This is a genomic window from Pseudomonas sp. GCM10022186 (assembly GCF_042656385.1).
Lineage (GTDB): Bacteria > Pseudomonadota > Gammaproteobacteria > Pseudomonadales > Pseudomonadaceae > Metapseudomonas.
Window position 1 is genome coordinate 169,377 of record NZ_JBHSOU010000002.1, and the last position, 45,150, is coordinate 214,526.

A 45,150-nucleotide genomic window follows, 5' to 3' on the forward strand; every position below is an offset into this window, starting at 1 on the left:
TACGGCGGATAAAGCGGCCGACCCGAGTGATCCGCGGGTCGCCGCGCCGCGCCTGGGTGACCTGGGGGTCGTCGTGCAGGCGCATGGAGCGGAACTTCCAGACCTTGATGATGGTGCCGTTCCAGCCATGGCGATCCTGCTTGAACAGGACCGGGCCGGGCGATGAACACTTCACGGCAATGGCCGTGGCCAGCAGCACGGGGCTGAGGGCGATGAGTGCCAGCAGCGCCGCCGCGCGGTCCACCAATGCCTTGCTCAGGGCCGCGCTGGGATAGGCCGAGAGCGGGCACTTGTTCAGGTGAATGGCCGGCATGCCTTCGATGTCGCCGACCGAGTGGTTGAGCGGCATGATGCTGTGCAGGTCAGGCAGCCAGACCACGTCGATATTGGCGTCGAGCAACTCGAAGTACAGCTCTTCGATCTTCTTGGCCGCGGTCAGCGGCAGCGCGATGTACAGGCGACTGATGTGATGGATGACGATCAGATCACGCAGGTTCGCGAGGTTACCGATTACCGGGTAGCGGCTGCTGTTCGGCAATGGCTCCTCACCCGCCGCGACCAGGCCGATCACGGGGCCGTACTTGTTTTCCACCAGCTTGTCCGCCAGGTTCCAGGCCAGCTCGCCGGTCCCGATGATCAGCGAGGCGCGCGCGGCTCGATGCTTCCGCTCGTAGCGCCTGGCGAAGGTATGCAGCGGCACATAGGCGCCTGCCTGCAGGGCAAAGCCCAGCATCCCCCAGGCGATGGCCACTTCACGGGAGAACTGTTCACCGGTCTTGGTAACGATCACGGCCACCGTGAGGCCACCCAGCAGAATCAGCCAGCCGCCGAGCAAACGGCAAAGGCCGACCAGGTAGCCATGCTTCTTGTGGTAGACCCGCATCAAGGAATAGATGGGCACCGAACCGAACAGGGCGAACAGCGCCAGCATGCGATAGTGCAGTCCGACCTCGCCGGTCTCCATCAGCGCCAGCGCGCAGAGCAGCGTGATCATCGAACTGACGGCCACCAGCCATTGACCCCAGAAGGTCAGACCGCGGCCGAAGAAATTCAGGCGACCGGCCATGAAGGTCAAGCGACGGCCCGTTCGAACGTCGGGACCGCGACTGGTGGATGCTCCATTGCTGGCTGGAGCGGTTGCTTCGGGCTGTGACACGACGAATACCTGCAAATGGCAAAGCGTGGATCATGGCCTCCTTGCGCCTGTCTCCTGTGCTACCCACCTCTACTGAGCTCCTACGCACTGCGCGAGCTTTCGCGTGCTCCTGAGCTCATGACTCAGGCCGTCGCACAGCACCTGGATCCTCCCGGCTCGCTGGGCGACTTCCAGCAGATGCAGCGCCTCGGCATTGCCGAAGGCCAGACTGCGCCTGGCGGATTCGAGGGTTGCCCGACGCTGGGCCGGGCTCAGATGCGGCCATGCGTTCAGCCCGATTTCAGCCAGCTCGCGGTTCACACCGATGCGCCAGGGGCCAAGCTGAAATGCCTGGACCATGGCCCGATCGAACTCGTCATCGAACTCCTGGAGGTACAGCTTGCTGTGCGCCAGGCGTGCCCAAGTGTAAGGCCAGGTCGGCCGTGCACCTGTGGCGGCCCGGTAGGCGTCGAGCGCTGCGCGCCGGGAGTGCTGCGCAACGGAGTCGGCATAGGGCTGGCGGAACTGCTTCCAGCTGTAGATACGCCCGAGCCTGTCCAGCCGATCGCCATCTGCGACCGGGTACAGCTCGATGGCGCGCTGTGCCGCGTTGTGGGCAACGTCCCACGCCGCTGCGCCGGGCTCGTTGCCTCGCTTGTCCCACGAACCGATGAAGGCTTCGGCCTGATAGCTGGCAATACCCGCCAGCAGCATCCGGGCGCCTGCGACCAGCAGCCCGAAGGACAGCACCAGCAACAGCGCCGGCACCTGCTGCATGATCGAGCTCGCCCTTCGTGACTCGACATCCGAGCGCTTGCGGCTCCCTGGCCGGTCGAGCAACTGACCGGTGCTCATGCGAAATGGCTCTGCGCGATTTCCCAGGGCGTATGCAGGACCAGGGACTCGGCCTTCTCCTCGCCCACGATGCGCGCGGCACGCTCCATGCCCTCGCGGAGCAGGGGCGGGCGATGCTGGAGGTTGTGGGCATCGCTGGCGAGAATGGTCACCACGCCTTGCTCCAGCAGGGCGTGAGCGATCGCCTCGGCTGCCGGGCCAAAGCGACCGACCACGGAACCCGCCGTGACCTGCAGCAGGCAGCCCAGCTCGAGCAAGGGCTTGAGCCTGGACGGCGTGCGCATGATGTCCTTGTTGCGCTCCGGGTGGGCGATCATCGGCAGGATCCTGCGCTGCAGCAGCCAGGTGACCAGGCGTTCGGCGCCGAAGGGTATCCCCTCATGGGGGAACTCGAGCAGCAGGACCTTATGGCCCAGCCATTGGCCCAGGAACGGAATGCTTCTCTCGCCCACCCCCATCATCAGTTCCACGCCGAAGCGCACTTCCGCGGCTGCAGCCACCCGCAACGGGATGCCCTGCTCCTTGAGCGCCACCGCGAAGCGATCGCGCGCGCCCCGGATACTGGCCGGCGTGTTGTCGTAACGGCCGGGGTGGATATGCGGCGTGCAGACCAGGTGAGTGATGCCGTCCTGGACGGCCACGCGCGCCAAGGCAAGCGCAGCCTCAAGGTCAGGAGCCCCGTCGTCGATACCAGGTAGCAAATGGTTGTGCAGGTCGATCATGGCGTCTGGAGAAACTTTCTTTCGAACTTGCAAAGGGCCGTCCCGATTGGCCGGAAGTGAACATCCACACTCGTAGAACGTGGGCTTGCGCTAGCCCCCTGGAAGGGGGCGAATCCTCCACGTGCACAGGACCGTTCGCCTGGCCTGGACCGTAGGGTGCGCTGCGCGCACCGATTCCGGGATCGGCTTCGGCACCACGTCAAACCGCCGGTGCGCACGGCGCACCCTACCGGATCGGCTTCATCCTGCTGGCCTGGGTATTCGAATCGTCACAGGTGCAGAGCTCAGCGAGGCAGAGCCCTGATGGGCTTTTCGCGGGCAAAGCGATACCTGGGAGCACGAGCTCCAGCGTGAAATTTCCGGGTTATGCCGCGTTGGTCGGCAATGCGCCCAACGCGAATCAGGGCCTTGCTGGCCAGGTATCGATCAGGTCATGCAATGGACTGCCGCTCTGTCTGGCGCAGGAGGACGCGGGGGCCACCCGCTCGCTGTGTTCATACCTGCTTGATATTGCTGTAACCGTAATAGTCGTAGTAACCGCCGTAGCTGTAGCCGTAGCGCTTGGCCTTCTTGATATCCACCTGGTTGAGAACGATGCCGTTCACCTGGACATTGTTCTGCAACAGCTGGCCTATCCCCTTCTCCACCGACGGAATGGCGGTGGAGGCGGACTTGACCACGTAGATCACCGAGTTGGCGAAAGTCGCCAGCAGCACGGCATCGCTGACCGCCTGGGTCGGCGGCGAGTCGATGATGATGCGTTCGTACTTGCCCTTGAGCACTTCGACGGCCTTGGCGAAGCGCGGCGACGAGAGCAGCTCCAGCGGATTGGGCGGCACGGCGCCGGCGCCGATCATGTCGATGCCGTCCACCTGCCGGATGCAATCGTCCAGCGAGGCCGTGCCGGCAATCAGGTTGGCCAGGCCCGGCGTCCCCACCGGGAATTCGAAACTCCTGGCCAGGCTCGGGCGACGCAAATCGGCATCGATCAGCAGCACCCTTTCCATCTGCCCCAGGGCGAAGGCGAGGTTGGCCGAGACGGTGCTCTTGCCCTCGCCGGGAATGGACGAGGTGATGACCATGATCTTCTGCGGATAGTCGACTCCGGAGAGCACCACCCCCGTGCGAATGGTCCGGATCGCCTCGGAAAAGCTTTTTTCCTTGTCCGTGGCGAACATGCGGGCGAGCAGGCTGCGCTCCTTGTTCTTCAGCAGCGGCAGGATGCCGAGCACTGGAATGTTCAGGTGGAACTCCAGCTGCTCCGTGCTCTTGACGGTGTTGTTCAGGGTGTCCAGCAACAGGGTCAGGGCAACGCCCACGAACAGCGCGAACGCGGCGGCGATGCCGACGATCAGCCCTTTCTCCGGCTTGACCGGGGAGGTGGGCACTGCAGCCTGATCGACGACCCGGGCATTGGCGGTTTGCAGGTCGGACGTGGCGGTGGTTTCCTTCAGGCGGGTCATGAAGGTTTCGTAGAGCGTGCGGTTGGCATCCACCTCGCGCTGCAGCTCGCGCAGCTTGAACTCCTTGCGGGAAATGTTCTGGATCTGCAACTTGTTGGAGTTGAACGAAGCCTGCAGGGAGCTCTCGTTGGCGACGGCCAGCTGGTAATTGCGCTCGATACCGGCCACCACCTGCTCGACCTGGCCGCGCAGGCTGGCGGAGGCGGCACTCAGTTCGGAACGGGCGGCCTCCATGGACGGGTGAAGGGCACCATAGCGGCGCGACAATTCTTCCACCTTGGCCCTGGCCTTGGCCTCGTCGGCCTTGAACTGCTGGATCAGCGGGTGACCCAGGACAGCCGGGACACTCGCCAGGCGCTCCCAACCACTGCTGCGCATGGCCTGCACCTGGCGGTACTGGCTCTCGGCTTCCGCACGCTGGCGGCGCGCATCGATCATGCGGTCACCGGTGAGCGACAGTTCGGCAGCGCTGATGGTGGATACGCCCTTCACGTCGACCAGATTCTCCGCCTCGCGGAAGGCCTGCAGACGGTCTTCCGCCTCCTTCAGCTTGGTGCGCAATTCACCCAGGCGACTGTTCATCCAGGTGGTGGCGGTCATGGACATTTCCATGGTCGCCTCCAGCTGGCTTTCGATAAAACCTTTGGCCATGGCATTGGCGGCCTGGGCCGCCATCTGCGGATCCGCCATGTCCACCTGTACCTTGACCAACTGGCTCTTGCCCTGCGGTTCGACGCTCACACGCGCCATGAAGGCCTTGGTCACCATATCGAGGATCTGTGCCTCGCTGAGACCGCCCCCTTCCTCCAGGTCCCCGGGCAGGGTCACGGGCAGCACCTTGTCGAAGTCCAGTTGGGCCAGCAGGCCGCGGACGTCGATCAAGGGCTTGGGCTGTTGCCGCGGATCGAACTCGGGGTGGACGGTCAGGTTCAGATGGCGCACCACGCGCTCGGCCAGGGCTCGCGACTTCATCAACTCGAACTGGGTCTGCAGGTATTCGCTGCCGGCCCCCTCGAGGCCGTAGATCTTCTCGATGGAAACGACCTTGGCAGCCTTTTCTTCGATTATCAGGGTGGCGGCGGCGCGATAGATGGGCGTGATGGAAAACGCCGCAAGGACAGCGACCATGGTGACCACCACAACCAGGGTGAGAATGCTCCACTTCCGGTGCCAGAGGGTGCGCCAGATCTTCACCAGGTCGATCTCGTTGCCGAGCTCTTCCTGTCGCTGGGCGAGCAGACTGCGCTCGATGATATGCGTATGACTTTCCATGAGTGGGACACTCCTGAAAAAGTTAACGGCGCTCGGATACCACTGGGGCAAGCCGAGCAAGGCGCCCCATTCCCTGTTTTGCCGGAACGATGGCTGGGCCTTTAGAAGAAGCCCTGGTCGATGGTGATGGTGTCGCCAGGCATGACCAGCGTGTCGAGGGTAGCCGGCTCGGGAGTGCGGCTGGCATCGTGGTCACGGATGATGGTGATGCGCCTCTCCGAGGCACGCTCGGTAAGGCCGCCGGCGAGAGCGACGGCACGACGCAGGGTCAGCCCTGGCTGGAAGGGGTAGCCGCCAGGAATCTTCACCTCGCCACTGATGTAGAACTCGCGATACTGCAGGACGCTGACCGATACACGCGGGTCGACCAGGTAGTCGCCCTTGAGCTTGTCGATGATGATCTGCTCGATCTCGGCAGCGGTTTTGCCTTTGGCCTTCACCTCGCCAACGAAGGGGTAGGAGAAGGTGCCGGCATCGGTCAGGCGGAGCTTTTCGAAGCTCAGGTCCTTTTCGCCGAACACATTGATGCGGATGACATCGCCGGAAGCGAGTTTGTACTGGGAGTTGCCCTCCGCCAGTGCAACGCCGCTATTGATCAGCAGCAGGCCGAGGATCAGTCTGGAAAAGATTCGAATGATCATGTGGCTCCTATGCTCCTGAGATGTCGAAGAAACGAAAGGGGGCCGGCGCCCCCTGTGTTTTTTCTACGGAGGCACAGTCAGAGGCTGGCGGTGAAACTGATCGAGTAGATGTTGCGTTCGTAGCTTTCGCCAATGGCGCTGGAGTCGTCTTCGGCGTATGTGTAACCGACGCCGACATCCAACCAGCGTCGCATTTCGTAAGTCACGCCCAGGCTGAACGTCTTGATCTTGTCGTCGCGGTCGATGTCCTGGTACTCCTCGTCGGCGTACGTGAAGCTGGCATCGGAGCGCAGGCGCTCGAGCCACTCGTGCCCCCAACTCAAGCTCGTGCTCTGGACGTCGATGGAGGAAGCGCCATCGTCGCCCTCGTCGATCGCGCGACGGGTCGTCAGGTTGAACTTGGAGTAGGTGCGCGGCTTCCAGTCGATTCCCACCTCCCACATCGAACCGCTGTTGTCGTCGACGTTGGAGTCGTCGAAACGCTTCTTCTCGCCACCGATCTTCACGGTACCGCTGGTCTTGGCGGTAGCGTCCCAGGTCAGACCGCCGAGCAGGGCGATGTTGTCGCTGTTGAGACGGTCATTGCTGACGTAGTCGAAGTTGGTATGGCGGGCCTCGACCAGGGCACGGGTCTTGGGCGCCACGCGGTAGTAGAAAGTAGTCCGCAGTGCAGTGGTGTCGCGCTCGTTCTCGGCGTTCAGATGGTCGCTGTTCTGGTAGCGCAACTCCTCGTAGTCGGCACCGAAATCGATCTGGGCACGAGCGGTCTGGGCGCCGTAGGTATACACCCCACCGATATTGGCGAGGGTGTACTTGTCGTTCTCCAGGTTCTGGCCGCTCGTGAGGTTCTGGTCATTGGCAGCGGTGTCCTCGACCTGATGGTAGCCGGCGTTCAACTTCAGCAGGTTGCGTGCATCGAACTTGAGCGCGGCATCGCCTGTCAGGTGGTGGTCCGTGTTGTCGTCCTTGTGGCTCGAATGAAAAATGTCGGTGTTGGCCGAGTAGGTCAGCGCGTAAGCGCTCTTGCGGCCTTCGGCGCCCAGTATGAACGTCGGCGTGATTTCGGTGATCCAGGAGGACTCCTCACCCTCCTCGACAGCCCGGAAGTTATCGTCGTACCGCTCACCCACCTTCAGCTCTGGAGTGAAGGTCAGACTGTCGGTCAGCTTGATGTATTGCGGGTCGACCGCCCAGGCATTGGCACATAGGGCAGCTGCTACGGCGGCCGCCAGGGAGCTTGCTTTCGACTTCATGCGCATAAAGACCCCAGTAATCCTTTCCTGTGGTTTTGCTGGCGGAAATAGCAAAACGTTGCCGAAGCATAAATTAGCAGCTCGCGTTGATTCAGCCGAAGCGTTCTCGTTCTAGTTCGGGCTGGCAGAGCCGCCACCACCGCTGCCGCTCGGAGCGCTGCTACTGGCGGCGGCGTTGCCCGAGCCGCCCGAGCTGCGAGGACTGGGCCCGGCCACGGTAGTGGAGGTGGACACGAGCGCGTTGTCGGCGGCGGCATCCTCGGCGGCCTCGGTGATCGCGTCGACCTGGTCCGGGGCCGCACTCGTCGCAGCGGCGGTGATCGCGACGGCCTGGTCCGGAGCTGCGGCCACGGCTGCCGCAACGATGGCGGCGGCCCGCTCCGGGGCGGCAGTCACGGCGGCGCCAACGATGGCGGCGGCCTGGTCCGGCAAAATGGACACGGCGGCAGCGACTATGGCAGCGGCCTGGTCCGGGGCGGCGGTCACCGCGGCGCCAACCATGGCGGCAGCCTGGGCCGGCAAAGCGGACACAGCTGCGGCAACGATGGCAGCGGCCTGGTCGGGAGCAGCGCTCACCGCGGCACCAACAATGGCAGCGGCCTGGGCCGGAACGGCGCTCACGGCAGCGGCGACGATGGCCGCGGCCTGGTCGGGAGCCGCGCTCACCGCGGCGCCGACTATGGTTGCAGCAGCATCGGGATTGGCGGCAACGATACCGGCGATGACGTTGACCAGGGTATTACCTTCTGCAATAGCCACGCTCTTGGCCTGGGCTTCGGTCAAGGCGACACCCGCGGACTGCAATGCGGCCAGGGTGGCCGGGTCAGCGAAGCTCTGGCCAGAAGCCAGCGCTGCCGCCAGGGCAAGGCCGGAAAGGGCTTTACGCATAGCGAACATCCTCGTTGGATACTGCATGGAATCCTGCCCTTTCCTGCTTCGAGTCCCGGGCGGTTTTCGGCTGCGACCACTCCGCTTTTTCTCGCGGCCCCTTGCGACCTGCCGCGAGCCATGCTCGTCAACCTGAGTCTCCGGACACGCTACCGCCCCAGATTTTCGGCCTTCATCTGAGTGCGGTGGTGTGCTGGATCAAAGATTTTCAAAAGCAGTGCATTACGCCCCGCGCGCCGAACAAAGCTCAGCGCACCGTGACGATTGGAAGGATAGTTGGAGGGGCGATCATGCAGACTGACGCCTGTATCGCCCCCAGAGCCGCTAGTCGGATTCCCTTCTGCCTTTACGCTGTCGCTGCCCCATGGGCATGTCGGTGCAAGGCGATGCCGTGTCAGCCCTGTAGGGTGGATAGCGCTTTTCTATCCACCAGCGAGGCCGTGCAAGACACCGATGGTGGAAATCCCCAAAGGGATTTCCACCCTACGCGGCAGAGCTCGCTCCCACAGCCCTGTAGGGGGATAGCGCTTTTCTATCCACCAGCGAGGCCGTGCAAGACACCGATGGTGGAAATCCCCAAAGGGATTTCCACTCTACGCGGCAGAGCTCGCTCCCACAGCCCTGTAGGGGGATAGCGCTTTTCTATCCACCAGCGAGGCCGTGCAAGGCACCGAAGGTGGAAACCCGGTAACAGCTAACGCTGACACAGAAAAATTCAGATCTCTTGATTGGCTCGAGAGACACCACGCGGTGAGGGGCCGGAACGTCTTCCTCGAGCAGAAACCGTATGACCGGTCGCTGGAATATCTTGCCTGAGCTGGGGATTGGCAAGGCGATAAGATATGTACAAAACAATGAACATGGTATTCGAATATATTATTACGTTATCCGTGGCGAACAATACGCTTATATAAACCGCCATGATTCTCGTCTTGCTTTCTTTCGAACCGCCCATGGAGTAAAAGAAGTAGGCGAAAAACAAGATTCCGTACTCGTAGAAGATCTTCAGCGTATCGCAGTGCAAGTTTGGCTTCAGCAGTTCGCCATGATACATCACGAGCGCCCTTTCGTAGGCGGTACCGGCGCCATTACCGAAGAGCAAACCGTATGGATGCAGGATCATGTCCTGGACGACCCCGGCATATAACTCATTTCTTCCCAGGGTGAGGCCGGATGGAGTTTTGCCCGTGAACTCAAGAATCACGTCATCCAGGGCCCCGCTGGTGAATATTACTATTGTAGCCACCACCAGCGCATTCACGGAAAGAACCGCAGCCCTGCTTACCAGGATGTTCTTGAGGTTGCCGGGCATCATCCACAACAACATGCACACCAGGAAACCAAGCAGGGCGATTCGCTTGAGGGTTATTATCAGGAGCAGCAAGGAGATTATGGTCAGCGCACGCTTCTTGTTCATGGCAAATGCCAAGGCAAATGCACCGAACACGAAGGACTCGGAGCCCTCGAGCGGTGACGTTGATTCTGAAATGGATAATTGGCCGAAATCCCTTGTTATCGCAGAAACAAAAAATACCGCCGTGTAGATATAAAACACACTCTCTATGGACACCCCTCTTTTCTGGAACAAAGCCAGAGGGACTATGTAGGAAGCGATGAAAAATACATCTTTCGCCCCCAACTCGAGATTTCCCCACATTATTGATATGGCTGGCCAGACCAGCAGTGCAAGGAAAGGCAGTTCCGCCTCTGAAATCTCTTTTGGGATCTTGAATTTCCTGACGGACAGAATCAATAGCGTGATTGGCAGGGCCGCATATTTTATATACCTCGCCCCATCGACCAGATAATCCAATCCTGACAGGCACGACACCACCAGGATCAGAATGAATATTCTTGAGTCATTGAGCGTTAACTTACTCTGCATCTGACTGATCTCGTGCCTGTCCGAACCCCATACGAGAGCGACTTTCGTAGGCGAGGCGGTTCCCTGCGCAACCTGAGTATCCGGACACGCTACCGCCCCCGGATTTTCAGGCCGGTATCTGACAGCGAAAAAGCGGATCCAGAATGTTCAGAAGCAATACTTACTGCCCCGCACGACGAACAGCGCACGGCGCACCACGACGAGTGGAAGGATAGTTAGGGGACGCTCGCGCGGACTGACGCCCATATCGCCCGCAGGGCCGCCAGTCGGATTCCTCCCGGTCCCCCGTGCCCGCCATGAGGGCTCGGCGTGTCATCGATGGCGAACCGGCGAAGCGTGACCCAGCCTGTGGGAGCCATGTTCCCGGCAGGCACGGGCCAATCCCGTGGGGGCGATTTCAAGCGCAGGCTCGCCCCGTGGGTAGAGATCAGGGAAAGGATGCCCATTTCAGATCTTTCTGATACCGGCCAAGGGCATGAGAACCTTCTGCTCGCGCTGCAAGAACTTGAGTAGAAGAACCACGCGCTCCTCCCCATCCATTGCCATGAAAATGGCTTCGAGGTCGGTAAAGGGTCCCTCGTTGATACGAACCCTTTCACCCACCGAGAGCAGCTCCTCCACACAAGGCACATGTTCGCGCTGCTGAAGTTGTTCGATCAGGCTGTCACTGAGAACCGCCGGCTGATTGCCAAAGCTCACGATCCGGCTGACACCCCGCGTCGAGCGCAAGGGCCCCCAGTTATCCTGCAGACTGAGATGGAGAAACAGGTACCCGGGGAATAGCGACTCTTCCGCGATTTCCCGACGGCCTTTGGCCAGCCGCTCGCGCCTGAGCTTGGGGTGATAGCAGACATACCCCTGACGCAGCAGGTTTTCCTCTGCGCGCTCTTCCTGCCGCACCTTGCACTGCACCACGTACCAGGCCCTGGACTGACTTTCCTGACTGGAGCTCATAGTAGGCGGCCTCCCCCCTGCTCGTGTCGCGGCCAGTGAAATGGAGCGCCGCGCCTCCCGACGCTACGAACATAGGGCACGTCATGGCGCGTTGCCATCTACCCCGACGGCGGGAAATCAGCCTCGTCACCTGATGTGATGAGCCCAACCTGATGCTCGAAAGGCGCTTCGGAACTGGGCTGCGGCATGTCCTTCCTTCCAGGGAACGAACAGCGGAATGGGGCGGGCGGGCCGACGAGCCCCGTCAAAATAACGACTAGCGGGGAGCCCGAATCAGCTCACTCCCCCTTCAGGCTTGATTTGTAAAAGAATTTATCTACTACGAGAGCGCACCAATGGCGGAATAGAGCCCTGCGCCACACTCAACTACTGGTTCAGGCCCCCTGTCTGCTGCCAGGGAATCCGCCCTGGGAAGCGCCGCCAGGTGGGGTTGGCGCCAGTTCACCAGAGAGCCAAGGCAATGCGCCGTCCCGCCCACCCAACGGCTCTTGAAACCAACTAACGACACCTGACGCAGGCATAGCGAAATATTTCGAATAACTTTACGAAGCGCCGCAGAAAATAGTGAATTTTGCCGCTGCTAGAATCGCCAAAAAGTCGAAAGACTGCATGATGGCGCGCAATCATGTCGAAAACCATTTCAATAATGCAGCCATACGCATTCCCCTATATCGGGTATTTCTGCCTGATCGAGGAGAGCGATATATTTGTATTTTATGACGACGTGAATTACATAAAGCGCGGCTGGATCAATCGCAACAGGATCCTGATAAACGGGCACCCACACAGCTTCACCATTCCTCTGTCGAAAGCCAGTCAAAACGAGCTGATCTGCAACATAAGAACGCACTCCTTTGAAAGGTTCAAACGCAAATTCCTCAAGCAGATACATCGCACCTATAGAAAATCTCCGTTCTACGAGATTGGCTATGAATATATTCACGATGTCCTGAGCGCCGACCACGGCTCGATTTCCGATGTCGCAGTGAGATCGGTCGAGAAGTTTTACGAGATGATCGGAGCGAACAAGAAATTCGTCCGCTCTTCGGCCTGCTTCCCACATACAAGGGGCATGACCAGACCGGATAGACTCATTGAAATAACAAAACTCCTTCACTCAGACAGCTACGTAAACTCCATAGGAGGCACTGAGCTGTATGGGAAAGATTACTTCGCGAACAAAGGCGTGAACCTGTCTTTTGTGAGGCCGAACCTGAAGAGCTACAAGCAGGCTGGCGCCCGAGACTTCGTGGCCGGACTATCCATTATCGATGTCGTCATGAACAACGACATAGAAGATATAAAAGAGCATCTGCAGTCTTATGAACTTGTTCGATAGCTGACCGTGATGAGACTGACAACAGCACCTGGACACTGAAGAGGCAACGCTCCCCCCGCCTTGCCTGAGCCGCCCCTGAAGGCGACTTCCCACTCCTGTCGAAACTCCCGAATCCCCGCGTACAAGCCATGCCCCAGGGCGACAGAGATCCAAAACGCAGCTAGCGCACGTCCTTCCGTCTAAAAGCCAGGCAGGGGCATCAGCCAGGCTGGGCCGACAAGCCACGTCAAAATAACGACTAGCGGGAACCACGAACTCGCTCAACGAACCTTCTGGATTGATTTTCAAGCGAATCAGTAGCGGTGCAACCCCTTGGAAGGAGGCATCTTTTGCGGCCGTAGCAGCAAATCGCCAGCTGCGCTTGCAACGCCAATAGCCGGGCAATCCGGACCAGCGGTCATATCGTCAAACGCTATTTGACCTATTGCGAGGCGATCCAACGCGACTACCGTTCGTCACCCATAAGTGTTGGCAACGGGCTCAACCTGAAGAAGCAGTGCAGGGGCACCGGCGGACATAACCCAGCCAGGAGAGGCGCCCCTTCAAGCCGAACTTCGGTGAGTCACCATGCGCAAGATTGCCGCCATCTTCATGGCAGGAGCCTTGTGTGCAGGATGCAACGGTCTGGTCAAACCTGATGTTTCAGGCCCCGCCACAGAGACGTACTTCTCGGTTTTTTCGGGTTTTCCGCTGCCCTACTTCTATATGGCTTCGGCCGTGCAGTGGAACGAGGAATACGCCGTCACCACCGCTCACACGCCGCTGATTCCCTACAAGAAGTACCGCTGCAGCACAGGCTGCGACCTGGTATTCATACGGCACAAGGCCAACGGCAAAATACCGAACTGGCGCACCGCGCAACCGGGCGAAAACATCACCGCCGCGGGCTCCAGCCCTTATCTGGTTGGCGGCAGCAGCCAGGGCAAGGTTTATCCGGCGCCCTTCCTCAATACCAATGAAGACAGCGGCGAACTCTACGCCATACATGACGCCCCCATCGTCAAAGGCATGTCGGGCGGCCCGGTGATGGCCGAAGACGGCAGCGTTGTCGGCATCAACATGGGCATCTACTCGGTCAACCTCAACGACGTAAGCCACCACCCGGGCTTGCAGGGGGCCCAACGCATCAGCGTGTTCATTCCCTATTCGGTCATCCAGCGCGAATGGCTGCTGCTCCAGGCGAAACTGCAACCAACGAATGAGCGACGCCTCGCCACCATCAAGTGACGCAGTGGCGCCTACCCGAGAGGGGCCATGCCCCTGTAGGGGCGAATTCATTCGCCAAGCAGGCCGAAGGCCTGCCCTCAGGACTCCAGAGGGCAGCTTCGTAGAGTGCCGGTTATCCACAGCCACGCCCCAAACACGTTTACCCAAGTCCAAATAAAACCGCGCCTGACACTGGCTCAATCAACTCCCCACCCTGCCCAGCCCAAATATCGGACCAAGGCTCGTTCCCATGGCAGAAAGCGACCAAGGAGTCTTGACCCCTACCCCTGCCCCCCCTAAAGTTGCGCCCCTTCACGCTCCCCAGAAGTTGCGAAACCCCTGGGGATGCCGTATCGGGATGCTGGAATGGAATCCGCTTTCCTCCTTCGCAGCACACCCGCGCGGCTGAAAACCGACCCTGCAACCCGTGCTGGCCCTTATGTTCAAGAACATCCTGGTTGTCTGCATCGGCAATATCTGCCGCAGCCCGACCGCCGAAGCCCTGCTCATATCCAGACTCGCCCCACGCGGGATCACCGTCGCCTCCGCGGGCATCCACGCCCTGGAAGGCAAGCCCATGGATGCCACCGCACTCGAAGTCCTGCGCGAGCATGGCGGGGACCACCCCGACCACCAGGGCCGCCAACTGACCCGCGAAATGCTGCGCCAGTACGACCTGATCCTCACCATGGAGCAGGGCCATATCCAGCGGATCACACAACTGGCGCCAGAAGCACGCGGCAAGACCTTCCTTCTCGGCAAATGGCAGGGCAACCAGGAAATCCCGGACCCTTACCGCCAGCAAAAGCCTGCCTTCGAACACGTCTACCAGCTGATGGCGCAAGGCGTCGACAGCTGGTCGCAAAAACTCTGACCCCTTGAAGAAGCGTTGCACATGACCAGCCAAAACAGCCTGCCCGTGCAGGACTCCCATGACGACGAAATCGACCTGCTCGCGCTGGCCGGCACCCTGTTGGACGCCAAGTGGATCATTGTCGGCATCACCTCCTTCTTTACCGTGCTTGGCGTTGCCTATGCCGTACTGACCCCACCGGTGTACCAGGCCACTGCCCTGGTGCAGGTGGAGGAGAAGAAAGGCGGCCTGGCCGCCATGACCGGCATGTCTGAAATGACCGAGATGTTCGGCGGCACCTCGGCAGCAGTCACGGAAATCGAGCTGCTGAAATCCCGCGCCGTGCTGGGCCAGGCGGTGAAAAACCTCAAGCTGGATGTAATTGTCGAACCCCATTACTTCCCACTGTTTGGCCAGTTCATGGCGCGGCGCTTCCAGCCCGAGCCGGGCCTGGAGCTTGCAGAACCGCTGTTTGGACTCAGTAGTTTTGCCTGGGGTGGCGAAAAGCTGGATATCTTCCAACTGGAAGTACCGGATAACTACCTGGGCGAGGAGTTGACCCTCCGCGCCGAAGACAATGGCGCCTTCACCCTGCTGAATGAGGATGATGAGCCGGTCCTGAGCGGCAGTGTCGGCGCCCAGATCGACCAGGATGGCTTCAAGCTACAGGTCGCCGTGCTGCGGGCCAGCGCTGGCACAGAGTTCAGCGTGACCAAGCAACGCCGCCTGACCACCATCCTGCAGTATCAGGGAGACGTGGGTGCGAGTGAGCGTGGCAAGGAGTCCGGCATTATCGCCCTGTCGCTGGAAAACGAAGACCCGGCCCAGGCCACCCGCGTGCTGGATGAAGTGAGCCGGCTCTACGTGCTGCAGAACGTGCAGCGCAACTCCGCCGAAGCAGCTCAGAGCCTGGAGTTTCTCCAGGGCCAGCTGCCAGAAGTACGCAAGCAACTAGAAGAAGCGGAAGCCAAGCTGAACAGCTACCAGACCAGTGCCCGCTCGGTTGACATCACCATCGAAACCAAGGCGGTGCTGGACCAGATCGTCCAGCTGGAAACCCTGATAGCTGAGCAAAAACTCAAGCGTGCCGAGTTAGAACGCCGCTTTACCCGCCAGCACCCCAGCTACCAAGCGCTCATGACTCAGATGGGCCAGCTGGAGCAGACAAAACGCGACCTGATGAAGAAAGTGGAACACCTGCCGGAAACCCAGCAGGAACTGCTGCGTCTGACTCGTGATGTGCAGGTGGGCACCGAGATCTACACCCAGTTGCTGAACAAGTCCCAGGAGCTGGATATCCTGCGGGCGGGCACCGTAGGCAACGTACGCATCATCGACGCCGCCGACGCCAACATCGAGAAACCGGTCAAGCCCAAGAAAGCCTTGATCGTCCTGATCGCTACCCTGCTCGGCGGTCTGATCGCCGTCGCTTATGTGCTGGTCCGCAAGGCGCTGAACCGTTGCGTAGAAGACCCGGACGTGATCGAGCAGATGGGCCTGCCGGTCTATGCCTCCATCCCCCATAGCAAGGTGCAGGCTACCCACGAACTGAACTTCAAGGGCAAAAGCAAAGACGCCAGCAACAGCAGCTCGCACCTGCTGGCAGTGACCAACCCGGCCGACCTGGCGGTGGAGTCCCTGCGCAGCCTGCGCACCAGCCTGCACTTCGCCACCCTGGAGGCGAAGAACAATATCCTGATGATCTCCGGCCCCAGCCCCACCGTGGGCAAGTCGTTCGTCTCCAGCAACCTGGCCGTGATCGTTGCGCAGACCGGACAGCGGGTGCTGCTGGTGGATGCCGACATGCGCAAGGGCTACGTCCACAAGATGTTCCGCCAGGAGGCGGAAAACGGCCTTTCCGACCTGCTGGCCGCCCGCATCGATCTGGACAAGGCAACCAGCCGCACTGAAGTGGAAAACCTGGACCTGATCACCCGCGGCCAGATTCCGCCGAACCCATCGGAACTGCTGATGCACGCCAACTTCACCCAGTTCCTGGAGCAGGCCAGCAGCCGCTACGACCTGGTGATCGTCGACACCCCGCCGATCTTGGCAGTTACCGATGCCGCCCTGGTAGGCCGCCAGGCCGGCACCAGCCTGATCGTGACCCGTTTCGGCATGAACGCCGCCAAGGAAATCCTGCTGACCAAGCGGCGTTTCGAACAAAACGGCATCGACCTCAAGGGCGCCATCTTCAACGCCGTGGAGCGCAAGGCCTCGGCCTATGGCTACTACGGCAACTACGCCTACTATCAGTACGAGTACAAGTCGGACAAGGCGTGATCCACACCCGCCTTCCGCTGTGGAAGAAAAGTGAGGCTGAGGCCGGGGGAAGGGAACTTCCCCGGCCTTTACCCCACTAAGCGGCTACCATTTCGCCAGGCATCCTGGCGCGCGCCCAGAAGGAGAGAGCGCATGGCGGGCAAGCATGCACTTCCCCACTGGTACCTGATCCAGTGCAAACCCAGGCAGGATGCCCGGGCCGAGGAGAATCTGGCACGCCAGTCCTACAAATGCTTCCGCCCCACCTGCACGGTGACCCGCCGGCGCGCCAACGGCGAACAGCAATGCCTCGAATCGCTGTTCCCCGGTTACCTGTTCATTCAGCTCGATCGAGTCACCGATAACTGGCACCCGATCCGCTCCACACGCGGCGTCAACCAGTTGGTGCGCTTCGGCGAGCAGCCTGCAATAGTGCCGGACGAACTGATCGACAGCATCAGGCAACGCCTTGCCACCCCGGCTGAACCCACTCCCCACCTCGCGCCCGGTGACCGGATACGCCTCACCGCCAGCAACTTCAAGGACCTGGAAGCCATCTTCCTGTCCCAGGATGGCAACCAGCGCGCGCTGATCCTCCTGCAGCTGCTGCAGCGCGAACACACCATCAGCGTGCCGCTGCGCAGCATCGACAAGCTCTGACGGCGGAGCTGTAGGAAAAGCCGACAAAAGCGCTGAAGGCTGGAGGCCGAACGAAAAGCGGGATGTGGGGGCGAATTCATTCGCGCAGCGGCCCCGTAGGGTGGACCACGCTTCACCGGCCCACCATTGGAAGCTCGCCCAGGCTCCGCTAGTGGATGAAAAAAGCGACATCCGAACTGTAGGAAAAGCCGACAAAAGCGCTGAAGGCTGGAGGCCGGACGAAAAGCGGGATGTGGGGGCGAATTCATTCGCGAAGGGCCGCGCAGCGGCCCCGTAGGGTGGACCACGCTTCACCGGTCCACCATTGGAGGCTCGCCCGGGCTCCGCTGGTGGATGTGAAAAGCGACATCCACCCTACGCACGGGGACAATTCGTTCAGCCTCCAGCCTTCAGCCTTCAGCCTTCAGCCTTCAGCCTTCAGAGCTGATGGGTTTCGCTTCGCTCTACACCATCCTACGCACTGGTGCGCGGCACGCCCTAAAAACCGCTGACAAGCTATCTCGACCCTGCTCGAAGAAAAGCTCACGGACCAACACGGCCAAGACGAAAGCAACATCCACTGACAGCCATGTCAGGGTTTTAATGTAGGAAATCGCCCCATCCTGACTGTAGGAAAAGCCGACAAGAGCGCTGAAGGCTGGAGGCTGGACGAAAAGCCCCAAGGCTGGGCCGGGCAGCGCTCCGCTTCAGCCCACCAACAAAGCTCGGCATGAGCAAAAACGGAGCGTACGTGCTTTACCCGGGAGCGCTCAGCAACAGCCAAATGGGCCATAGCCAACGGTCCCCACCAGGGAGCCCACACAAGCAATTGCAGAACGATCGATACATTTCCCGACAAGTACGCCGCAGCCTTCCTGCCAGAAGCGCCCATACCAACTGGGCGAATTTTCCACAGTTCGCCAGATCAGTTCCCGCTCGCCCCCCGCAAATTCATCGCGACCCGACACAAATTCTGTCAAGAGCCCATGCTAGAGCGGCCCGCCGCAAAGTTCCGTGCCAAGCTGTCCACTCGTCAGCTGCATCAAATGAGAATGGATGCCGGGCTTCACAACTGTGATCCATTACGTAGAATGCTCGCGCGAATTCGGCATTTCAGTTCTTACAAGGAGCAGGCCGATTCCTACAGGATGTAAGGAAGGTTGCCACCCCGCAGCCAATCCGCCAGGGAACGCCCCCCTGATGGGCACAAGCCGGACGCAGATCCGACTGCTCACCGCATCCACCCTACCTGCCGTAAGCACCGGGCCTTGGCCTGGAGCATTGGCGCGCCATTGCCGACGTTTTCAGGGATCGACGCAAAACCCTGGGGCGGTAGCGTGTCTGAAGGTACCCGGCGCACAACGCCGACATAGCAGCATCAGGGCCAGGCCACAGCCTGGTAGCCAGAGAAAGGAAGACCTCCGCACGAGCTCCGGGGTTCCTTGCGGTGCAACATTACCAACGCACAATTCCGTAGCTCCCCCTGATAGTCGCTATCGCATAAGGCAACCCCCTCCGGGTCGACTCGAACAAGGACCGTCAACGTCGTGCCACACAGCAGCCAAGCCCAGACCATGCCGAACTCACAACAACTCAAGCATCGCCGTGGCACCCGCGCCCAACAGGCCCAGGCCACTCCCCAGCTCCGGCAGCCGCCGCACCTCAACCTGATCGGCAAACGCGAACCCAATGCGCCCGTTAGCCGTGGCCTGACCTTCTGGGGTCAATGGGCTGCGGCCATGGGCATGGTGAGCCTGTTGCTCTGCGCCCTGGCGCTCTACAAGACCGGGCAGTTCGAAACGCAATACCGCATGCTCGCGCTGTTTGCCCTGTTGGGCTCGGTGCCGGCCTACTCGCTGGTGAGCGTCTATCACAAGCACCACGGTTACCTCGCAGGCCTGGCGCGGCTGCTGGCAGGCTGGATGGTGCTGCTCTCCGGCCTGACGGTCGTGGCCTTCCTCACCAAGACCACCGAACTCTTCTCGCGTGAGGTCATGATCCTCTGGGCCGGCCTCGGCTTCGCCGTCCAGGCCTGCCTCTTCCTGCCCCTGCACGCGTTCTCGCGGCGCTACTACCGCAACCTGCAGTCGGCCCGTACCTCACTCATCATCGGCACCAGCGGCCTAGCACTGGAACTGGCGGACAAGCTGGTCCGCGTTCGCCAGGAGCCCCTGGTAGGCCTGGTCACCGCCGACGACGAGCCCCACCTGGATGACAGCCTCTACCCCATAGTCGGCAACCTGGCCGGCCTGCGGGTCCTGATCGCCGAGCACAGGATTCGCCGCCTTTATATCGCCCTGCCCCTTTCCGCCGCCGACCAGATCGAAGGCCTCTACATCGACCTGCTCGACGCCAACGTCGACGTGGTGTGGATCCCCGACCTGCAAAGCCTGAAGCTGCTCAACCATTCGGTAACCGACATCGATGGCCTAGCCGCCATCAACCTCAATGAAAGCCCCCTGACCAGCTACCCCACCGCGGCCCTGACCAAGGCCGCCCTGGACCGCAGCGTCGCCCTGCTCGCCATCATCCTGCTCAGCCCGCTGCTGCTTGGCACGGCCCTCGCCGTGAAGTTGTCGTCCCCCGGACCAGTGTTGTTCAAACAGAAGCGCCACGGCTGGAACGGCAAGGTGATCAAGGTCTGGAAGTTCCGCTCCATGCGCGTACATGCCGACACCGAGGTTAAGCAAGCCACCCGCGGCGATACCCGTGTTACCAAGGTCGGCGCCTTTATCCGCCGCACCTCCATCGACGAATTGCCGCAGCTGTTCAACGTCCTGCAGGGCCGCATGTCCCTGGTGGGCCCGCGCCCCCACGCCGTTGCCCACAACGACTACTACACCGGCAAGATCGACGCCTATATGGCCCGCCACCGCATCAAGCCCGGCATCACCGGCCTTGCGCAGATCAGTGGCAGCCGCGGCGAAACCGAAACCATCGACAAGATGGAAAGACGCGTAGAAATGGACCTTGCCTACATCAATAACTGGTCCATCTGGCTGGATCTCAAGATCCTGATCAAAACGCCATTCACCCTGCTCTCCAAGGACATCTATTGATCCTGCACGGCTGCTCGACTCCGTAGGAGCGAGCCGGCTTGCGAATGAATCGTTTCCTGCCCCTTATCAGCAGGCCGGGCCTGCCTAACAAATGCCCGGCTCGCTAGCATGATGCACTACACCCGCCCCAGGATCGGAGCGGGCTCAGGAACGAGCTAAAGGACTACCCCATGCTTTACCCGGACATTCAGCACCACGGTGCCGTCAACGGCGTAACCGGCTCCTGCCATCAGTTACTGATGGATGCCCAGCACAGCCTGCTGGTGGATTGCGGCCTTTTCCAGGGCGCGGAAACCTCTGCCGATGGACGAGCCGATGCCGGTCAATTGGGCATCGACTTCGACATCTCCACCCTGAAAGCGCTGGTGTTGACCCACGTACACATGGACCACGTAGGCCGGCTGCCTTATCTCCTGGCCGCCGGATACCAGGGCCCGATCTTCTGCAGCCAGCCTTCTGCCCACCTGCTGCCGCTGGTACTGGAAGATGCATTCCAGTTCACCTTCGGGCGCAATCCGCAGCAGCTGCAGAAATACCTCAAGCTGATTCGCCAACGTCTGATGCCTCTCCCCTACCGCACCTGGCATAGCCTGATCGACACCCCCGACCTGCAAGCACGCATCCGCCTGCAGCGGGCCGGTCATATCCTGGGCTCCGCCTACATCGAGTGCGACCTCCGCTATCCCCGGCAGGCAGAACAGAAGCGCATCGTCTTCTCCGGCGACCTGGGCGCTACCCACACGCCCCTGCTGCCAGCACCAAAATCTCCCTGGAAGGCCGACATCCTGGTACTGGAAAGCACCTACGGCGACCGCCTGCACGAAGACCGCCGCACGCGCAAACAACGCCTGAAAGCCATCATCGAACAAGCCCTGGCCGACAACGGCACCGTGCTGATCCCCGCCTTCAGCATCGGCCGCACCCAGGAACTGCTCTACGAGCTGGAAGACATCATCCACCAGGCAACCAACTCCAAAACCTCCCCCGACTCCCAGCTTGTCTCCCCTCGCCCGCCTGCGGGAGAGGGGCCGGGGGAGAGGGAAACCACCGCAAACGGAAAAGCCTTCGACGGCGATGGCATAGACCCCGCCACCACCCACTGGCCCACCCTCCCCGTCATCCTCGACTCACCCCTGGCCACACGCTTCACCCAGGCCTACCGCGACCTCCAGCACTTCTGGGACGCGGAAGCACAAAAGCGCATCAAGGTCGGCCGCACGCCGCTGGGCTTCGAGCAACTACTAACGGTAGAAAGCCACGACGCCCACCTGCGCATGGTGCGCCACCTCGCCACCACTGCCCGCCCCGCCATCGTCATTGCCGGCAACGGCATGTGCAGTGGCGGACGCATCGTCAACTACCTGAAGGCCATGCTCGGCGACAAACGCCATAACGTGCTGTTCGTGGGCTACCAGGCACGCGGCACAGCCGGCCAGGTGATTCAGCAGTTCGGCCCCAAGGGTGGATATGTCGACCTGGATAATGAGCGTTTCGAGATCCGGGCCGGCATCCAAACAGTTGGTGGTTACTCAGCCCATGCCGACCAGCAGGGGTTGGTCAACTTCGTGACACGCATGCGGCATTGGCCGAGCGAAATTCGGTTGGTCCATGGCGATGTAAGCGCAAAGCAATCACTCGGCCATGTAATCCGAAGACACTACGAACAAGGCAACCGCTCGGGACGAATCCATACCGGTTACCAATAGCCACGTCACCGAGCCAACGCCAAACCTTTACCCCACCAAAGCCCAAAGCTTTTGGTGCTTACAACATTCGATCGATTCAAGCCCTAAGGAAGATCCATGAAAGTCACCGTATTTGGCATCGGCTACGTCGGCCTGGTGCAAGGAGCAGTTCTGGCCGAGGTAGGCCACGACGTTGTCTGCGTCGATGTGGATGCCAATAAGGTCGAACGACTCAAGCAGGGCCATATCCCGATCTATGAGCCTGGGCTGGAAAACCTGGTCAAGGAAAACCACGCAGCAGGCCGCCTGAACTTCACCACCGATGCAGCCGCAGGGGTGAAGCATGGGGAGGTTCAATTCATTGCGGTCGGCACCCCGCCGGATGAAGACGGCTCCGCTGACCTGAAGTACGTGCTTGCTGTGGCAGAAACCATTGCCCTCAATATGGAAAGCCACCAGATCATCATCGATAAATCGACCGTGCCCGTTGGCACCGCCGACAAGGTGAGTGCTCGTGTTGCAGAAATCCTGGTCGAGCGTGGCCGTGAGGATCTTACTTTCGATGTGGTTTCCAACCCGGAATTCCTCAAGGAAGGGTCTGCAGTCAACGACTGCATGCGCCCCGACCGCATCATCATCGGCACCAGCAGCAAAGAGACCGAAGAGGTGATGCGGGAGCTTTATGCCCCATTCAACCGCAACCATGAAAAGATCATTGTCATGGACGTGCGCAGTGCAGAGTTGACCAAGTACGCCGCCAACTGCATGTTGGCCACCAAGATCAGTTTTATGAACGAAATGGCCAACTTGGCGGAAAAGCTGGGCGCTGACATTGAAATGGTCCGCCAAGGCATCGGATCCGACCCACGCATTGGATATCACTTTATCTATCCGGGTGCAGGTTACGGTGGTTCGTGTTTTCCAAAAGACGTTCAAGCCCTTATTCGCACTGCGGACAGCATAGACTTCGATGCCAAGGTCCTGAAATCGGTTGAAGCACGGAACCACGAGCAGAAGACCGTGCTTTTCCGAAAAATTCTCCAGCATTTCAATGGGGACATCAGAGGAAAAACTTTCGCACTTTGGGGGCTCAGCTTCAAACCCAACACGGACGATATGCGGGAAGCACCCAGCCGCATACTAATGGAGGCGCTTTGGAAAGCTGGTGCAAAAGTACAAGCCTATGACCCAGAGGCAATGGAAGAAGCTCAGCGCATATACGGAAACCGAGACGACTTAAGTCTTTGCGGGACCAAAGAAGCAGCATTAAAAAGTGCAAATGCACTTGTTATAGTCACCGAATGGCAGGCATTCAAGGCGCCTGACTTCGACCTAATCAAGCAGCAACTAAAACACGCCATAGTCTTTGACGGCAGGAATCTATTTGACCCAGCCCGAATAAAGAGAAAAGAAATTCAGTACATTTCTATTGGCAGATAGATCAACCACCAGTCGACGGCAGTTTCATGGCTAACATTGACAACCCGATAGTTTCACGCTTTATACGTGGTTTAGGCGCCAATGGGGTAACCCAACTCAGTCAGATCATCATGAGGCTGGCCGAGATCCCATTGATGCTTACGTTCTGGGGCGCTAGCGGATATGGTGAATGGCTAATGATCATGGCGCTGCCGACGGCGTTACTACTTAGCGATGGTGGAATCACAAAAACTGCTCAGCGCGAGATGATAATGTGCGCAGGACGTGGTGATTTCTTACATGCTGCATCCGTATTTCAAAGTACCTGGGCCGCACTACTACTACTCTCTCCAGCAATAATTTTGCTAGTTGCTGCTTCCGGCCATTTCCTTCCCGTTCACGCCTGGCTAAAAATTCAGTCAATCTCGAGTGACGAATTCGTTTATACAATCACCCTACTAACCACACAGGTCCTAATCCAATTTCAGTGCTCCCTCTTAAGAGGAATTTTTTCGGCAAGAGGCCGTTATGCAACAGGTGAGCTTTATCAGACGCTTTCAACAGTCATCTCTTTCACTTTGATGGCAATTTCTGTTCTAAATGGAGGAGACATGGTTCAAGCTTCCGCATGCTTGATGCTAGGCAGCTTGGCAGGCTACATTTTAATTTACATCCGCGCACATACTTTAGACCGCGAGATCCGTTATGGATTGAAACACTCATCACTATCCACTGCCAAATCATTAGCACTGCCTTCCCTGGCAAACATCGCATTCCCTCTAAGCGACGCAATAAATATGCTAGGCACCAGACTTTTAGTCGGAGTACTACTCGGGCCAGCTTCATTAGCTACTTTTTCTTCATTACGGACCCTGTGTCGCCTTGCACTTCAGCCCGTTCTTTCAGTTGCACGAACGATAGAGCCTGAATTTGCACTTGCTTACGGATCCGGAAATTACGAGCGCGTCAGAACTCTATTAGTAAAAGGAAGCCAACTAGCAGCTTGGTTTTCCGCCCTACTATGCCTAGCCATGCTTATAATTGGCCAGTATGCATTTGAAATATGGACAAAAGATCAACTTAAATTTGACTGGATAACGTTCTCAATCCTCTTGCTAGCATCGTTTATTAATGCCTTCTGGAGCGTTTCTCTTGCCCTAGTATGCAGTACCAACCGCCACCTAACGCTTTCCCTGGTATACTTTTCAACACAAGGACTAATTTGCATCGCTACGGCCTGGGCATTCACAAGCAAATTTGAGCATCTTGGCCCAGCAACCGGGGTAGTGCTGGCTGAAGTCATGACCTGCATTGCAACTGTCATGGCTGCCAGCAAGCTGACCGGCCAACCCATTTGGCCATGGATCAAGAGAGTATTCACACCCTCTCTCGATGAATTTAAGTACATCACCAGATACAGAAAAGAGAAACTCATACTGAGTCCTTCCGACAAATAACCCGACACAGACTCAGATGACTATACTTTTTCTTGGCCTTTCAACGCTAATATTCCTATCCTGCGCCACAGCAATTATTCTCAACAAACGCTGCGGAATGGCTGCATTACTTTTCTCGATTTACCACATACTTTTCTTTCTAATCCCTGGAATTATACACAGCCACAGTAATATATTCCCCTTTTATGGACTCTCATATAGCGAGAACATTCAACTTGAGGGAGCACTAATAACCTTTACTTTCACAATATTTGTCTGGATTGGTTACTTCCTCACGCCAGGAAAGCCACAGGAGATCAGACACCCTCCCAACATCTCTACTCTAGGATCAAAAGGTTTTCTCCTAGCAATACTGATCCTTTTGACAATTCAGCTTTTTAGCATATCTTCCATTGGAATAAACAATTTCATTGTTAAAAGATCTGACTTTGACCGAGATGCATTCGGCTCCAGCTTTGCCCTCCGCGAGCTTTTTCTGTTGCTAGCTAGATCAGCATCATTTGCTTGCCTAGCTCTGGCCATTTACTTCAGAAAACTAATAAAAATAACCATAGCTAGATATCTAATACTACTTTCCTCAACGACTACATTCTTAATCATCAACTATCCGTTAGCTCTGCCACGATTTGTCATCTTCTCATATCTACTTTTCTTTATTTGCATCTACCTACCGGCCACAAAAAAGCTAAAATGCATTGTGTTTTTGGGTGCCATGGGAGGGGTCACAACGATCTTCCCATTCATCTCACACATCACACGAGGCGAGGGGATTTTCAAGTTTGACTTGATCAAATACTACGGAAACAGCGGCGATTTCGACGGATTCCAATCCCTACTAAATGTTGTAATGTATGTTAAACATGCCGGATTCAGTTGGGGACACCAAATTTCCGGGGCAATATTTTCACTTGTTCCGCGCTCAATTTGGAGCAGCAAGCCACTTCCAACCGGGGCCATCGCCGCAGATCACGTAGGCTACGACTACGTGAATATTTCATCTCCAATTGTCGCCGAGTTATTTATGGATTTTGGATACTTCGGCGCCGTCATCTTTGCCATGGTCACAGGATACTTTGTTAGAACTATCGACAACACGATATCCGGCCATAACCGCCCACCGACCTTCATCAATCTGTTCATAAGCGCCACATTCATTTCATACCTTGTCATAGTTATGCGAGGCCCATTGATTGGAGCAGTCAATCATTTTTACATTGAAGCCATTATCATAAGCGCTGCAATTTTTATTATTACCAGCAAATTATCCCTATCAGGCTCATTCAAGATCATAAGAGTTGTGCGATGAAAAAGCCCATTGCCTTGTTCGTATTCAACAGGCCAAATCACACACTACACACACTAGAGTCACTTTCACTTAATCCAGAGTTTTGCGACTCCCAACTTTATATTTTCTGTGACGGCGCAAGATCAGAAAGAGACCTTTCTTCAGTCACTGAAACACGCTCAACGGTAAAAAACTTCCCCCACCCCAACAAAATAATTTATGAGTCCCCAGTAAACAAAGGACTTAGTGCCTCTTTAGCATACGGTATCTCCCACGTACTTAATGAGCATGAAAGCCTGATCGTAATCGAAGACGACCTGGTTGTGTCCCAACACTTCTTGCAATACATGAACTCTGCACTTGAAATATATGCGGACTCCACGCAAGTAATGCAAGTCTCAGGGTACATGTTTCCAGTTCAGACAAATCAACCTCTCGGCTCGTCCTTCTTACCTTTTCCAACGTCTTGGGGCTGGGCTACTTGGCGACGAGCTTGGGCGCACATGAATGAGGATAGACATCTAGCATCCTCTCTTCTAAAGAGGAGATGCTGGCGTCACCGATTTGATCTAGGGTCTGTATATCCGTACTCTCGAATGCTAAATAATCGTTTAAAGAACAAAAACAACTCCTGGGCAGTATGGTTTTACTTTAGCCTATTTAATAACTCTGGACTTGTCCTATACCCAAACACTACCCTTGTGAAAAACTCAGGCTTTGACGGTTCGGGTACGCACTGCAAAGCCGAAAGACTCGATAGCACAGAGTTTGCCCTTTCCCCTGTAATCGAATTCCCCGAAAAAATACTAGTGGACAAAAGCTTCTACTCAAAAGTCAAGAAGAGTCTGAAAGTACAACGTGGCGCATTGCGCAATTTCGCCGATTGGCTTTGGCGCGCTTTCGGAAGAACGGTAAGATGCACAAAATAAAAATCAAACTATTGAACCTTGCCAAGAGGTACGCATCCCTGTCGTTTCTAGTCGCTTATTCTTGGGCCCTAGCCAACGCGTTCATCGCCATTTTTTATCGACTAAAGTATTTAGGCAGAGTCATTCTGCCCTTTAGCGTTAAACTAATTGGAATAAGAAAAATAAGAATCGGCTCAAACACCTCAATCGGCGCAGGTTCTTGGTTAAACGTAAACGATCGAAAAAGCCAAAGCCCGCACGTAATTTCGATCGGGGAAAACTGCATAATAGGTAGAAATAATTTCTTCTCAGCAGGAGTGGAGATTGAAATAGGTGATTACTGCCTAACAACAAACAACTGCTCATTTATTGGCAGTACCCATATATATGAAAACCCGATGATCGCTTATAGCTGCACCGGAACCAAACAGTCTGACCACATTACAGTTGGGGCAAATTGCTTCTTTGGGTACGGGGCCCAGGTCATTGGCAATGTAAAAATTGGGCACGGCTGCGTCATAGGATCTGGCGCCGTTGTCAAGAAAGACATTCCACCATTCTCACTGGTAGTCGGCAATCCAGCTAAAATCATAAAAAGATATGACTTTGATCAGAAGTCCTGGGTCCCCTGGCCAGCAGGCACTCATTTTCGAGAAGGTCCTGATGAGGCCGAGTATTTAAGCCTTCTCAAATCAGAATCCGGTTTCATACTTCAACCGGTCTCCGTAGTCAATTCGATGCTTTTCGATGTTCGCTAATCTCTAATTCCAGGAGCCGTCACCTTTGATCTTTTTTATTACTGGAGCAAAAGGCTTTCTCGGCCGGCATCTTTCACGCCAGTTAGGCAGCATTAACGGTAACATTGTGGTTGGCCTAGGGCACGGTAATTGGGCGCAGCAGGAGTACTCGCAGTGGGGCTTGAAAGACTGGGTAGACGGAGATATAAGCCAAGCCAACCTGAATCTACTTGCCGAGCGCCATGGAGCTCCAACCAGCATCTTTCACTTAGCTGGCGGAAGTTCTGTGGGCCCCTCACTTCATGACCCATTACGTGACTTTGAACGCTCAGTAGTAAGTACCGCCAATGTTTTCAACTGGATCAAGTGCCACTCAACTTCAACATCTGCAATCTTATCTTCTAGCGCAGCCGTATATGGATCCGGGCATTCGGGAGCAATAATCGAAAACGCCGAACTGAACCCATACTCTCCGTACGGTGCCCACAAGAGGATGTGCGAGCTTACTTTCGAAACATATGCAAAATCCTTTAACCTAAAATCAATAATAATAAGGTTTTTTTCAATCTACGGCCCAGAGCTAAGAAAGCAATTACTGTGGGATATCTGCACAAAACTCAGCACACAAGAAAACCATTTAATTCTCGGAGGCACAGGCCATGAACTCCGGGACTGGCTCCATGTCGAGGACGCATGTAGGCTTTTGAGCACCGCTATGCAGCATGCTTCTAATTCTTGCCCAATAGTGAATGGGGGCACCAACCATGGAACAACAGTCAGAAGCATCGCCGAAACTATAATTGACCTCTGGGGAAGCTCATCCAGCCTAGCCTTTTCAGGCTTATCGAGGCCAGGTGATCCTCCATGTCTGGTGGCCGACACCTCGCTCTCCAGGGCATTTGGCTTTGAGGCTTCCAGAGAGTTGACCCACGGCCTGGATGAATACGTAAGCTGGTTTAAAAAAGAGCTAAGAAATAAGTGAAAATAGCATTTACTATTTTTGGCGGAACGGCATGGACAGGTGGCATAAACTATCTAAGCAACATCCTCAGCGCCATAAGTGAGAGTCCAAGCAACAATCTAGAGCCTGTTCTTTTTCATGCGCCTGACGCTGACCCTTCGGCCATTCAGAAACTAGCCCACCATCTTTCTTCCCCCCCTATAACCATAGATGAGTGGGGAAATAAAGACCCCCAAAAACTCAAAGCTAGAGTAGCTAGCATTCTATGCAACTCTGCAGCAGAGCGACACTTCACTCGCCAAGGAATCGATGTAGTCTTCCAGAGCGGCGTCTGGTACGGATTACTTTTCCCAATTCCGACCCTTGCTTGGATTCCAGATTTTCAGCACAAGCATCTACCATATATGTTCGGGCGATTGAACAACCTGAAAAGAGACATTGGATACGCTGCACTGAGCCACTCTGCAACTAGAATATTAGTAAGCAGCGAAGATGCACGAAAAGACTGCGAAACTTTCCTGCCGAAATCCAGATCAAAAATTTCCGTCCTACCCTTTAGCGTGAAGCCTAGCACTGAGATCAATAATCTCAACAGGGCGATCATCGCCAAAAAATACTCACTACCCCAAAAATACTTCTACTTACCTAATCAGTTCTGGAAGCACAAAAATCACACTGCAGTTCTTGAGGCGCTGCGCCACCTAAAGCATCGCGGAAGAAAAGATATTGCAATAGCCGTAACTGGCAACCCCAATGACTTCAGAAACCCTGAACACCCGCGAAACATCTTCGACGCCGTCGAGAGAAATGATCTTTCAGAAAGCTTTAGATTTCTAGGGATGATCCCGTACGAGGATATATCCTTACTAATCCGCGGCAGCATAGCTGTAATCAATCCATCTCTTTTCGAGGGATGGAGCACAACCGTCGAGGAAGCAAAATCGCTTGGCGCCCCGCTGATACTTTCCGACCTACCTGTCCATCGTGAACAGGCAGGATCTGAAGCGACCTACTTTGATCCGCATGACCCAATCGCTCTAGCAGATATCCTTATAAACACTTACGATACCTCACTTTCAATTTCTGACAAGCAAAGACTTGAATCAGAATTCATATCTCACCAGAAATACTTAGAGTCCAGAAAGAATTTCTCACTAAAGATAACCGAAATCTTTAAACTCACAGCATCTTCAAATAACTAACACCTCTAGGAGAACATCAAATGTCCAAGAAGGCGCTCATCACCGGCGTTACCGGCCAAGACGGCTCTTATCTTGCAGAATTCCTGCTCGAGAAAGGCTATGAAGTTCACGGCATTAAGCGCCGTGCCTCGTCTTTCAATACGCAGCGTGTTGATCACATTTACCAAGATCCGCACGTAGATAATCGAAACTTCGTGCTGCACTATGGCGATTTGACAGACTCGTCCAACCTCACTCGTATCATTCAGGAAGTTCAGCCCGACGAGGTTTACAACCTGGGTGCTCAATCCCACGTTGCAGTGAGTTTCGAGTCCCCCGAATACACGGCTGATGTCGATGCCATGGGTACGCTGCGAATCCTCGAAGCCATTCGCCTGCTGGGGCTGGAAAAGAAGACTCGCTTCTATCAAGCATCTACCTCTGAACTGTACGGCTTGGTCCAGGAGATTCCGCAGAAGGAAACCACTCCTTTCTACCCGCGTTCACCCTATGCTGTCGCCAAGATGTATGCCTACTGGATCACGGTGAACTATCGCGAGGCCTATGGCATGTATGCCTGTAACGGCATTCTGTTCAACCATGAATCGCCGCGCCGTGGTGAAACCTTCGTAACCCGCAAGATCACCCGTGGTCTGGCCAACATTGCGCAAGGTCTTGAGCAGTGCCTGTACATGGGTAACATGGATGCCCTGCGTGACTGGGGACATGCGAAAGACTATGTACGCATGCAGTGGATGATGCTGCAGCAGGAGCAGCCGGACGACTTCGTGATCGCCACCGGCGTGCAGTACTCCGTGCGTGAATTCATTCGCTGGTCGGCAGCCGAGCTTGGCGTTTCCCTGCGCTTCGAAGGTGAAGGTGTCGACGAAATGGCCATCGTTGAGCGCATCGAAGGGGACAACGCACCGGCACTCAAAGTCGGCGACGTTATTGTTCGCGTCGATCCGCGTTACTTCCGCCCTGCTGAAGTCGAAACCTTGCTGGGTGACCCCACCAAGGCCAAGCAGAAGCTGGGTTGGGTTCCGGAAATCACCGTTCAGGAAATGTGCGCCGAGATGGTCCGCGAAGACCTCAAGGTTGCTCAGCGCCATGCACTGCTGAAGCAGCACGGCCACGAAGTGCCGGTAGCCGTGGAGAACTGATGATGGCCCGTGATCTTGACCAGACCATCTTCGTTGCCGGGCACCGGGGGATGGTCGGTTCCGCGATCGTTCGGAAGCTACAGGCTTTGGGCTACGGCCGCGTAATTACCGCGACTCGAGACGAGTTGAATCTGCTCGACCAGAAAGCGGTGCACACCTTCTTTGCGTCGCATCGGATAGATCAGGTCTACCTGGCCGCTGCCAAGGTGGGTGGTATTCATGCGAACAACGTGTACCCAGCCGAGTTCATCTACGAGAACCTGATGATCGAGGCCAACATCATCCAGGCGGCACATCTGTCAGGCGTTCAAAAGCTGCTGTTCCTGGGATCTTCGTGCATCTACCCCAAGCATGCCGAACAGCCCATGGGTGAAGAGGCATTGCTGACAGGCATTCTTGAGCCGACGAATGAGCCGTATGCGATCGCCAAGATTGCGGGGATCAAACTCTGCGAAAGCTACAACCGCCAGTACAGCCGCGACTACCGTAGCGTGATGCCGACCAACCTGTACGGGCCGCACGACAACTACCATCCCGAAAATAGCCATGTCATCCCGGCCTTGCTGCGCCGCTTCCATGAAGCGACTAAGCGCGGCGATGAGGAGGTGGTGATCTGGGGTAGTGGCAAGCCGATGCGCGAGTTCCTGCATGTGGACGATATGGCCGCGGCCAGCGTCCATGTCATGGAGCTGGACAAAGCTACCTACCAGACCAATACCCAACCGATGCTCTCGCATATCAACGTTGGAACCGGCGTGGACTGCACCATTCGCGAGTTGGCTGAGACCATTGCGAAAGTTACCGGCTTCACTGGGCGCCTGACCTTCGATGCCGGCAAACCAGACGGCACACCAAGGAAGCTGATGGATGTGTCGCGTCTGAAAGCCCTTGGCTGGCAAGCCAGCATCAGCCTGGAGGATGGCCTTCGCGATGCCTTCGCCTGGTATGTCGAGCACGTAGACCAAGCACGGACGCGCTGATGAAGATCCTACTGTATGGCATCAACTACAGCCCGGAACTGACCGGTATCGGCAAGTACAGCGGCGAAATGGCTCGCTGGTTCGCCGAGCAGGGGCATGAAGTACGGGTGGTGACTGCCCCACCCTACTACCCCGAGTGGAAGATCCGGACAGGGTTCGAGTCGAAGCGCTTCATGAAAAGCACAGAGGATGGTGTAACCGTCATTCGCTGCCCGCTTTATGTGCCTGCGAAGCCCAGCGCCCTTAAACGCATACTGCATCTGGTCAGCTTTTCCTTGTCCTCGTCTCTGGCGATGCTGGCGCAACTCCGCTGGAAACCAGACATGGTCATGCTGGTGGTGCCGACCCTGTTCTGTTCGCCACAGGCCCTACTCGTGGCCAAGCTGACCGGCGCGAAGTCCGTGCTGCACATCCAGGATTACGAAGTGGATGCACTGTTCGGACTTGGCATTGCGCGAGGCGGAATGCTCAAGCGATTCGCCTTCGCCGTGGAGCGGACGATTATGCGTGCCTTCGATAAGGTGACGACTATCTCCAGTGGCATGTTGCAGCGTGCTCGGCAGAAGGGTGTCCCACCAGAAGACCTGCTTTTCTTTCCGAACTGGTCTGAGGTTGGTCGCTTTAGAGACGTAGATCGGTCGCCATCCATGCTTGAGCGCCTGGATGTCAGCTTGAGCAAGAAAGTGCTGCTCTATTCCGGCAACATCGGGGAAAAGCAGGGCCTGGAGACGGTCATAGAAGCGGCCGAGCGACTGCAGCATCGACACGACCTCGTGTTTCTGATCGTTGGTGAAGGCGCGGGAAAAGCACGCTTGCTGGATCTGGTGAAGCAAAAGAGACTGGACAATGTGGTATTCGGCCCATTGCAACCCTATGAAGATCTGCCATCGCTGTTGGCATCGGCAGATTGTCATCTGGTCATCCAGAAACGGGGAGCGGCCGACGCAGTGCTTCCGTCAAAGCTGACCAATATCCTCGCGGTGGGCGGCAATGCGTTGATTACTGCAGACCCGGAAACCAGCCTGGGATTGCTTTGCCGTGAGCATCCCGGCATCGCAACGCTCGTTGAACCGGAGTCAGTCGCTGCATTGATCACCGGTATCGAGCAGGCGCTGGCAATGCCATCGCCCAACGTTGTTGCCACTGAGTATGCGCGCGACTTTCTCGATAAGGACAAGATCCTGAAGCGCGTTCTGGCCGAGGTTTGACACAGATGTGGCTTAACAGTGAAACCTTCCGCAATGTGGTGGCATCGACTCCATTGGTGTCGATCGATCTCGTGGTGCAGAACCAGGAAGGATCCATTCTCCTGGGTCAGCGCCTTAACAGGCCAGCCCAGGGCTTCTGGTTCGTGCCTGGCGGGAGAATCCTTAAGAACGAGTCCTTGGATGCAGCATTCAGCCGGCTCACCGATGTAGAGCTTGGCCGCCCCTTTCAACGCGGCCAGGCCCAGTTGCTGGGCGTGTATGAACACTTCTATTCCGACAGCATTTTCGCCGACCAAGGCGACGGCCCGGATACGCATTACGTCGTGCTCGGTTATCGAATCGTCCTACCCACCACGGAAACGCTGCAGCCACCTCACGCTCAGCACGATCGGTACCGCTGGTGGACGCCCACCGAAGCCCGCTTGAGTGCTGAGGTCCATGACAACACCAGGGCATACCTGGACGCCCTGCGGTAACTCGCAAAAGAACATTAAAGGACGCTCAATATGTTTCTCCCAGTAATCATGGCTGGTGGTTCTGGCTCGCGCCTTTGGCCCCTGTCGCGCCAACTCAATCCAAAGCAGTTCCTGGCACTGGCCGACGCGGATCTCTCAATGTTGCAGGCCACCATCAAGCGCCTAGAGGGTTTAGGTAGTGGCCTTCCTAGCCTGATTTGCAACGAGCAGCACCGCTTTCTGGCCGCAGAACAGCTGAGACTGCTGGGACTGGAACAGGCCAAGATCCTGCTTGAACCTGTTGGCCGCAATACCGCTCCAGCCATTGCTTTGGCTGCGTTGCAAGCATGCGAAGATGCAGATGATGCGATTCTGCTTGTGCTGGCAGCGGATCACCTGATTCAGGACGTAGAAGCATTCCAGGCCGCCATTCAAACCGCTCTGCCTCTGGCGGATGCCGGGAAGCTGGTCACCTTCGGTATCGTGCCGACCCACCCGGAAACGGGCTATGGCTATATCGAGCGGGGCAACCAGGTAGGCGACGGTGGCTTTGCAGTGAGCCGTTTTGTGGAGAAACCGAATCTGGCAACGGCACAAGATTATCTGGCCACCGGCAGCTACTACTGGAACAGCGGGATGTTCATGTTCCGCGCCAGCCGCTATCTGGAAGAACTGCAGCAGTTCCGCCCTGACATTCTTGCGGCTTGCCGCAAGGCTTTGTCCGGAGGCACACAAGACCTGCACTTCACCCGCGTTGATACGGCGGCTTTTACCGAATGCCCTGAGGACTCCATCGACTATGCCGTCATGGAGAAAACCCGGGATGCGGTCATGGTACCGCTGGATGCCGGCTGGAGTGATATCGGCTCATGGTCTGCGCTCTGGGATGTGAGCGAAAAGGATGAGCAAGGCAACGTCTTCAAAGGCGACGTGCTCGACCAGCGCTCACGCAATACCTATGTGCATGCCGACAACCGGCTGGTTGCGACCGTGGGCGTCGAAGACATGATCATTGTGGAAACCAAGGATGCTGTCCTGGTTGCCCATAAAGACCATGTACAGGATGTGAAAAAGATCGTTGACCAGCTCAAGAATGGCGCACGCGAAGAGCATATCAACCACCGCGAGGTTTACCGGCCCTGGGGTATGTACGACTCCATCGACAACGGCCATCGCTACCAGGTCAAGCGCATCACCGTGCAGCCAGGTGCCAAGCTCTCGGTGCAAATGCACCATCACCGCGCCGAGCATTGGATTGTGGTCAGCGGGACCGCCAAGGTCACCAATGGCGACAACACCTACCTCGTGACCGAAAACCAATCGACATACATACCGATTGGACAAGTTCATGCGTTGGAAAACCCTGGCGTTATTCCGCTTGAACTGATCGAAGTGCAGTCGGGCTCTTATCTGGGAGAGGACGATATTGTGCGCTTTGAAGACAAGTACGGCAGGGCATGACCCGTACGCCGTGAGCAATTAGCTGGCGGTTTCCAGCTTGCATTGCACACTATTTATCCATACCCTTTGACACCAACCGTTCCTTAGGGACATCCGCTCACAAAAGGAGCATGAACGTGAAAAAACTTCTGGCACTTGCCGTCATTGCCAGCCTCAGCACTCCGCTGATGGCTGCTACTCCCGCCGCCGCTGGCGCTGCCCAGAACGGCACCGCCAACGCCGCCACCAAGTCGGCAACCGGCGCCCAAAACGCCTCCAAGGCCTCCAACGCCATTGCCAACAAGCCTGGCGCCACCCAGGGCCTCAGCCTTTCCACCCCGGTCGCGGGCGGCATTACCGTAGGCACTGGCCTGGCCATCGGCGCTGCAGCCATTGCGGCGGGCGTAGCTGCTTCCAGCAGCGGCGGCGGCGGCAACGACAACACCCCCGGCACTGGCGGCACCACTGGCACCACCGGCACTACCGGTACCACTGGCACCACCAACTAAGCCCTGCGCTTAGCCGCTGTACCCCGAAACCTCCCAGCTGTGCTGGGAGGTTTCGCATTCGGGCTGTAACTTCCGGCCCCGGTTGATCGTCACACAAGCCCAGCCCGTGTGCGCGTTGCGCACAGCCTTGCGGCATGCTCCCGCTGGCCTGGCCATCGACTAAATACCACAACCCATTATTTCCGATGCTGGCATAGCGCCTTTGGCGTTGCCCGCCTCAATGCACAAGAACATCCGACCATGACTCGCGCACTACCTTTGGCCATGCTGCTTGGCCTCACCCTGCAAGGCTGTATGTTCTCCCCTGGCCAACACATGGATTCTGGCAATCTGGTGCGCGAAGGCTCGCCGGAAAGCAGCCGCATCGAACTGGTACCCATTACACCGAAGCTGGTGGCCATCGAGAACGGCATGAACGGTGCGAAGGTGGCACCTGAGCTGTTGAGCTATCAGCCCGAGGAATACCGTATCGGCGCAGGTGACCTGGTCTACATCACTGTGTGGGACCACCCCGAGCTCACCGCGCCTTCCGGCCCACAGCAGCAGATCGAAGCCAACGGCCGCCTGGTGCGACCTGACGGAACCTTGTTCTACCCCTATGTGGGCAATGTAGAAGCCGCGGGCAAGACTATCGAAGAGCTTCGGGCCTACATCGCCGAACGAATCACCAGCGTGGTGACCGAGCCTCAGGTGGATGTGAGCGTGCTGCGCTTTGTCAGCCAGAAGGTCATCCTCTCCGGCGCCTTCGGCAAGACTGGCCAAGTGCCGATTACCAATACTCCGCTCAGCCTGCTGGATGCCGTCGGCCAAGGCGGGGTTCAAGCAGGTGCCGCAGATATCTCTGGCCTTATCCTCAAACGCGATGGCCGTGAATTCGTAGTTGATTTGGATACGCTGAACCGCAAGGATTCGGTTCTGCATAGCATCTACTTGAAGGACGGAGACCAACTGCACCTGCCCTATAACGACCAGAAGAAGGTCTATCTGCTGGGTGAAGTCAATGGCGCTCGCCCGCTCACCTTCAAGGGCAGCAATATGAGCCTTACCGAAGCCCTGGGCAACGTCGGTGGTCTGCGCCAGGAAACCTCCAGCGGCAAGGAGGTCTATGTGATCCGTGGTGTGGATGACCTGCAGAAAGATGTGGCCACGGTGTACCAGCTCAACCTCAAATCGCCTTCGGCCTTTATCGTGGCCGAGCACTTCAAGCTGCAGCCGCAGGACGTGGTGTACGTCGGCCCGGCCGATGTCACCCGCTGGAACCGCTTTATCAGCCAGGTATTCCCCACTGCCAACCTGCTTCGCACCGGGGTCGCCATTCAGGATGATATGAGCGACAACAACTGAGAGCCAGTGACGTGAAGATAACGCGCCTGGCCATGCTGCCCCTGGCGGCTCTACTCAGTGCCTGCAACCCGTTGATGACGGCCAGCCTGGATACCTTCAAGGCTGCCGTGCAGGGGCCTGAGCCCCTGGAGCTGACCCGCGAGCAGGTCGATGCCGTTCCCTATTACCAGATCGTGGTCACCGCCCCCACCGGGGAGGCGGTGATGGCGCTGGTGCGCCTGCAGGAAGGGGTGGAGTTCTGGCTCGCCTCGACCCAGCAGGTGCTTATGATGCAGGACGGCCTGGCCATCCGTTCCGTGGGCTTCAACGACAACCTGGACGGTACGCGCTTTGTCAGCGAATCGCCCTTCCGCACCGGCCTGCACCGCATCCCGGATGGCCTGCGTACCGAGCGCCAGGTGGATTTTGCCGGGCGCTACCAGATGGGTGTACAGCTGATCAGCCATTTCGAGAAGCAGGGCCTGGAGACCGTGCGCATCCTCGATCGCGACCTGGAGTTGTTGCGCGTCGATGAGCACATCGAAATACCCGGCCTGGGCTTCTCGGCCCTCAACCAGTACTGGGTGGACCCCGCCGACGGCTTCATCCTGGCCAGCGTCCAGCATGTAACCCCCGAGCTGCCTTTGCGCATCATTCAGGTGCGCCCGATGAAACCGAACGCACAATGAGTCTTCCCGCATCCTGGTTGCTGCTTTGCAGCGCCCTGTTCGTTTGCGCCGCCAGCGCCGCCCCTACCGTGACGGTCGAGGGTGATGCTGCCGAGCCTGGTTCCTATTCCATCACTTCAGAAACGCGCCTCCATGATGTGCTGCTGCCAGCGCAAGTCAGCCCCAATGCCTACCTGCTGGGTGCTGCCTGGCTGCATAACCCGCTGCGGGAGAAGCAGACGCGCCTGAAGCTTGGGGTGCTGTTCGACCTGGCCACCCTGGAGCGTAATGCGCTGCTGGATAACCGCCCGGCCCTGGCCGAGCTGGCCAAACGCCTGACCGACAAGGTGCAGGGGATGCCGGTAACCGGCCGCCGCCTGGCCGTGCTCGACCCGGTTAAGGTGGAGCTGAACCGCGAGTACAACCCCGTGCTCAGCGCCGGTGACCGCCTGCTGTACCCGCCAAGGCCCAACTTTGTAAGGGTGGAGGGCGCCGTGGCGGCGGAGTGCAGCTTGCCCTTCGAGCCGTTCAAACCCGCACGGGACTATCTGGCGGCCTGCCCCCGGCATGCCGAGGCTGACCTGGATGAGCTTTTCGTGGTCCAGCCGGATGGCCAGGTGCAGCGCCAGGGCATTGCCCTGTGGAACCGCCAGGAGGCGCCGCCACCGGCGCCTGGTGCACGCATCTATGTGCCCGTGCGCAGTGCTGGCCTGGGCGACTCGACCCCGGACCTGAATGCGGAGCTGGCGGCCTTTATCGGTACCCAGCCGCTGGAGGTGGCCCGATGAAGCGCCACTTCCTGCCCTGCCTGTTGCTGGGCTGCACTGTCTGCGCCCAGGCGGAACCCCGTTACACCCAGAACGACTTTGGTGGCGTTGGCTTGCTGCAAACGCCTACCGCACGTATGGCGCCGGCCGGTGAGCTGTCGGTGAACGCCAACCGCACTGACCCTTACAGCCGCTATAGCGTCTCCTTCCAGCCCTTCGACTGGCTGGAGGGGAGCTTCCGTTATACCGCCATCAGCAACCGCGACTATGGCCCTGAAAGCCTCAGTGGCGACCAGAGCTACAAGGACAAGGCCGTCGATGCCAAGGTCCGCCTGCTCAAGGAAAGCCACTGGCTGCCGGAAGTGGCATTGGGTGCTCGCGACGTTGGTGGTACCGGCCTGTTCTCCAGTGAATACTTTGTCGGTAACAAGCGCCTGGGTGATTTCGACCTTAGCCTGGGTCTGGCCTGGGGCTATATCGGCAATCGGGAGGATATCGACAACCCCGTCAGCATCGTCCTCGGCGACAAGTTCGATGAACGACCGGCCGCAACTGGCACGGGTGATGTCAACAGCAACCAGTACTTCCGTGGCAGTCCGTCCTTTTTCGGCGGCGTGAACTACCAAACGCCGTGGGACCCCCTGTCCATCAAGCTGGAATACGAAGGCAACGACTACAAGAACGAGCCGCAGGACAACAACCAGGTGCAGGACTCCCCCATCAACCTGGGCCTGGTGTTCAAGGCCGGGGACTCGGTAGACCTACATGCCGCCTGGGAGCGCGGCAATACCGCGATGTTCGGCATCACCCTGCACACCAACTTTGCCACCCGCAAGGCGCCGGCCAAGACCTTCGACCCGCCGGCCGAACCCGTGCAGGCCAGCATGCCCAAGGTGGCGCCTGAAGATGTGAAATGGGCCGGCGTGGCCCAGCGCCTGCAGAAGAATGCCGGCTACCGGGTGGAGCGCATCGCCCAGCGCGACTCGGAGCTGATCGTCTATGGCGAGCAGACCCGCTACTTCCACCAGCCCAAGGCGGTGGGCCGCGCTGCGCGCATTCTCGACAACAGCGTGAACGACGAGATCGACTGGTTCACCGTTGTGGATAACCGCAACGGCGTGCCAGTGCAGGAGATCAGCCTGCCCCGCGAGACCTTCCGCGAGGTGGCCCTGAAGGATCGCCCGGTGGAAGACCTGCGCCGCACCACCGAGCAGAATGCGCCGGTGCCGCACCAGGAAAAGGAACTGTTCGCTCAAGAGCTGTCGCCCTTCACCTATGGCCTGGGCCTGGGCTACAAGCAGAACGTCGGCGGCCCGGATGGCTTCCTGCTCTACCAGTTCACCGCCGACCTCACCGCCGAATACCGCTTCCAGCGTGACCTCTGGTGGAACGGCATGCTCAGCGGGAACCTGGTGAACAACTTCGACGACTTCAAATACACCGCTCCGAGCAACCTGCCACGGGTGCGCACCTTCCTGCGTGAGTACATGACCACCTCGGACGTGACCATGCCCGTCTTCCAACTGAACAAGGCACGTCAGCTGGACGAAGACCTCTACGGCATGGTCTACGGCGGCTACCTGGAATCGATGTTCGCGGGTGTGGGCGGCGAGTTGCTGTATCGCCCCATGGGCGAGCGCTGGGCCATTGGCGCTAACTGGAACTGGGTGCAACAGCGTGACTTCGAGCAGGACTTCGGCCTGCGCGACTACAACGTGATGACTGGCCATGTGACCGGCTACTACCGCTTGCCCTTCGAGGACATCCTCGCGGCTGTCAGCGTGGGCCGCTACCTGGCCCGCGACTACGGCGTAACGGTCGACCTCTCGCGGGAGTTCCGCAATGGCGTGCGCTTCGGCGGCTTTGTGACACTCACCAACGTCACACAGGAAGAGTACGGTGAGGGCAGCTTCAGCAAGGGCATCTACTTCTCGATTCCCTTCGACGAGCTGATGGCCAGCTCCACCATGCGCCGGGCCAACCTGGCATGGACGCCGCTGACCCGTGACGGTGGCGCTTCCCTGGGCCGCAGCTACTCGCTCTACTCGCTGACCGAGGGACGCAACATCGACTTGTTCCACAACAACTTCGACAAGGTGGTGGAATGAACCCGCTCTGGGCCACCCGTCTCGCGCGCCTGGCATTCTGCGCCGTGCTGCTGGTGATCCTGGTGGCCGGGCTGCGCAGCGACCCGGTGCCCGAGGCCTTCGAGAACCAGGACAAGCTGCACCATTGGATAGGGTTCGCCTGCCTGACGTTGAGCGCCTGGCTAGCCTTCCCCGGGGTGGGCTTGCGCTGGTTGGCGTTGGGCAGCCTGCTGGTTTCCATCGGGGTTGAGCTGGGACAGGAACTGCTGCCCCTGCGCACGGCCTCGATGGGCGACATCGCGGCGAATGTCATCGGCGTGCTGTGTGGCATGGCGGTTGTGCTGGTACTGCGCCGGCTCTGGCCCTGGGGGCAGGTCGATTACGGCGCGAAGGCGGAATCGGACGCGCTGTAAGGGGCCCGGGTTGGCAGGTGGCTGGGCCGGCCGGATAATTCGGCTGTTCGTGCTCGCGCCCCGTGCCAGGGGCGGGCGTCGCAGAGTCCAGCTGTCGCACCGCAAAAGGGCATATCATTCTTGAGCTTTTGCCCGGGACCAAGCACCCTCCGGCCTTCGAACAACCTCCTGCCATCAAAGGAAAGTACATGCGAATCCTGGTTACCGGTGGTGCCGGCTTCATTGGCTCGGCACTGATCCGCTATCTGCTGACGGAGACGGACCACGAGGTCCTGAACCTGGACAAGCTGACCTACGCCGGCAACCTCGAGTCCCTGGCTGCGGTTGCGGACAACCCGCGCTACCAGTTCCTCCAGGCCGATATCGCGGACAGCCAGGTGGTTGGCGAGGCCCTGGCCCGCTTCCAGCCCGATGCGGTGATGCACCTTGCCGCCGAGTCCCATGTGGACCGTTCCATCGACGGGCCGGCCGCCTTTATCCAGACCAATATCGTCGGCACCTACAGCCTGCTGGAGAGCGTGCGCGCCTACTGGCTGGGCCTGGACGCCGAGCGCAAGGCGGCCTTCCGTTTCCACCATATTTCCACCGACGAGGTGTATGGCGACCTGCACGGCGTCGACGACCTCTTCACCGAAACCACGCCCTACGCGCCCAGCTCGCCCTACTCGGCCAGCAAGGCGGCGTCCGACCACCTGGTCCGCGCCTGGCAGCGCACCTACGGCCTACCCGTGCTGCTGACCAACTGCTCGAACAACTACGGCCCCTATCACTTCCCCGAGAAGCTGATTCCGCTGATGATCCTCAACGCCCTGGAAGGCAAGCCGCTGCCGGTCTATGGCAACGGCCAGCAGATCCGCGACTGGCTGTTCGTCGAGGATCACGCCCGCGCCCTGCTGGAGGTGGTCACCCGCGGTGAGGTGGGCGAGACCTACAACATCGGCGGTCACAACGAGCAGAAGAACCTCGACGTGGTCCGTGGTATCTGCGCCCTGCTGGAAGAGCTGGCGCCGCAGAAGCCGGATGGAATCGCCCGCTTCGAAGACCTGATCACCTTCGTCAAGGACCGCCCCGGCCATGACCTGCGCTATGCCATCGACGCCGGCAAGATCGAGCGCGAACTGGGCTGGGTGCCGCAGGAAACCTTCGAGACCGGCCTGCGCAAGACCGTGCAGTGGTACCTCGACAACCTGGAATGGTGCCGTCGCGTGCAGGATGGCAGTTACCAGCGTGAACGCCTGGGGGCTTCCGTATGAAAGGGATAATCCTCGCCGGAGGCTCCGGCACCCGCCTGCACCCGATCACCCTCGGCGTATCCAAGCAGCTGCTGCCGATCTATGACAAACCGATGATCTACTACCCGATCTCGGTGCTGATGCTCGCCGGCATCCGCGAAATCCTGGTGATCTCCACCCCCCATGACCTGCCGCAGTACCGCGAGCTGCTGGGCGATGGCAGCCAGTTCGGGGTCCGGTTCACCTTTGCGGTGCAGCCGTCGCCGGATGGCCTGGCCCAGGCCTTCCTGATTGGTGAAGAGTTCATTGGCCAGGATGCGGTGTGCCTGATTCTCGGCGACAACATCTTCCACGGCCAGCACTTCACCGAGAAGCTCAAGCGCGCGGCCAGCCATCCGAGCGGCGCGACGGTTTTCGGCTACTGGGTGAACGACCCGAAGCGCTTCGGCGTGATCGAGTTCGACAGCGAGGGACGGGCGGTTTCCATCGAAGAGAAGCCCACACAGCCCAAGTCCAGCTATGCGGTGACTGGCCTGTACTTCTACGACAACGATGTGATCCGCATCGCCAAGGAGGTCAAACCCTCCGCGCGGGGCGAGCTGGAGATCACCGATGTCAACAACGCCTACCTCGAACGGGGCGACCTGCGCGTCGAACGCTTTGGCCGTGGTTTCGCCTGGCTGGATACCGGCACCCACGACAGCCTGCTGGAAGCCTCCCAGTACGTGCAGACCATCGAGCATCGCCAGGGGCTCAAGGTGGCCTGCCTCGAAGAAATCGCCTTTCAGAACGGCTGGATCGACAAGGATAAGTTGCTGGCCCAGGCCAAGGCCTTCGGCAAGACCGGTTATGGCCAGTACTTATTCAAACTTGCAGGTGAACACGCATGAAAGTGATTGCAACCGAACTGCCGGACGTATTGATCCTGGAGCCCAGGGTCTTCGGCGATGAGCGCGGATTTTTCTATGAGAGCTACAACTCGCGCGTGTTCGAGGAGCTCACCGGCCTGAAGCCGGATTTCGTGCAGGACAACCATTCGAGCTCCCAGCGCGGCGTGCTGCGCGGCCTGCACTATCAGGTGCAACAGGCCCAGGGCAAGCTGGTGCGCGTGGTGCAGGGCGAGGTCTTCGACGTGGCGGTGGATATCCGTCGTAGCTCGCCCACCTTCGGCCGCTGGGTCGGGGCCCGTCTGTCTGCCGAGAACAAACTCCAGATGTGGGTGCCCGAGGGCTTCGCCCATGGCTTCCTGGTACTCAGCGAGACAGCCGAGTTCCTCTATATGACCACCAACTACTACGCGCCGCGGCACGAGCGCTGCATCCGCTGGGATGACCCGGATCTGGCGATCGACTGGCCGTTGGCCGGGGCGCCGATCCTGTCCGCCAAGGACCAGGCAGGCGTTGCCCTCAAGGATGCGGACCTGTTCCCATGAAGGTCCTCATCACTGGCAACAATGGCCAGGTCGCCCGCGAGCTGCAACTGAGCCTCGCCGGCAAGGCCGAGGTGGTCGCCCTGGGGCGTGACCGGCTCGATCTGGCCCAGCCCGGGCTGATCCGCCAGCAGGTACGTGCCGAGTCGCCCGACCTGCTGATCAACGCCGCCGCCTACACGGCGGTGGACCAGGCGGAAAGCGAGCCTGAAGCGGCCTTCGCCATCAATGCCACCGCGCCCGGCGTGCTGGCGGAGGAAGCGGCTGCCCTCGGTATCCCGCTGTTCCACTACTCCACCGACTACGTCTACGACGGCGACAAGTCCGCGCCCTACCGCGAAGACGACCCGACCAACCCCCTGGGCGCCTATGGCCGCAGCAAGCTCGCCGGCGAACAGGCGATCCAGGCCGTCGGCGGTGCGCACCTGATCCTGCGCACCAGCTGGGTCTATTCCCTGCACGGGCGCAACTTCCTGCTCACCATGCAGCGCCTGCTGCAGGAGCGCGAGGAGCTGCGCGTGGTGGACGACCAGATCGGTGCGCCGACCTGGGCGGGCAGCATCGCCCAGGCCACTGCCCGGCTGGTGGAACAGTGGCAGGCAGGCAACCGTCATTGGGGCGTTTACCACCTGACCAACCAGGGGGAGACCTCCTGGTTCGGCTTCGCCAGCGCCATTGCGGAAGAGCTGAAAGCTGCGGGTAAGCCTTGCGCGCGATTGGTGGCCATTCCTTCCAGCGAGTACCCGACGCCGACCAGGCGGCCGCTCAACTCCCGTATGGACGGCAGCAAGCTGGCCCGCGACTGGCAGGTGACCCTGCCGGACTGGCAAAGCGCCCTGGCGGAGTGCCTGCGGCCGCGCACCAGTTCGTAGGACGGCGTAGAGCGAAGCGAAAACCATCAGCCCTGTCCGCATGGGTATCGCAAGCTCGCGGAACGCCGCCCGCCCCATCCGAACGGAACGCGGAGGAGCCCAACGATCCGAGCTCCCCGAGACACCGCGACGTTGGGCTTCATCAAGTGTTGAGACCGGCTGTATCCCCTGTAGGAGCGAGCTCTGCTCGCGAAGTGCTCCGGTTCGCGAGCAGAGCTCGCTCCTACGAGGTGCTTGGCAAATCGTCGCCCAATGAAATCCAGGAGCGGCAGTCGGACTTTCCCCGGATTTCATCCGTAGAGCGAGCGAAACCCATCGATCCGACAGCATGGGTTTCGCTCCGCTCTACCCATCCTACAGGGGAGTCATGTGGCAGTTGGTAGCCCGGATGCGATCCGGGGGCAGAGGTACCGCGATTCCCGGTTTGCCAGTTCGTGGATAGGTCGCACAGCCCACCAGAAGTCTCGCAGAATGTGCCGCGCACCAGTCCGTAGGATGGCGTAGAGCGAAGCGAAACCCATCAGCCCTGTCCGCATGGGTATCGC

General features: G+C 58.5%; 37 protein-coding genes (1 of these 37 cut by a window edge). 28 read left to right on the forward strand and 9 right to left on the reverse strand.

The genetic code is table 11. The annotated features are described in order from the left end of the window. The 9 genes from ACFPU0_RS01525 to rfaH (ACFPU0_RS01565) all read right to left on the reverse strand — a co-directional run. On the reverse strand, positions 1-1,066 hold the 5' portion of the coding sequence (locus ACFPU0_RS01525; RefSeq protein WP_377691334.1) for an undecaprenyl-phosphate glucose phosphotransferase. Its footprint begins 317 nt before the window's first position; only the first 1,066 of its 1,383 coding nucleotides appear in the window; the start codon lies at positions 1,064-1,066; the stop codon falls past the left edge of the window. A gap of 159 nt (positions 1,067-1,225) precedes the next feature. Further along, positions 1,226-1,990 (reverse strand): hypothetical protein, encoded by a 765-nt coding sequence (locus ACFPU0_RS01530; RefSeq protein WP_377691028.1) that lies wholly within the window; start codon positions 1,988-1,990, stop codon positions 1,226-1,228. Continuing rightward, positions 1,987-2,712: a tyrosine-protein phosphatase gene (locus ACFPU0_RS01535; RefSeq protein WP_377691029.1), complete on the reverse strand. Its 726-nt coding sequence runs from the start codon at positions 2,710-2,712 to the stop codon at positions 1,987-1,989. Before ACFPU0_RS01535 ends, ACFPU0_RS01530 begins: the two co-directional genes overlap by 4 nt. A 494-nt stretch (positions 2,713-3,206) precedes the next feature. After that, positions 3,207-5,447, reverse strand: coding sequence for a GumC family protein (locus ACFPU0_RS01540; protein WP_377691030.1), 2,241 nt, complete (start codon positions 5,445-5,447; stop codon positions 3,207-3,209). 101 nt (positions 5,448-5,548) lie between these two features. After that, positions 5,549-6,088, reverse strand: a complete 540-nt coding sequence (locus ACFPU0_RS01545) for a polysaccharide biosynthesis/export family protein (RefSeq protein WP_377691031.1) — start codon at positions 6,086-6,088, stop codon at positions 5,549-5,551. 77 nt (positions 6,089-6,165) lie between these two features. Then, complete coding sequence (locus ACFPU0_RS01550; protein ID WP_377691032.1) at positions 6,166-7,341, reverse strand: outer membrane beta-barrel protein; 1,176 nt, start codon at positions 7,339-7,341, stop codon at positions 6,166-6,168. A 111-nt stretch (positions 7,342-7,452) separates the two neighbouring features. Next, positions 7,453-8,229 carry a hypothetical protein gene (locus tag ACFPU0_RS01555; protein WP_377691033.1) on the reverse strand — a complete coding sequence of 259 codons (777 nt, stop codon included), beginning with the start codon at positions 8,227-8,229 and terminating at the stop codon, positions 7,453-7,455. Between the two features lie 715 nt (positions 8,230-8,944). Further along, the gene (locus ACFPU0_RS01560; RefSeq protein WP_377691034.1) at positions 8,945-10,114 is read right to left on the reverse strand and encodes a hypothetical protein; all 1,170 of its coding nucleotides are present in this window, start codon (positions 10,112-10,114) and stop codon (positions 8,945-8,947) included. 447 nt (positions 10,115-10,561) lie between these two features. After that, positions 10,562-11,068, reverse strand: coding sequence for a transcription/translation regulatory transformer protein RfaH (rfaH, locus tag ACFPU0_RS01565; RefSeq protein ID WP_377691035.1), 507 nt, complete (start codon positions 11,066-11,068; stop codon positions 10,562-10,564). A gap of 625 nt (positions 11,069-11,693) precedes the next feature. On the opposite strand from rfaH (ACFPU0_RS01565), the gene ACFPU0_RS01570 reads away from it, so the two are divergent. From ACFPU0_RS01570 to rfbD, 28 genes are all read left to right on the forward strand, one after another. Further along, positions 11,694-12,407, forward strand: a complete 714-nt coding sequence (locus ACFPU0_RS01570) for a WbqC family protein (RefSeq protein ID WP_377691036.1) — start codon at positions 11,694-11,696, stop codon at positions 12,405-12,407. A gap of 567 nt (positions 12,408-12,974) precedes the next feature. Beyond that, entirely contained in the window at positions 12,975-13,634 is a 660-nt protein-coding gene (locus ACFPU0_RS01575; protein ID WP_377691037.1) for a serine protease, read from the forward strand. 418 nt (positions 13,635-14,052) lie between these two features. Beyond that, positions 14,053-14,487: a low molecular weight protein-tyrosine-phosphatase gene (locus ACFPU0_RS01580; RefSeq protein ID WP_377691038.1), complete on the forward strand. Its 435-nt coding sequence runs from the start codon at positions 14,053-14,055 to the stop codon at positions 14,485-14,487. Between the two features lie 21 nt (positions 14,488-14,508). Continuing rightward, entirely contained in the window at positions 14,509-16,749 is a 2,241-nt protein-coding gene (locus ACFPU0_RS01585) for a polysaccharide biosynthesis tyrosine autokinase (RefSeq protein WP_377691039.1), read from the forward strand. Between the two features lie 132 nt (positions 16,750-16,881). Next, entirely contained in the window at positions 16,882-17,388 is a 507-nt protein-coding gene (gene rfaH, locus ACFPU0_RS01590; RefSeq protein ID WP_377691040.1) for a transcription/translation regulatory transformer protein RfaH, read from the forward strand. Between the two features lie 1,646 nt (positions 17,389-19,034). Beyond that, positions 19,035-20,426: an undecaprenyl-phosphate glucose phosphotransferase gene (locus ACFPU0_RS01595; protein WP_377691335.1), complete on the forward strand. Its 1,392-nt coding sequence runs from the start codon at positions 19,035-19,037 to the stop codon at positions 20,424-20,426. A gap of 170 nt (positions 20,427-20,596) precedes the next feature. Continuing rightward, the gene (locus ACFPU0_RS01600; protein ID WP_377691041.1) at positions 20,597-22,132 is read left to right on the forward strand and encodes an MBL fold metallo-hydrolase RNA specificity domain-containing protein; all 1,536 of its coding nucleotides are present in this window, start codon (positions 20,597-20,599) and stop codon (positions 22,130-22,132) included. 96 nt (positions 22,133-22,228) lie between these two features. After that, complete coding sequence (locus tag ACFPU0_RS01605) at positions 22,229-23,551, forward strand: UDP-glucose dehydrogenase family protein (RefSeq protein ID WP_377691042.1); 1,323 nt, start codon at positions 22,229-22,231, stop codon at positions 23,549-23,551. 26 nt (positions 23,552-23,577) lie between these two features. Beyond that, the gene (locus tag ACFPU0_RS01610; RefSeq protein ID WP_377691043.1) at positions 23,578-24,987 is read left to right on the forward strand and encodes a lipopolysaccharide biosynthesis protein; all 1,410 of its coding nucleotides are present in this window, start codon (positions 23,578-23,580) and stop codon (positions 24,985-24,987) included. Positions 24,988-25,003: 16 nt separating this feature from the next. Beyond that, positions 25,004-26,293: an oligosaccharide repeat unit polymerase gene (locus ACFPU0_RS01615; protein ID WP_377691044.1), complete on the forward strand. Its 1,290-nt coding sequence runs from the start codon at positions 25,004-25,006 to the stop codon at positions 26,291-26,293. Between the two features lie 895 nt (positions 26,294-27,188). After that, on the forward strand, positions 27,189-27,938 hold the full coding sequence (locus tag ACFPU0_RS01620) for an acyltransferase (protein WP_377691045.1): 750 nt from the start codon (positions 27,189-27,191) through the stop codon (positions 27,936-27,938). A 25-nt stretch (positions 27,939-27,963) separates the two neighbouring features. Continuing rightward, the gene (locus ACFPU0_RS01625) at positions 27,964-28,899 is read left to right on the forward strand and encodes an NAD-dependent epimerase/dehydratase family protein (RefSeq protein ID WP_377691046.1); all 936 of its coding nucleotides are present in this window, start codon (positions 27,964-27,966) and stop codon (positions 28,897-28,899) included. Next, positions 28,896-30,080, forward strand: coding sequence for a glycosyltransferase family 4 protein (locus ACFPU0_RS01630; RefSeq protein WP_377691047.1), 1,185 nt, complete (start codon positions 28,896-28,898; stop codon positions 30,078-30,080). Before ACFPU0_RS01625 ends, ACFPU0_RS01630 begins: the two co-directional genes overlap by 4 nt. A 20-nt stretch (positions 30,081-30,100) precedes the next feature. Continuing rightward, positions 30,101-31,222, forward strand: coding sequence for a GDP-mannose 4,6-dehydratase (gene gmd / locus ACFPU0_RS01635; protein ID WP_377691048.1), 1,122 nt, complete (start codon positions 30,101-30,103; stop codon positions 31,220-31,222). Between the two features lie 2 nt (positions 31,223-31,224). Then, positions 31,225-32,202 carry a GDP-L-fucose synthase gene (fcl, locus tag ACFPU0_RS01640; protein ID WP_377691336.1) on the forward strand — a complete coding sequence of 326 codons (978 nt, stop codon included), beginning with the start codon at positions 31,225-31,227 and terminating at the stop codon, positions 32,200-32,202. Continuing rightward, entirely contained in the window at positions 32,202-33,410 is a 1,209-nt protein-coding gene (locus tag ACFPU0_RS01645; protein ID WP_377691049.1) for a glycosyltransferase WbuB, read from the forward strand. The genes fcl and ACFPU0_RS01645 overlap by 1 nt, the downstream gene beginning before the upstream one ends. Positions 33,411-33,415: 5 nt before the next feature. Continuing rightward, on the forward strand, positions 33,416-33,886 hold the full coding sequence (locus ACFPU0_RS01650) for a GDP-mannose mannosyl hydrolase (RefSeq protein ID WP_377691050.1): 471 nt from the start codon (positions 33,416-33,418) through the stop codon (positions 33,884-33,886). Between the two features lie 30 nt (positions 33,887-33,916). After that, the gene (locus ACFPU0_RS01655) at positions 33,917-35,326 is read left to right on the forward strand and encodes a mannose-1-phosphate guanylyltransferase/mannose-6-phosphate isomerase (protein WP_377691051.1); all 1,410 of its coding nucleotides are present in this window, start codon (positions 33,917-33,919) and stop codon (positions 35,324-35,326) included. A gap of 116 nt (positions 35,327-35,442) precedes the next feature. After that, entirely contained in the window at positions 35,443-35,814 is a 372-nt protein-coding gene (locus tag ACFPU0_RS01660) for a hypothetical protein (RefSeq protein ID WP_377691052.1), read from the forward strand. 240 nt (positions 35,815-36,054) lie between these two features. Next, the gene (locus tag ACFPU0_RS01665) at positions 36,055-37,158 is read left to right on the forward strand and encodes a polysaccharide biosynthesis/export family protein (RefSeq protein WP_377691053.1); all 1,104 of its coding nucleotides are present in this window, start codon (positions 36,055-36,057) and stop codon (positions 37,156-37,158) included. 11 nt (positions 37,159-37,169) lie between these two features. After that, positions 37,170-37,826, forward strand: a complete 657-nt coding sequence (locus ACFPU0_RS01670; RefSeq protein ID WP_377691054.1) for a YjbF family lipoprotein — start codon at positions 37,170-37,172, stop codon at positions 37,824-37,826. Beyond that, on the forward strand, positions 37,823-38,593 hold the full coding sequence (locus tag ACFPU0_RS01675; RefSeq protein ID WP_377691055.1) for a capsule biosynthesis GfcC family protein: 771 nt from the start codon (positions 37,823-37,825) through the stop codon (positions 38,591-38,593). Before ACFPU0_RS01670 ends, ACFPU0_RS01675 begins: the two co-directional genes overlap by 4 nt. Then, complete coding sequence (locus ACFPU0_RS01680; RefSeq protein WP_377691056.1) at positions 38,590-40,680, forward strand: YjbH domain-containing protein; 2,091 nt, start codon at positions 38,590-38,592, stop codon at positions 40,678-40,680. Before ACFPU0_RS01675 ends, ACFPU0_RS01680 begins: the two co-directional genes overlap by 4 nt. Continuing rightward, a complete protein-coding gene (locus ACFPU0_RS01685) occupies positions 40,677-41,072 on the forward strand; it encodes a teicoplanin resistance protein VanZ (RefSeq protein WP_377691057.1) in 396 nt (131 codons plus the stop codon). The genes ACFPU0_RS01680 and ACFPU0_RS01685 overlap by 4 nt, the downstream gene beginning before the upstream one ends. Before the next feature lie 188 nt (positions 41,073-41,260). Beyond that, the gene (gene rfbB / locus ACFPU0_RS01690) at positions 41,261-42,325 is read left to right on the forward strand and encodes a dTDP-glucose 4,6-dehydratase (RefSeq protein WP_377691058.1); all 1,065 of its coding nucleotides are present in this window, start codon (positions 41,261-41,263) and stop codon (positions 42,323-42,325) included. Continuing rightward, positions 42,322-43,194 (forward strand): glucose-1-phosphate thymidylyltransferase RfbA, encoded by an 873-nt coding sequence (gene rfbA / locus ACFPU0_RS01695; protein ID WP_377691059.1) that lies wholly within the window; start codon positions 42,322-42,324, stop codon positions 43,192-43,194. The genes rfbB and rfbA overlap by 4 nt, the downstream gene beginning before the upstream one ends. Further along, positions 43,191-43,736, forward strand: a complete 546-nt coding sequence (rfbC, locus tag ACFPU0_RS01700; protein WP_377691060.1) for a dTDP-4-dehydrorhamnose 3,5-epimerase — start codon at positions 43,191-43,193, stop codon at positions 43,734-43,736. The genes rfbA and rfbC overlap by 4 nt, the downstream gene beginning before the upstream one ends. Further along, positions 43,733-44,605 carry a dTDP-4-dehydrorhamnose reductase gene (gene rfbD / locus ACFPU0_RS01705; RefSeq protein WP_377691061.1) on the forward strand — a complete coding sequence of 291 codons (873 nt, stop codon included), beginning with the start codon at positions 43,733-43,735 and terminating at the stop codon, positions 44,603-44,605. Before rfbC ends, rfbD begins: the two co-directional genes overlap by 4 nt. Positions 44,606-45,150: the final 545 nt, after the last annotated feature.

Excerpts from the sequence above, each read along its gene's own strand:
- ACFPU0_RS01540 (WP_377691030.1), bottom strand. The coding sequence starts at position 5,447 with ATGGAAAGTCATACGCATATCATCGAGCGCAGTCTGCTCGCCCAGCGA.
- rfaH (WP_377691040.1), top strand. The coding sequence starts at position 16,882 with ATGGCGGGCAAGCATGCACTTCCCCACTGGTACCTGATCCAGTGCAAA.
- ACFPU0_RS01605 (WP_377691042.1), top strand. The coding sequence starts at position 22,229 with ATGAAAGTCACCGTATTTGGCATCGGCTACGTCGGCCTGGTGCAAGGA.
- ACFPU0_RS01680 (WP_377691056.1), top strand. The coding sequence starts at position 38,590 with ATGAAGCGCCACTTCCTGCCCTGCCTGTTGCTGGGCTGCACTGTCTGC.
- rfbB (WP_377691058.1), top strand. The coding sequence starts at position 41,261 with ATGCGAATCCTGGTTACCGGTGGTGCCGGCTTCATTGGCTCGGCACTG.
- ACFPU0_RS01535 (WP_377691029.1), bottom strand. The coding sequence starts at position 2,712 with ATGATCGACCTGCACAACCATTTGCTACCTGGTATCGACGACGGGGCT.
- gmd (WP_377691048.1), top strand. The coding sequence starts at position 30,101 with ATGTCCAAGAAGGCGCTCATCACCGGCGTTACCGGCCAAGACGGCTCT.
- ACFPU0_RS01555 (WP_377691033.1), bottom strand. The coding sequence starts at position 8,229 with ATGCGTAAAGCCCTTTCCGGCCTTGCCCTGGCGGCAGCGCTGGCTTCT.
- ACFPU0_RS01585 (WP_377691039.1), top strand. The coding sequence starts at position 14,509 with ATGACCAGCCAAAACAGCCTGCCCGTGCAGGACTCCCATGACGACGAA.
- ACFPU0_RS01665 (WP_377691053.1), top strand. The coding sequence starts at position 36,055 with ATGACTCGCGCACTACCTTTGGCCATGCTGCTTGGCCTCACCCTGCAA.
- ACFPU0_RS01545 (WP_377691031.1), bottom strand. The coding sequence starts at position 6,088 with ATGATCATTCGAATCTTTTCCAGACTGATCCTCGGCCTGCTGCTGATC.
- ACFPU0_RS01615 (WP_377691044.1), top strand. The coding sequence starts at position 25,004 with ATGACTATACTTTTTCTTGGCCTTTCAACGCTAATATTCCTATCCTGC.
- ACFPU0_RS01620 (WP_377691045.1), top strand. The coding sequence starts at position 27,189 with ATGCACAAAATAAAAATCAAACTATTGAACCTTGCCAAGAGGTACGCA.
- ACFPU0_RS01645 (WP_377691049.1), top strand. The coding sequence starts at position 32,202 with ATGAAGATCCTACTGTATGGCATCAACTACAGCCCGGAACTGACCGGT.
- ACFPU0_RS01675 (WP_377691055.1), top strand. The coding sequence starts at position 37,823 with ATGAGTCTTCCCGCATCCTGGTTGCTGCTTTGCAGCGCCCTGTTCGTT.
- ACFPU0_RS01580 (WP_377691038.1), top strand. The coding sequence starts at position 14,053 with ATGTTCAAGAACATCCTGGTTGTCTGCATCGGCAATATCTGCCGCAGC.
- ACFPU0_RS01530 (WP_377691028.1), bottom strand. The coding sequence starts at position 1,990 with ATGAGCACCGGTCAGTTGCTCGACCGGCCAGGGAGCCGCAAGCGCTCG.
- ACFPU0_RS01600 (WP_377691041.1), top strand. The coding sequence starts at position 20,597 with ATGCTTTACCCGGACATTCAGCACCACGGTGCCGTCAACGGCGTAACC.
- ACFPU0_RS01685 (WP_377691057.1), top strand. The coding sequence starts at position 40,677 with ATGAACCCGCTCTGGGCCACCCGTCTCGCGCGCCTGGCATTCTGCGCC.
- ACFPU0_RS01560 (WP_377691034.1), bottom strand. The coding sequence starts at position 10,114 with ATGCAGAGTAAGTTAACGCTCAATGACTCAAGAATATTCATTCTGATC.
- rfbC (WP_377691060.1), top strand. The coding sequence starts at position 43,191 with ATGAAAGTGATTGCAACCGAACTGCCGGACGTATTGATCCTGGAGCCC.
- fcl (WP_377691336.1), top strand. The coding sequence starts at position 31,225 with ATGGCCCGTGATCTTGACCAGACCATCTTCGTTGCCGGGCACCGGGGG.
- rfbA (WP_377691059.1), top strand. The coding sequence starts at position 42,322 with ATGAAAGGGATAATCCTCGCCGGAGGCTCCGGCACCCGCCTGCACCCG.
- ACFPU0_RS01655 (WP_377691051.1), top strand. The coding sequence starts at position 33,917 with ATGTTTCTCCCAGTAATCATGGCTGGTGGTTCTGGCTCGCGCCTTTGG.
- ACFPU0_RS01650 (WP_377691050.1), top strand. The coding sequence starts at position 33,416 with ATGTGGCTTAACAGTGAAACCTTCCGCAATGTGGTGGCATCGACTCCA.
- ACFPU0_RS01570 (WP_377691036.1), top strand. The coding sequence starts at position 11,694 with ATGTCGAAAACCATTTCAATAATGCAGCCATACGCATTCCCCTATATC.
- rfaH (WP_377691035.1), bottom strand. The coding sequence starts at position 11,068 with ATGAGCTCCAGTCAGGAAAGTCAGTCCAGGGCCTGGTACGTGGTGCAG.
- rfbD (WP_377691061.1), top strand. The coding sequence starts at position 43,733 with ATGAAGGTCCTCATCACTGGCAACAATGGCCAGGTCGCCCGCGAGCTG.
- ACFPU0_RS01575 (WP_377691037.1), top strand. The coding sequence starts at position 12,975 with ATGCGCAAGATTGCCGCCATCTTCATGGCAGGAGCCTTGTGTGCAGGA.
- ACFPU0_RS01550 (WP_377691032.1), bottom strand. The coding sequence starts at position 7,341 with ATGAAGTCGAAAGCAAGCTCCCTGGCGGCCGCCGTAGCAGCTGCCCTA.
- ACFPU0_RS01610 (WP_377691043.1), top strand. The coding sequence starts at position 23,578 with ATGGCTAACATTGACAACCCGATAGTTTCACGCTTTATACGTGGTTTA.